A 55221-nucleotide genomic window follows, 5' to 3' on the forward strand; every position below is an offset into this window, starting at 1 on the left:
CGTTCGATCAGACGATCCGAACCACCTTCGGCAACGCGACGTTCGATCAGACGATCCGAACCACCTTCGGCAACGCGACGTTCGATCAGACGATCCGAACCACCTTCGGCAACGCGGCGTTCGATCAGACGATCCGAGCCACCTTCGGCGATCATGGTGTGGGCCGGTTTGGCGGCAAATGCGTTGAAGGCCAGAACCGAAAGGGCAATGCTGAGGATGACTTGGCGTTTCATGATTTTGTGCTCCGGGGGTGTTGTTTGTTTGGTATGGAGCCGATGTTACGCCCGGGATTTTTTAAGAGAACTTCATTGACGTGATGGTGAACATCGACGCCGATGATGGTTTGTCACAACACCTTCACTGCGCGGCCAATCGCCTGGATCGGCCCGGTGGGTTTGCCGATCGGTGAACCGTTGACGCCTTCCAGCGTCAGCTCGAATAATTGGTTCGGTTGCAGCGGCGGCAGCTTGTCCAGCGGGATCGACAGCGCCTGCCCCGGCTTGACCAGCCCCAGCGACACTGGCCCTTGCCAGCCGTCGGCTTTGGTCCAGAACTCCAGCGCCTTGTCGGCCGGCACTTCGACCACGCCCAGCGGTATCAACTGAATCTCCCGTGGACTGCTGGCCTGGATCACCCAGCCCGGCGCCTTGTCCTGCGGGGCGACCAGCACCACCATAAAGCTCGGTTTCGGTGTGGTTTGAGTTAGCAGGATCGAGCCCAGCAACAAGGTCGCGGCCAGCCCGGCAGCGCTCAAGCCGCGCCACAGCGACAGGCGGTTCCACCATGAAGTCTCGGGCGCCACCTTATGGGTGAGTTGCCCGACACTGCGTTCGATGCGTTGCCACAGCTGCGACGAGGGCTGATGCGCCGGGGCGAGGTCGGTCAGTTCCAGCAGACGCCGCTCCCAGGCATCCACGGCCGCTTGCAGCTCGGGCTCGTTGGGCAAACGTCGTTGCACTTCGGCGCGCTCTTGGGCCGAGAGGGTGCCGAGCACGTATTCGCTGGCCAGTTCATCGCGTTCCTGCGCCGATTCGGTGGTCATCCCATGCACTCCCGCAACGCATTGAGGCTGCGCTTGATCCAGGCTTTGACGGTGCCCAGCGGCGTGTCGAGGCGTTGGGCGATCTGCGCGTGGCTGTAACCGTCGACGTAGGCGTGAAGGATGCAGCGGCGGCGTTGCGGTTCCAGTTGATGCAGGCAGCGATGGATGCGGGTCGATTGCGCGAGCGCATCGAAGCCGTCATCAATCGCGGGAGATTCGTTGCTGTCATTGAGCGGCGTTTCCCGGCCGTGATCGCGCAACAGATTCAGCGCCAGATGCCGGGTCACGCTGAACATCCAGCCCCGGGCCGAACCGCGCGCCGGATCGAAACCCGCCGCGCCGGCCCAGATCTTTATGAACGCGTCGTGAACGATGTCTTCGGCCAGCGCAGTGTCACGCACCAGACGCCGGGCCACACCCAGCAGCCGCGGACTTTCCTGCACATACAATTCGCGCAGGGCCCCGCGCTCGCCGCGGGCACAGGCGGCGAGGCGGGCTTCGTAATCGAACGCGGTTTCGGGCAATGGCATGTCCTGCAATCTAGCAAGCATCGAGCAAACGTCCAGCCGGGTTCAGTTCGCCGCCCAGAAAATGTAGTCGGCCTGGTACTTCACCACTTCCTGTTTGCCCTTGTTCGCCGCCGTGCATTCGCTGCCCGGCGCCACGCCGCCCTTGAGCGCGACGCGCTGGATGTAGCTCACGCCGCTCATCGCGCCTTTGCCTTCGGCGGGGTTGGCCTTGACCAGTTGATAGGGCAGGTTTCCTGGGCTCGATGGCGCAACGGCCAGTTGCGTGCCGGTGACTTTCGAACCGTCCTGCGCCTGCCAGGTGGCGGGCGGGCCGAAGTAGGTGCCGACCTGTTTGCCGCTGCGATCGTTGAGCACCGCTTTCGGGCCGACGAACACCCACTCGGTCTGGCCGGCGACGTTGGCCTTGTCCCGGCATTCGTAGGTGATCTCGCCGACCCCGGTGGTTTCCATCGCGATCTTGTGGCCGTCCGGCACCTTGATCGCGTCGGGATAACTGCTTTGGGCAAAGCTTGTCGAGGCGACGGCGAGCAAACCGGTGAGGCCAATCAGTTGGGTGATGTTCATCAGTGTTTCTCCGAAAATGGTAAACCGCTGACAGCCGAAAGAGGGCTGTTACAGGGACTACCCGTGACGGAGGCGATTGGATGCAGTGGCCGGTAAATAAACTTCAAACCCCATCGATTACCCCCTGTGGGAGCGAGCTTGCTCGCGAATACGGTGTGTCAGCCACATAAATGCTGACTGATCCGACGCCTTCGTCGGATCGCCGCCCGGAGCAAGCTCGCTCCCACAGGGTTCTTTGTCAGGCTTCAGGCCGGAGGCTTTCAGCAACGCCTGGGTGTAGGCATGCTGCGGCGCCGCGAAAATCTGGCGCGAGGCTCCCTGTTCCACCACCTTGCCATCCTTGATCACCATCAAGTCGTGCGCCAGCGCATGCACCACCGCCAGGTCATGACTGATGAACAGGTACGTCAAACCATGGCGGATCTGCAACTGCCGCAATAATTCCACCACCTGTTTCTGCACCGTGCGATCCAGCGCCGAGGTCGGCTCGTCGAGCAAAATCAGCGCCGGTTCCAGCACCAGCGCCCGGGCGATGGAAATGCGCTGGCGCTGGCCGCCGGAGAATTCGTGGGGATAACGATGCCGGCTCTGCGGGTCGAGGCCGACTTCCTCCAGCACGCGGATCACCGCCGCCTCACGATCCTCGGCGGTGCCGATGCCGTGGGTCAGCAGGCCTTCGGCGATGATCTGCTGTACCGACATCCGTGGGCTGAGGCTGCCGAACGGGTCCTGGAACACCACCTGGATCTGCCGGCGCAACGGACGCATCAAGCGCTGATTGAGCAGGCTCAGTTGCTTGTTGCCGAAGCGAATGTCGCCCTCGGATTCCACCAGCCGCAGAATCGCCTGGCCCAGCGTCGACTTGCCCGAGCCGGACTCGCCGACAATGCCCAGGGTCTTGCCCCGTTGCAGCCGAAAACTCACGCCGTCCACGGCCTTGATGTATTCCTGGGTGCGGCTGAACAACGCCTTGGGTAGCGGGAACCAGACTTTCAGATCATCCACCTCCAGCAGGTTGTGATCGTAGCGGCTCGGCACCGGTGCGCCCGACGGTTCCGCCTCGATCAGCAGGCGGCTGTAGGGATGCTGCGGCGTGCGGAACAGCGTTTCGCAGTCGGCCTGTTCGACGATTTCCCCGTGGCGCATCACGCACACCCGTTGGGCGATGCGCCGCACCAGATTGAGGTCATGACTGATCAGCAACAACGACATGCCGAGGCGTTTTTGCAACTCGATCAGCAGCTCGAGAATCTTCTGTTGTACGGTCACGTCCAGCGCCGTGGTCGGCTCATCGGCAATCAGCAGTTCCGGTTCGTTGGCCAGCGCCATGGCGATCATCACCCGTTGCCGCTGACCGCCCGAGAGCTGGTGCGGATAGGCCTTCAAGCGCTGTAACGGTTGGCGAATGCCCACCAGTTCCAGCAGCTCCAGCGTGCGCTGGCGTGCGGCGCGACCCTTGAGCCCCTTGTGGATCTCCAGCACTTCGCTGATCTGTTTTTCCACCGTGTGCAGCGGGTTCAGCGAGGTCATCGGCTCCTGGAAAATCATCGCGATGCGATTGCCGCGCAAGCCGCGCATCTGTTGTTCGCTGGCATGCAGCAAGTCCACGCCTCTGTAGCGGATGCTGCCCGTGCTGCTGACGGTCCTGGCCGGCAGCAAACGCAGGATCGAATGGGCCGTCACCGACTTGCCCGAGCCGGATTCGCCGACCAGTGCCAGGCACTCGCCACGGCGGATGTCGAGGTTCACGCCGTGCACCACTTCGTGCCCGGCGAAGGCGACGCGCAGGTCGCGGATTTCAATCAGGTTGTCGGTCATTTCAGCTCCGGGGATCAGGATCGCGGATCGAACGCGTCACGGCAGGCTTCGCCGATAAACACCAGCAGGGAGAGAATCAGCGCCAGGGCAAAAAACGCCGTCAGCCCCAGCCAGGGCGCTTGCAGATTGCGCTTGGCCTGGCCGATCAGTTCCCCCAGCGACGCGGTGCCGGCGGGCATGCCGAAGCCGAGAAAATCCAGTGCGGTGAGGGTGGCGATGGCGCCGGTCAGAATGAACGGCAGGTAGGTCAGGGTGGAGGTCATGGCGTTGGGCAGAATGTGCCGGCGCATCAGCTCGCTGTCCGTCAGGCCCAGGGCCCGCGCGGCCTTGACGTATTCCAGGCTGCGCCCGCGCAGGAACTCGGCGCGCACCACGTCCACCAGTGCCAGCCAGGAAAACAGCGCCATGATCCCCAGCAGCCACCAGAAACTCGGCGAGACGAACCCGGACAAAATGATCAGCAGGTACAGCACCGGCAGCCCTGACCAGATCTCCAGCACCCGTTGCCCGAGCAAGTCGACCCAGCCGCCGTAATAACCCTGCAACGCTCCGGCGACGATGCCGACCAGCGCACTGACGGCGGTGAGGATCAGCGCGAACAGAATCGAAATCCGCGTGCCGAAAATCACCCGCGCCAACACGTCCCGGGCCTGATCGTCGGTGCCCAGCCAGTTGCTGGAGGACGGCGGACTGGGTGCCGGTTCCGTGAGGTCGTAATTGACCGTGTCGTAGCTGAACGGGATCGGCGGGAACAACATCCAGCCGCCCTGATCCTCGATCAGTTTGTGTACGTAACTGCTGGCGTAATCCGGCTGGAAAGGCAGTTCGCCGCCGAAATCGGTTTCCTGATACTCGCTGAGGATCGGGAAGTAAAAGGCGTTGTGGTAGCGGATCACCAGCGGCTTGTCGTTGGCGATCAGTTCGCCGCCGAGGCAGATCAGGCACAGCCCGATGAACAGCCACAGCGACCAGCGCCCGCGCCGGTTGGCCTTGAATTGCGCAATGCGCCGCCGGCCCAGAGGGGAGAGTGTGAACATCAGGCAGTCCTCGCCGAGAAGTCGATGCGCGGGTCGAGCAGGGTGTAGCAGAGGTCGCCGATCAGCTTGATCAACAGGCCGAACAGGGTGAACAGAAACAGCGTGCCGAACACCACCGGATAGTCCCGTGACACCGCCGCTTCGTAGCTCATGCGCCCGAGGCCGTCGAGGTTGAAGATGGTTTCGATCAGCAGCGAGCCGGCGAAAAACACCTCGATCAATGCCGACGGCACACCCGCTACCACCAGCAGCATCGCGTTGCGAAACACATGGCCGTAGAGCACGCGTCTTTCGGTCAGGCCCTTGGCGCGCGCGGTGATCACGTACTGGCGGCTGATCTCGTTGAGGAAGCTGTTTTTGGTCAGGATCGTCAGCGTCGCAAAACCGCCGATCACCAGCGCCGTCACCGGCAACACCAGGTGCCAGAGGTAGTCGCCGATCTTGCCCCACAGGCTCAGGCTGTCGAAGTTGTCCGAGACCAGGCCCTGCACCGGAAACCAGTTGACGTAGCTTCCCCCGGCGAACACCACGATCAACAGGATCGCGAACAGAAACGCCGGCATCGCGTAACCGACGATGATCGCCGTGCTGCTCCAGACATCGAATGCGCTGCCGTTTTTGATCGCCTTGCGGATCCCCAGCGGGATCGAAATCAGGTAGGTGATCAAGGTCGCCCACAGGCCGAGTGACAACGACACCGGCAGCTTCTGCACGATCAGATCCGTCACCTTCGCACCGCGAAAGAAACTGCTGCCCAAGTCCAGTTGCGCGTAGTTCTTGAGCATCAGCCACAGGCGTTCGTGCATCGGTCGGTCGAAACCGTAGTGGTGCTTGATCTCTTCGATCAGCGCCGGGTCCAGGCCACGGCTGCTGCGCCCGGCACCGCCGATCGCGGTGACCTCGCTGGCGCCGCCCATGCTGTGCCCGCCGAAGCCTTGCAGGCGGGCGATGGCCTGTTCCACCGGGCCGCCGGGCGCGGCCTGCACGATGACGAAGTTGACCACCAGAATGCACAGCAGCGTCGGAATGATCAGCAACAGACGTCGACTCAGATAACGCCACATGTCACTGACCCTCCGCGAGTTGGTGCAGGGCACTCATCTGCTGATTGGTCAGCGGCTTGGCCGAGACCTCCCACCAGGTATCGAGGCCTTCGCTGTAGATCGGCTGCACCGGCGGCCTGCCGAAGCGGTTCTGATACACCGTCGGCGTGCCTTTGGAGTAGTAGTTGGGAATCATGTAGTCACCCCATTGCAGCACCCGGTCGAGGGCGCGGGCGTAACGCACCATGGCGTCGCGGGTATTGGCCTGCACCAGGCCGTCGATCAGCCGGTCCACCGCAGGGTCGGCCAGCACCATCGAATTGGAGCTGCCGACCTGGGTCGCGCTTTGCGAGGCATACAGGCTGTACAACTCGCGGCCCGGCGAGACGATCGGATCGCCGCTGCGCGGGAAACTGGTGACGATCATGTCGTAGTCCCGGGCGTTGAGCCGGTTGATGTACTGCGCCGAATCGATGCGTCGAAGATTGAGGGTGATGCCGATCTGCGCCAGGGTGCGTTTGTACGGCAGCAGCATGCGGTCGAAGCCGCCCTGGCCGTCGAGGAAGGTGAATTCGAATGGCTCGCCGGCGGCGTTCACCAGCCGATTGTTTTTCGGCGTCCATCCGGCCTCGGCCAACAACTTCAGGGCCTGCAACTGCTTGTCGCGGATGTAGCCGCTGCCATCGGTTTTCGGCGCCTGATAGACCCGGCTGAAAACCTCGTCCGGAATCTGTCCGCGCAGCGGTTCGAGGATCGCCAGTTCCCCGGCGTCGGGCAGGGCGGTGGCGGCCATTTCACTCTTCGGCCAGTAGCTGTTCTGGCGCACGTAGAAGCCGCGCATCATCTGCTTGTTGGTCCACTCGAAATCCCACAGCAGGCTCAGCGCCTGACGCACGCGGCGATCCTTGAACAGCGGGTTCTGCAGATTGAACACAAACCCCTGGGCGCTGGTCGGTTTGTCCGGGGCGAGAATCGCCTGTTGCAGGCGACCGTCACGCAGGGCCGGGCTGTCGTAGCCGACCACGTAGCCGGACGAAGAAAACTCGCGGTTGTAGTCGAACGCCCCTGCCTGCAGCAGTTGTCGGGCGACGTCGGTGTCGCCGTAGAAATTCACGGTCAGGCTGTCGAAGTTGTACATCCCGCGACTGACCGGCAAGTCTTTGCCCCACCAATCCGGATCGCGCTGGAAACCGATGCTGCGGCCCGCGTCGACCTTGCTCACCCGGTACGGGCCGCTGCCCAGCGGCGGTTCGAAGCCGCCGCCGTTGGCGAAGTCGCGGGTTTTCCACCAGTGTTCGGGCACCGGCCGCAGCGACGCCAGATCCAGCGACAGGGTGCGATTGAGGTTGTTCTTGAAGGTGAAGCGAATCTGTCGCGGGTCTTCGATCAGCACGTCCTGCACATCGGCGTATTGCTGGCGATAACTCAGGCTGCCCTTGGTCATCAACAGCTCGAAGGTGTAGCGCACGTCCTCGGCGGTAATCGGTGTGCCGTCGGCGAAACGCGCCTTGGGATTCAGGTTGAAACGCACCCACAGACCGCCGGGATCGCGCTCCATGGATTGCGCCACCAGACCGTAGACGGTGTAGGGCTCGTCCAGCGAGCGGAACGCCAGCGGCGAATACACCCAGTCGTTGACCTGCACCACGGAAATGCCCTGATCGGCGTACGGAGTGATGTAGTTGTACTGACCGATCTCCATCGAAGCGCGGCTGAGCGAGCCACCCTTGGGGGCGTCGGGATTGACGAAGTCGAAGTGCTGGAAACCGGCGGGGTATTTCGGCGCCTCGCCGTACACCGTCATCGCGTAGCTGCCGCCGGCCAGCGCAGATGCCGCGTTGCACAGCAGCGCGCTGCCGAGCAGCAGGCCGGCCATGTTGCGCATGAATGTCATGAAGTCGTTCCTCTGAGCCGGAAAAACCCGAAGCGGCGGCTGGCCGCTGCGGGATGCGAATTCGCAAGGGGAAGGGGCCGGCCGGAGTCTTGCGCGGCCCCGACCGGGACTCAGAAGTGGTACGTCATGCGCGCAAACAGCGTGCGGCCCAGCGGATCGGTGTAGCGCGGGTCATAACCGCTCTGGAAGTTGTAGGCCTGGTTGGAGAACGGCGGATCGCGGTCGAACAGGTTCTTCACCCCGGCATCCACGTCCAGCACCTTGTCGAAGGTGTAGCCGGCCGACAGGTCCCACACCGAGTAAGACGCGACCCGCGCGTTGGTCTCGCGGTCGTAGTCGTTGTAGCCGGTGGTGAAGCGGTTGGTCAGCGCCGCGCGGGCGGCGCCGAAGGTCCAGGAACCGGTCAGGTTGTGTTTCCAGCGGGCAATCACACCGTCGCCCTTGAAGTCGCCGACCTTGTCGGTGAACGGGCCCTTGATGGTGCTCTGGAAGTCGTACTCGTCGACATAAGTGCCTTGCAGGCCCAGACCGAATTGACCGTACGGCGTGTTCGGGAAGCGATAGTCGAGCGACACATCGACGCCGTTGGTTTCGACGATGCCGAGGTTGGCGTTGCCGGTGACGATGTAGTTGAGCGTGCCGTCGGCGTTGCGTACGAAGCGGTCGGGGTAGCTTCCGGCCTGATCGAACACGGTGGATTCCGGGAACGGCTGGATCTGGTTGGAGATGTGAATCCACCAGAAATCCAGGCCCACGGACAGATTGCTGACCGGCTGATAGACGAAGCCCAGCGTCACGTTGCGCGCCTTCTCCGGGGCCAGGTCTTCGTTGCCGCCGATCTGGTTGAGGAACTGCTGACCGCAATCGCGTCCGCCGTTGCCGCCCGGTTGCACCACGCCGCCGGTACACAGCACCGGGTCGTTGTAGTAGCCCTGGGTGAAGGTGATGCTGCGCGGCGAATACAACTCATACAGCGACGGCGCGCGGAAGCCTTCGCTGTAGGCGCCGCGCACCACCAGTTCCTTGAGCGGCTGATAACGGAACGAATATTTCGGGTTGGTGGTGCTGCCGAAGTCGCTGTATTTGTCGTGACGCACGGCGGCGGACAATTCCAGGCTGTCGAGCACAGGCACGTTGATTTCCGCGTAGGCGGCTTTCACGCTGCGATCGCCCTCGACACTGCCGGCCGGGTCGATGCCCAGACTCTGGATGTCGCCGGCGAATGACTCGAAGTCCTGGTGGAATTTCTCTTTGCGGTACTCGCCGCCCAGCGCCAGACCCGACGGGCCGGCACCGAACCAGTCGCCGATCTCGCGGCTGATCCGCCCGTCGAAACCGGCAACCCGACCCACCGCCGTGGAATAGGCGCCGTGGTACATCGCCTGATCGATGTACTGCTGACCGGCGCTGGTCTGCGGGCCGAACGGGTTGAGCAGGCCGCTGGCCAGACCGTCGATCATCGCCTGATCGCTGACGTAGCCGCTGGTGACGCTGGAGACGATCTTGTTCTGGTTGTACGAGGCGCCGACGTTGTAGTCCCAGCCGCCGACCAGACCGTCGAAGCTCAGCAAAAAGCGCTGGCTGGTGTTCTGGTCTTTCGATTCGCGCGGGCCGGCGGCGGTTTCGCGCCAGTTCACGTCCACCGGTTGCGTCGGGTCGAGGGCGAAACCGGTGGGCGCCGGGGTGATGCCGTTGCCGGGGTAGTAGGGCGAGGACGAATCCAGGCTCAGGCCGGTCAATGGCGCCGGGCCGACGGCGGTGGCGTTGTTATTGCGCGACCAGAAGTATTCGAGGTTGACGTTGTGGTCGTCGGCCAGTTTGCCGGTGGTCTTGCCGAAGAACGAAGTCTTCTCGGTCTGCGGCACCAGGTCGATGTACTCGCGGGTGCTGAAGCGGCAGAGGCCGTCGCGGGCCACCAGGTTGGGGCCGTTGCAATTGCTGTTGGCCAGCGGGTTGGTGGCGTTGCCGTTCTGGCTGTAGTTGCCGGGGAACGCAGTGCCGGAGGTCTGGTCCAGGCCACGGCCGGGCACGTAGTCGCGGGCGAAGGAGCGGTCGTTGGCGTCGAGGTTCTGCTGCTTGTTGTAGTTGAACACGCCGAGCACGTTGAAGCGGTCCTGCTCCAGGTCGCCGTAACCCCAGCTGGCGCTCATGTCCTTGGTCGCACCGCCGCCGCTGTGGGTCGGGGTTTCGCCGCCGAGGGTGAGCTGGCCGTCGGTCATGGATTTTTTGGTGATGAAGTTGATCACGCCACCGATGGCGTCGGTGCCGTACAGGGCCGAGGCGCCGTCGCGCAGCACCTCCACGCGCTCGATCGCGGCAAACGGGATCATGTTCAGATCCACCGCGCCACCGGCCGAGTTGGTGCCCGACAGGGCGTTGTTCGCCAGTCGGCGACCGTTGAGCAGCACCAGCGTCTTGTTCGCGCCGATGCCGCGCATGTCGGCGAACGATGCTCCGCCGGTGGCCGCGCCAACCGAGCCTGCGCTGTTGTTGATCGACTGGCTGCCGGTGATGCGCTGCACCAGTTCGGCGGTGGTGGTCACGCCCTGTTTGCGCAGCTCTTCGGCCTTGAGCACGGTGATCGGCACCGCCGTTTCCGCGTCGACCCGACGGATCGCCGAACCGGTCACTTCGACCCGTTGCAGTTGCGTGGTCGGCGCGACCACCGCAGTAGCGGCCGGGACGCTGTTGTCGTCCTCGGCAGCCTGAACCCCGGCGCCCATCCCCATGGCCACCAGGTACAACGGAACGAAACGGTGGCGGGAAATCGTCGCCACCAAGGGTTTGAGCGTGAAGCGTGGAGTGTTCATCAGCATGGTTGTTTCCGACTTTGTTAGACGTTTATCGAAATGGCCTTGTGAGCCCTCTTTGCACGGAGCACGGTGGTGCCGCGCCGCGAAAACCACTTTCTTCAAGCAAGCCGATCCCCTCCGAAGACGCGCGGCGTTTTTTCGGTCGGCCGATTGCGACGGGATTCAACGAACGGTGGCGGGCGCGTCCCTCACTGCGCGCCCGGCACCGCCGTCAGCGGGTGGTCATCACCGATATTCTGGTGATGCCCGAGCGCTCGATGGACGCCATGGCTTTGGCGACCTGGCCGTAATTCACGGCGGAGTCGGCCTGCAGCTGCACGCGTACTTCGGCATCCTTGGCCTTGACCTCCTTGAGGCTGGCCTCCAGTGACTCCGGCGCCAGCTCGGTCTTGGCCAGGAAGAACTTGCCGTCCTGATCGACGCTGACCACCACCGGATCCTTCTTTTCGGCAGGGGCGACGGCGTCGGTTTTTGGCAGGTTGACCTTGATCGCGTTGGTCATCAGCGGCGCGGTGACGATGAACACCACCAGCAGCACGAGCATCACGTCCACCAGCGGCGTGACGTTCATTTCGCTGAGCACTTCATCGCTGTCTTGAGTGGAAAAGGACATCAGCTGGCCTCCCGCACGGCGGCCGTGGATTTGGCGATGGCCTGGCGGCTGATGGAAAACGCGCTGCGCGAGGCGAGGGCGTCGAAGTCGTGGGCGAAGTCATCCATGTCTGCCGAGGCCAACTTCAGGCGCCGCAGGAAGAAGTTGTAAATCAGCACCGCCGGCACCGCGACGGCAATCCCCACGCCGGTGGCGATCAGCGCGTGGCCGATGGGCCCGGCCACGGTTTCCAGGCTGGCCGAACCGCTGGCGCCGATGCTTTGCAGGGCTTCCATGATTCCCCACACGGTGCCGAACAGGCCAATGAACGGCGCGGTGCTGCCGATACTGGCGAGGATCGCCTGGCCGTTTTCCAGCGAGCGGCGTTCCTTCTGGATCTGCTGGCGCAGGTTGCGTTCCAGTCGGTCGGAACGGTTGATGGTGTGCGCCAGTTGCTGGGTGGTGCGCGGGGATTCTTCCACCAGCAAGGCTTCGAAACCGCTGCTGGCGATCCGCGCCAGCGAGCCCGGGTACTGGCTGGCGTGTTCGGCGGCGGTGAGCAGGTCCGGCGCGCCCCAGAAGGCTTTGCTGAACTGTCGGTTCTGGGTTTTCTGGCGCAGGTACTGCGCCGACTTGACCAGCAGGATCGCCCAGCTGACCACGGAAAACAGCACCAGCCCCCAGAGCACGCCGGGGACAATCATCGAAGACAAAGAATCGTTCATGGCTACACCTCGCTTGCGTTAATCGGTTGTGAGTTCGGTTGTCGCGCCGTCATTGCGGCAATTTGAAATCGATGGTCTGGGTGGCGAAGCCGTCGATCGGTGTGTCGCCGCGTTTGGCCGGGATGAACTTCCAGGCCTTCACCGCCGCGACCGCTGCGTCATCCAGTTGCGGCTTGCCGCTGGACTTGGTCACCGTCACTGAGCCGGCGCGACCGTTGGCCAGCACCTGAATCCGCAGCACCACGCTGCCTTCCCAGTTGCGCCGCAGGGCCAGCGACGGGTATTCCGGCGGCGGGTTGCCGAGGCTGGCGAGGCCGGAAATCGCCGCCGACTCTTTCACCGGGCCCGGCGCCGCCGCAGGTGCCGGCGGCGCACTCGGGGTGGCCGGAGCGGCAGGCGCTGCCGGTTGCGCAGGGGCGGGCGGCGCTTTCGGCGGCTCGGCCTTTTTCACCGGTTTGGGTTTCTCGACCGGTTTCGGTTTTTCGATCGGCTTGGGTTTCTCCACCGGTTTGGGCGGCGGCTTGACCGCGTCCTCGTCTTCCACCGGTTGTTCCGGTTCGGGCGGTGGCGGTGGTGGGGGCGGCGGCTCCGGTGTCGGCGGGGCCGGCGGTGTCGGGCTGGTGAGCTCGACGGTCATTTCCGGAATTTCCGGTGGCGTGGGCAGCGGTTCGGCCCGCGCCTGCTGGAAAAACCACCAGGCGCCGCCGTGTATCAACGCCGACAATGCCACCAGCAACAGCATCTGCTGTTTGTTCAGGCCGCCGGGCTGAGAAGTGTTGGCCTTGTAGACGGGCCGACCCGCCACCGACGCAAGCGCTGCGTTCGGTACTGGCCCCGGCGGCGTTCTGTGCTTTACCGCATCGTTCATTAAAGCTCCCTCGGGTGGATGAAGGGCAATAAGGTGCCGTTCGAACAACAAGGCGTTGTTCGAGTGAGTAGTCGCAACTTTCATACAGGTGTGCAGAAGCCGATAGTTAAACTATCTATTGAGCAAGGCTTGTGCAGCTTGTTGCTTCAGTAATGCCGACTTCGATGGTTCATTGATCCGGTCCGTGGCTGTTCTTTTATAAGTGAGTGTGCAATTGAGTGGCGAACATCGCTCTTGCCCTCATGCTGGATGCAATAGCAACCGCTGTGCCAAACAGTAAACAAATGTGTAGTGGTTATTTCACGGATGATACGTATGTCGCATTTATATAAGTTTTATCAAGCACGCCGGTTTTCATGGGCGCATAACCTCCCGACGGCCCTGTTTTCAGGGCTTTTTCAAGGGCGAGACAGCCCTGGCGCGGTATCGCGCTGTTCAGCGAGATAGAGCGGCTGTTCTCGTGTCGGCCAGGACGCGTGATGGTGCGTGGCGGACTGATTTGGTGCGGGTCAGTGTTTTAGCGGGTCACAGGCGATGTTCCTTGTTCTTGTCCAAGTAAAGTCGGTTGTTCCGGCTGATCGAGATAATGATTGAAAGTGCAGTTTTGGTGCGCTTCGGACATTAACGCCGAACAGCAAAAGTTGTAGCGGTGTGCTGTCTGGAAGTTATTGTCGAACAATGTGTTGTTGCATTCATTAATGCAGCGCGCACGCAACGACTTCTTGCGTGCTATTTAAAAAATAAATAGTGCAGGCGTTCAGGTAATAAAGGGAATGCACGGACTGTTCGCAGGACGAACACGGCGCAGGTACAGGGGCACGGAGAGAAGAGTGTGGCGCAGCAGATGAAGATTCACGCGGTGAACTCCTTGTTGCCAGCTCGGATACGCGAACTTTTGGTTCGGTATCGCACCTTACAAGAACGCGGATAGCGTTCGCTGATTGCTCTTGGTGCGGGATGGGCACCGCCAGCGCTGTTTTGCGAAATCAGGGATTCGCAAGCTGCCGATGAATGCGCAATCCGTGCCAAATTCGATACAACAGCTATAAATAGGGCCAGGCAGGATGCCTTTCGCAGTGGAGGAGGGGATATGTATCAGCTCTACGGACATCGCAATTCAGGGGCGGCGGCCATCGAGGCGGCGCTGGAGCTGTGCCAGGTGGCTTACCGCTTCATCGATATCGAGGCCAGCGCGGAAGCGGCGCAGGAGCTGGCGCGGCTCAATCCGCTCAAACAGATCCCGACCCTGCAACTGCCGGACGGCAGTGCAATCACCGAAAGTGCGGCGATCCTGATTCATCTGGGGCTGAGCTTCCCGCAATCCGGTCTGTTGCCTGCCAAGGGCGCTGACCGGGATCAGGCGATTCGCGGGCTGGTGTACATCGTCAGCAATTGCTACGCGGCCATCGGCGTCATTGATTACCCCGAGCGCTGGCTGGTGATGCCGGACGAGGCCTCGCGGCAGAATCTGATGGCGGGTGCGCGGGAACGACTGCACTGGACCTGGGAGGTGTTTGCCGACCAGTTCTCCGCCGAGCTGTACCTGGACGATGAAACGCCGGGGGCGCTGGACGTGCTGGCGGCGGTGGTCACGCGCTGGGCCGGTGCCCGCGAACACTTGCGCCAGGCCCGACCCGGTTTCCATGCGTGGCTGCAACGCATCGACCGGCACCCGGTGCTGGCGCCGGTCTTTGCGCGGCATTGGCCTGCTTGAACAAACAACTGTGGGAGCGAGCTTGCTCGCGATGGCGGTCTGTCAGGCAGATACTTTTTACCTGATACACCGCTATCGCGAGCAAGCTCGCTCCCACAGGGGGTCGTGTGAAGTCTGGGACTATTCCCCGCGAATGTACTGCTCCAGCTGTTTGATCAGCTCGGCCTGTTCGGCAATCGCTTCCTTGACCAGGTCGCCGATCGACAGCAGGCCGATCAGTTTGCCGTCCTCCACCACGGGCAAGTGGCGCAGGCGTTTGTCGGACATGATGCCAAGGCAAGTGTCGACGGTCTGGTGGGTGTCCACGGTGATCACGTTCGCCACCATGATGTCGCGCACCGGCGTGCCCACCGAGGAGCGCCCGTGCAGCACCAGTTTGCGCGCGTAATCGCGCTCGCTGATGATGCCCACCACTTTGTCGTCTTCCACCACGAGCAAGGCGCCGACGTTCTTCTCGGCCATTTTCATCAGCGCTTCGAGCACCATGTGATCGGGTTTGATCTGGTGCACTTCCTGATTTTTCTGATCTTTGAGCTTGAGCAGCTGGGCGACGGTTTTCATGGCGGTTACTCAGGTGTTGTCGTTGTTCTCCAAGCATCGTAGACGCAGGCGTACAGAGCAAGGCCGCAAAACGGCAGATAACACGCAAAAAACGTCATTTGACGGGGTTTTTCGTGGCGAGGCCTTTGTCACGGGTTTCGGTAATGCCGCGTAGAATGCCCGTCTGAATCAATTCTTGAGGTCGCAGTGGTGGATTTACAGCAGGGCTTCGTCCTGACCCGGCATTGGCGCGACACCCCGGCCGGCACCGAAGTCGAGTTCTGGCTGGCGACCGACGCCGGGCCGCGCCGTGTGCGCCTGCCGCATCAGCCGTCGGTGGCGTTCATCCCGGCGGCGCAGCGCGAGCAGGCCGAGCGGGTGCTGGCGGACGAAAAGAACGTCGAGCTGCGCCCCCTGGCCCTGCAGGATTTCGAGCATCGCCCGGTGCTCGGTCTGTATTGCCAGCAGCACGGCCAGTTGATGCGCCTGGAAACCGCGCTCAACCGCCACAGTGTCGATGTCTACGAAGCCGATGTGCGACCGCCCGAGCGTTACCTGATGGAGCGTTTCATCACCGCGCCCGTCTGGTTCAGCGGTACGCCCGATGCCGACGGTTTGCTGCTCGACGCGCACCTCAAGCCTGCGCCCGACTATCGACCGCAACTGCGGCTGGTCTCGCTGGATATCGAAACCACCGAGCAGGGCGAGCTGTATTCCATCGCGCTGGAAGGCTGCGGCGAACGGCAGGTGTATATGCTCGGTGCGCCGAACGGCGATCACAGCATTGTCGATTTCGACCTTGAGTACTGCGAATCGCGCACCCTGATCCTGAAGAAGCTCAATGACTGGTTCGCCCGCCACGACCCCGACGCGATCATCGGCTGGAACCTCGTGCAGTTCGACCTGCGCATCCTCCACGAACACGCCCGGCGCCTCGGCGTGCCGCTCAAGCTCGGGCGTGGCGGCGAGGAAATGCAGTGGCGCGAACACGGCAGCCGTAATCATTACTTCGCGGCAGCGGCGGGGCGGCTGATCATCGATGGCATCGAGTCCCTGCGTTCGGCGACCTGGAGCTTTCCTTCGTTCAGTCTGGAAAACGTCGCCCAGACCCTGCTCGGCGAGGGCAAGTCCATCGACAATCCGTACCAGCGCATGGACGAGATCAACCGCATGTTCGCCGAGGACAAACCGGCGCTGGCCAAGTACAACCTCAAGGACTGCGAACTGGTCACGCGGATCTTCGCCAAAACCGAGTTGCTGAAGTTTTTGCTGGAGCGCGCCAGCGTCACCGGTCTGCCGGCGGATCGCAGCGGCGGCTCGGTGGCGGCGTTCACTCATTTGTACATGCCGTTGATGCACCGTCAGGGTTTTGTGGCGCCGAACCTTGGCACCAATCCACCGCAGGCCAGCCCCGGCGGGTTTGTCATGGACTCGCAACCGGGGCTGTACGAATCGGTGCTGGTGCTCGACTACAAAAGCCTTTATCCGTCGATCATCCGCACCTTCCTGATCGACCCGGTGGGGTTGATCGAAGGCTTGCAACATCCGGATGACAGCGACTCGGTGCCGGGTTTTCGCGGCGCTCGTTTCTCCCGCACCCGGCATTGCCTGCCGTCCATCGTCGCCCGGGTCGCCGAGGGTCGCGAGACCGCCAAGCGCGAACACAACGCGCCGCTGTCCCAGGCGCTGAAGATCATCATGAACGCTTTCTACGGCGTGCTCGGTTCCAGTGGTTGCCGGTTTTTCGATACGCGCCTGGCGTCATCGATCACTCTGCGCGGCCACGAAATCATGCTGCGCACTCGACAGTTGATCGAAGCCCAGGGCCACGCGGTGATTTATGGCGATACCGACTCGACATTCGTCTGGCTGCGTCGCCCCCACGGTCAGGAAGAGGCGGCGACCATCGGCCGGGCGCTGGTTGCGCACGTCAACGACTGGTGGCGCGAGCATGTGCGTGAGCAGTACGGGCTGGAAAGCGCCCTCGAATTGCAGTTCGAAACCCACTACAAACGCTTCCTGATGCCGACCATCCGTGGCGCGGAAGAGGGCAGCAAAAAGCGCTACGCCGGTCTGGTGACCCGCTCCGACGGCAGCGAAGAAATGGTCTACAAAGGCCTGGAAACCGTGCGCACCGACTGGTCGCTGCTGGCCCGGCAATTCCAGCAGGAGCTGTACGAGCGGATCTTCCAGCGCAAGCCGTATCAGGATTACGTGCGCGAGTACGTGCGCAAAACGTTGGCCGGCGAGTTCGACGAGCGACTGGTCTACCGCAAGCGCCTGCGCCGCACCCTCGATGACTACGAACGCAACGTGCCGCCCCACGTGCGCGCCGCACGGCTGGCAGACGATTACAACGCGCAACACGGTCGCCCGCGCCAGTATCAGAACGGCGGCTGGATCAGCTACATCATCACCCTGGCCGGCCCCGAGCCACTGGAAGTGCGCCGCGCAGCCATCGACTACGACCACTACATCACCCGCCAGCTGCAACCGGTGGCGGATGCGATCCTGCCGTTTGTCGACGACGATTTCTCAACCCTGATCGGGGGGCAACTGGGCCTGTTTTGAGTCCAGCAGTTGAAGGGTCCATTCGTCCTGAATGCCGTGGAAATAACGCTCCAGCGCCTGATGCCAGAGGCTGTCGTCGTCAGCGAATTGGGCGAACAGAGTCATCGATGAGTGGAATTTCAGGTCGTCCGGATGGCCGAAGATCTCGGCAATCGAACGCTGCTGTACGTTAAGCACAAGCTGCGTGCAGGTCCGCAGTCGGGCGCCAAGCAGCTCATGGGCAAGATAGGCCTTGGCCTCACCGGCCGAGCTGATCGCGAACCGCCGCGACATCTCGCTGCCCCCGAGCCCGGCGAACTGCGGGAACACAAACCACATCCAGTGGCTGCGCTTGTGACCCTCGCCGAGCTCGCGCTGGACCCGTTCGAACACCGGGTCCTGGGCGAGCACGAAGCGTTGCAGGTTGAATGGATCGTCCTGATCAGTGCTTCTCATGGCGAAGCCCTCTGTCAGTCGGCGGTGGCTCAGACCATGGCCAGCCGCTGCTTGCGTTGTGGCGCGTGAAACGCCTGGTCCAGCGCCGCCAGATCCCCGGCCTCGAGTTGCAGCTGCGCCGCTTGTGCATTGAGCTGCACGTGTTCCGGGCGCACGGCCTTGGGAATCGCAATCACCCCATCCTGACGCAGAATCCACGCCAGCGAAACCTGTGCCGGGGTCACGCCGTGACGAGCGGCAATCTGTTTCAGCACCGGCTCGGCAAGCATGGCGCCGCCCTGGCCGATCGGGCAGTACGCCATCAACGGCATGCGCTGCTGTTGGCACCACGGCAGCAGGTCGAATTCGATGCCGCGTTCCTCCAGGTTGTACAGCACCTGATTGGTCGCGCAGGCCGAATTCGACAGTTCCTCAAGATCGTCGACGTCGAAGTTCGACACGCCCCAGCGACCGATCTTGCCGTCCTCGCGCAGACGTTCGAAGGCTTCGACGGTTTCTTCCAGCGGATACTGGCCGCGCCAATGCAGCAGATAGAGATCGATGTAATCGGTGTCGAGCCGGCGCAGACTGCGCTCGCAAGCCTGGGGAATGCCTTTGCGGCTGGCGTTGTGCGGGTAGACCTTGCTCACCAGAAACACTTGATCGCGCAGGCCGGCGATGGCTTCGCCGACCACGCTTTCGGCACCGCCCTCGGCGTACATTTCGGCGGTGTCGATCAGGGTCATGCCCAGCTCGATGCCGCTGCGCAGGGCGGCCACTTCACGCTTGTGCGCCGAGCGGTCTTCGCCCATGCGCCAGGTGCCCTGGCCGATCACCGGAACCTGCACGCCAGCCAATTCGAGGGTACGCATTCAAACCTCCTTTCTGAAACGGTCGATACCTTGGGTGGGCAGCAGGATAGCCCACGGGTTCCGTCCGGTTCCAGAAAGGAGGTCAGGTGCTTACTTGGCGGAGAACTTCAACACCACGCTCTGTGTGTAGGTCTGGCCGGGATCGAGGCGGGTGCTCGGGAAGTCCGGCTGGTTCGGCGAGTCCGGGTAGTGCTGGGTCTCCAGGGTGAACGCGCCCCAGTGCGGATAGACCTTGCCACCCTTGCCCTTGACCGTGCCGTCGAGGAAGTTGCTGGTGTAGAACTGCACGCCCGGTTCGTTGGTGAACAGCTGCAAATGCCGGCCCGATTGCGGGTCGCTGACCTCGGCGGCGAGTTTGCTGACGTCACCCTTGGTGTCCAGCGCCCAGTTGAAATCGAAGCCACCGTGTTTTTCTTCGGCGAATTTCAACTGCGGGTGATCGGCCTTGATGTGCTGGCCGATGGCGGTGGGCTTGGTGAAGTCCATCGGCGTGCCGGCCACGGGCGCCAGTTCGCCGGTCGGGATCAGCTTGGCGGTGACCGGGGTGTAATGGCTGGCGTGCAGGGTGGCGACTTGCTTGAGGATGTCGCCATTGCCGGCGCCGGCGAGGTTGAAGTAGCTGTGGTTGGTCAGGTTGAGCACCGTCGGTTTGTCGGTGCTGGCCTTGTAGTCGATTCGCAGCTCGTTGCTGTCGGTGAGGCGATAGGTCACTTCGGTGGTGAGGTTGCCGGGGAAACCCATTTCACCATCCGCCGACAGGTAGGTCAGAGTCACGCCGACCGAATCCTGATCCTTGGTTTCCTTCGCCTTCCAGACCTTCTTGTCGAAGCCCTGAGTGCCGCCGTGCAAGGCGTTGGTCTTGTCGTTCTGCGGTACTTGATAGCGCTTGCCGTCGAGTTCGAAGGCGCCGTCGGCCAGGCGATTGCCGAAGCGGCCGATGGTCGCGCCGAAGTACGCGGTGCCTTTCTGGTAACCCTGCACATCGTCGAAGCCGAGGACGATGTCGTCGAGCTTGCCGTGTTTGTCCGGCACCTGCAGCGCCTGCAAGGTCGCGCCGTAGGTGATGACCGTGGCCTGCATGCCGTGGCTGTTGCGCAGGATGTATTGCTCGACGGGCGTGCCGTCATTTGTCTTGCCGAAGGCTTTGTGTTCGCTGGTCAGGCCGGCGGCCTGAGCGGAGAGGGTGGCGATCATCAGGGACAGTCCGAGGCCGCAGAGTGAGTGTCGGGATTGAAGCATGGTTGACCTTCCTTTTTGTTGTTGTTTTTAAAATCTCTTAATAGTCATGCTAATTAATGATTGCGTGAAGATTTATAGCGGATGAAACGATTAATGCAAAAATAAAGTCGGACTTAATGGCTTGAGCGGTTAGCGCCGAAGGTCGGGAATCCACGCCGGCACTGCACTTTTGCGAAATCCCCGGCTCTATCCATGGCCAGGGTGCGGTGACTTCCGCCGCACAGGAACGTGTCCGTCAAAGAATTCATGCCGAGAGTTTTGCACCCCATCGCTGCATTCATTCATCGCCCGTGCCTGCTGCTGGCCTTTCTGTCGACGCTGTTGCTCGGCGGTTGCAGCCATCAGGACGGCAACAATTTCATCACCCAGATGCGCGAGGGCAGGCCTCAGGAATTTCTCCAGACCAGCGTCGACCGCATGGCCACGCTGGCGATGCGCGACAACCTCGACAGCCTCTATCGCTTGATGGGCAAGTTGTACTTGCGCAATCCGGACGAGCTGCGCAAATCCGGCTTCCTCGACATCCGCACGGCGGTCAAGCAGGTGCGACTGGCTATCGAGCAGCAACAACCATTGCCGACGCTGGGCGGCAAAAAAGACCTGGCCGCGCTGAGCTATGCCATGAGCCCTGAATTTCTCGGCGACCGGGTCGGCGCGTTCATCTATGCGATCGGCAGCATGCTGGTCACCGCCCACGGCAATCGCACCGAGTTCTACATGACCGATGCGATCAACCCGACCTTCGTCAACAACGCCGCGCGCAACATCGAGAAAGCCACGTGGATCCTCGCCCAGCGGCAGAACAAGGAAGGCCAGCCGTTGCTGTTTTCCAACGAGATTTCCGAGGAGGGCAGCAACCTGAGCTTCGCCACGGAGTTCGGCAAAGTCGTGGCGCGCCTGGATCTGCTGACCCAGATGCTCGACGAGCGCTACCGGCGCATCGGCCTGAATTACGCCCAGAGCCTGTTGTTTTTGAATTTTCTGCCCGTGCAGTGAGCCAGGTCGGGTAGAGTGGCGGACGATAATGTTTGTATACAATCTGTCGTCCGATTTGACTCAAAGGGAGCTGCACCTGTCATGACCGACCCCGCAAGCGCCGAATTCACCCGCCTGGAACGTGCCACCCGCACCGAAAAACTGCCCTACGCCGCACTCTTGGCGTTTGCCATGACCGGCTTCATCGCTATCCTCACCGAAACCCTGCCGGCCGGTTTGTTGCCACAGATCGGCGCCGGCCTCAACGTCAGCGAAGTGCTGGCCGGGCAATTGGTGACGCTGTATGCGCTGGGCTCGATTGTCGCGGCGATTCCGCTGACGGTCGCCACCCGTGGCTGGGGGCGCAAGCGTGTGCTGCTGATGACGGTCGGCGGGTTTCTGCTGTTCAACACCATCACCACGTTCTCCAGTCATTACGGTTTGACCCTGGTCTCGCGGTTTCTGGCAGGGATGGCAGCAGGGCTGTCGTGGGGGATCATGGCCGGTTACGCGCGCGGAATCGTGCCGGTGCATCAACAGGGCCGGGCGCTGGCGATTGCCATGCTTGGCACGCCGGTGGCGTTGTCGCTGGGCACGCCGGCGGGCACCTGGCTGGGCAATGTGATCGGCTGGCGCGCGTCGTTCGGGATCATGTCGGCACTGGCGCTGGTACTGGCGGCGTGGATCGTTCTCGCGGTGCCGGATCGTCCGGGTCAGGCCCGCGCCGAGCGTTTGCCATTGATGCAGTCGCTGCGTTTGCCTGGCGTGCGTCCGGTGCTGTTCGTGGTGCTGACCTGGATGCTTGGTCATAACATTCTCTACACCTACATCGCGCCGTTTCTGACGCAGGCAGGTCTCGGCGAGCGGGTCGACCTGGTGCTGCTGGTCTTCGGCCTGTGTTCGTTGCTGGGGATCTGGATCATCGGTCTGCTGGTGGATCGCTGGTTGCGCGGGTTGGCGCTGATCAGCCTCGCGATATTTGCCGTGACCGCGCTGGTGCTGGCATTGGTCGCGCCGTCGCCTTGGCTGATTTATGCATGCATGGCGGTGTGGGGCCTGTCGTTCGGTGGCTCGGCGACGTTGCTGCTGACGGCTGCAGCGGACTCCGCCGGAGAACATGTGGATGTGGTGCAGGCGATGCTCACCACTTCCTGGAACGTGGCGATTGCCGGCGGCGGATTGTTCGGTGGTTTGCTGCTGGACCGGGCAGGGGCGATGTCGTTTCCGTGGGCGTTGCTGATCCTGTCGCTGATCGCGCTGGCGACGGTCTGGCTGAACAGCACTCACAGTTTCAAACCGGGCCGACGACAGCACTGATGCTGATGAAATGGCATAACGATAGATCCTATCGATATAGGGCGTTATAAGAAAACTGGTTATCCTGCGGGCCGGATTTTTCCTGTGGTTTGTCTGGACGTCTTAATGGAATTGGCAAATTTCGGCCTGGTGATTGCCGGGCTGGTCGTGGGGTTCATCGTCGGCATGACCGGTGTCGGCGGCGGTTCGTTGATGACGCCGATCCTGCTATGGTTCGGCATCAATCCGGCCACGGCAGTGGGCACGGATCTGCTGTACGCGGCCATCACCAAATCCAGCGGCGTGCTGGTCCACAGGAAGAACAAGAACATCGACTGGGCCATCACTGGCTGGCTGACCCTGGGCAGTGTCCCGGCGGTGGCGATGACCTTGTGGTTCCTCAGCACGCTGCACACCGCGCCGGACGCGATGAACGCCATCATCAAGCAGGCCCTGGGCTTCGTGCTGTTCGCCACGGCGCTGGCGATTCTGTTCAAGAAGCGTCTGCTGGAATTCGCCCACAAACGTGCCGGCGGCAACTACAACCCCAGCGGCGCGCGCCTGAATGTCATGACCGTGATCACCGGTCTGATCCTCGGCACCATGGTTGCCCTGACGTCTATCGGCGCCGGCGCCCTCGGCACCGTCGCGCTGTTCATCCTTTATCCGCTGCTGCCGACCCGCCGCCTGGTCGGCACCGAAATCGCCCACGCCGTACCTCTGACCCTGGTCGCCGGCCTCGGCCACGCGAGCATGGGCAACATGGACTGGGGCGTGCTGGGCTTCCTGTTGATCGGCTCGCTGCCGGGCATCTGGCTCGGCAGCCACCTGACCGGCCGCGTCTCCGATGAACTGCTGCGCCCGTGCCTGGCGACGATGCTGGTGTTGATCGGTTACAAGCTGGCGTTCTGATCGAGCGAGCGCTTCATCACCGTCACCGGCAGTCCGTCATATTCCATCTCTTCCAGCACCTCCCAACCCAGCCGCGCATACAGTGCCTGCGCGGCATCGGTGTACAGGTACAACTGCGGCACGCCCAGTGCGGCAGCTTCCTCGACGATGCGGTTGACCAGTTGCGAGGCGATCCCGCGGCCACGTTGTTCTGCCTTTACGTAGACCCCGGCCAGCCACGGCGTCAGTTGCGGACGGGTGTCCATGTCGCTGTCGATCAGCAGCGCACCGCCGAGCAGTTTTCCGTCTTCGATCGCCACCACCACGCTGGGGATCGCGCCTTTGCCGCAGGCGGCGCGCATGCGTTCGGTGCGGCTGGCGAGGGTGTCTTCGGGGCTGTACTGGCCCCATTCCTTGAAGTTGAGTTCGGCCAGTTCTTCGATCAGTTGCGGGTGATGGCAGAGGTAGTCGATGTGCATGCGCGTTGAACTCCATTTCACAGGTTGAACAGCCACCCTAATGCGGTCATAAAAGGTAATCAAATGCGCGACATGATCGCGCCCAACCGGTTGCGCAAAATCGGTGCTGACCTAAGCTTTGGGCAAGGCGAAACACTTTTGCCGGGCAGCCCCCGGAACAATCGCCGCGATGCGCAATCATTAGAGCGTGGATATCAAAAGGAGATGCGCATGCTCATCAGGTCACTGACCCTGACACTCTTGCTGGCGATTGCCGGCCCCCTGTTCGCCGCCGACGGCGATTCCCCTCTGGACGTCGACAAGGGCATCAACCGCCCGGTGATCGTGATCGCCTCCAGTACGGTCGATTCTTATTGGGTCAGCCTGAAAAAAGCGCTGGACGACCCGGCCAACAAACAAGGCATCGCCGACCGCAAGATCAAGGTCTACACCATCCTGAGCATGAGCGGTCAGGTCGATGGCAAAAGCCTCGAGCAGCAGCAAACCATGGCGCTGCTGCGCTCGCTGAAGCTGGGCGCGGGGGCGTATCCGAAAGTCTTCCTGGTGGGCAAGGATGGAGAGACCAAACTGACGGCTTCTGGCGAGGAAGCGGCGGCGGTCGATCTGAAGAAAATTTTCGACACCATTGATGCGCTGCCTGCCGCCGAGAAAGAGACCACCTCCACCGTGGTCACGGCCCCGGCCGCTGCAGAACCGGCGCCGGCCAAGGGTGCGAAAGGGACAAAACCGACGAAGCCAACCAAACCGGCCAAGCCGCCGGAAATGCCGGATGATTGATTGAGGCAGGCTCTGAATAAAAATGGCGAACGTTTTAAACGTTCGCCATTTTTTTATCTGCCGGAATGACCGCGATACTTTGATTATCGGGGCAGGAGCTGACGGATGACATTGACCAGAACCGGAGAAAAAGCCGCAAGTTGGCCATTCTTGGGAGTCAGCATGTCATCAAGGAGAATGCCCAGAAGCTCTTCATCTTCAAGGTCATCGGGTTGCATGCCTCCTGTAAAGATCAGTTGATCAACCAACTGTTTCCGCGCCCCTATGAGTCCGCGATTGCTTTCTTCGGTATGGCCGAGATTCAAGACTTCCAGGGTTGAATTCGCACGTTCGGTTTTGCCAGTCACTCGTCCGGATAAGTAAAACTTCAGTTCGGTTTCGCACTCATCCATCAGTGGTGTCAGTCCAAGTAATCGCTTACCTCGGTAATGGCCGCATTGATTTTTGCGCTGGCAGCTGGCGACGATATTTGTGAAGTCCAGTGTGCGATTTGGTGCTCGTTTTTGAGTTTCAACATGCTCGTTATGGGCGTCATCAACAAAAATGGCCTGACAGCAATAAGCGCACAGTCCGTATTGTTCCGCTATGCATGACGCACGAATTGATTGCCGCTCTTCGTGCGGTAGATCCGGGTAGGAGGAGGTGGCATTGGCTCGCTTCCACCTGATGAGATGTTCCGGTTCAATTCCCTTGGTGATCTTACGCACGGCGCAGCTCCAGCTTGCGTAGCAACAGCGCGGCTTTCGCCAGTTCGATATGACCGTCTGGAAGTTCTTCTGCCAGTTCGGCGAATAGCTTCTGTGCTGTTTCCAGATCACCGTCCTGCAAGCGTTCGAGCAGCGCGTTCAAGCGTTTTTGAACGTCGCTGTTGCGGATATCGGTGTCCATGACTTCCAGCAGCACCTGATTGGCATCGAGGCCGTACAGGCCATTGTGTTCGTGAAGTTCACCGTCATTGAGTACGTAAACCAGAACATCTTTTGCGTCGCTGATGACCAGTGGCGAATGGGTGGTCAGCACGAACTGGCAGTTGGGGAAGGTCTCGCTCAGTTGGCGGATCAAGCTGCGTTGCCATTTTGGGTGAAGGTGCAGATCCACTTCGTCGATTAGCACGATGCCGTCGCCGTGGAGCGGGTTGTCCAGCGACTGGTTCATCATTGCCAAACGACGGGCGATATCGCCGACCAGCGCCATCATCGACTTTTCACCTTGGGAGAGCTGGGCGACGTTCAAAGTAACGCCGTCCTTGTCGATGGCCATGTGCAGGCGCGGTTTGCGTTGAACACGCAGGTTGGTGAAACCGGGCATGAAAGCGGCGATGGCTGAGCGGACGGCGGTTAGCTGGCGGTCGCGGGAAGAGGCTTTCAGGTTGGACAGGGTTTTCCAAACATCACTGTCATAGCCGAATTTTATGGAGATTTCGGCTAGTGCAGTGTCGGAAATGCCGGTTTCGTTTTCGCTGTCCTCGCGCTCGCGGAACCACTCGAAGAAGCGACGAAAGTCGACGCCTCGGTTGAGCGAGTTGTCGTAACCGTCGAGTTGCTCGAAGGTGTGTTTGGTGCGGATTTTTAGTGGGATTTCGAGAACAGAGCGTTCCACCGGGTAATAGGCGATCAATGGAAGCGAGGTTTTTTCATCCGCAGTCAGTTCGTTACGGTAGTGTTCTGCAAGGCGACTGACATTGTTTAAAGAGCTGTGCACGGAAGACTTTCGTCCTTGTCTCGTACGTGCGATGCCCCATGTGAATACAACGTCATCAGGATCAACACCGGGAAGGTTTGAGCGAACCTTCGAGTCATCGAACAAAGTAACTATCATCAAAGCTGATGACGCGCCGTTTCTTATGTCCTCCTCTGCGAGGTGGTTGCCACTACCTTTCTCGGTACGAATCCTCGCGACTAACCAGCTTAGTGAGGTAGCAAGTGATTTTAGAAGGGTAGTTTTGCCGGCACCATTATTCCCCACGAATACAGTTACGTTTGAGGGGCGAATTGGCGTAGGTGCCAGCGTAAATTCCAAATCGGTAAATCGCCCGACTTCCGAGAGCTTGAATTCGTAAATTTCCATTACTACGCCCTTCGAGGGTCAGTCGGTTTAAAAATTTTGGCGCGCATTATGTCATCCCCGGCCACGGATTGATTCGGATGAGTGTAGATACTCCACTTCGCCCGGTCACCCATGAAAATAGTTGCCGCATACTCCCACTAGAATAAGCTGCGCAACACCCTTCAGATCCATCGGATATTTCCTGCAACGCACGGCGATACTCGTGAACTGGTGCTCCGGGAGCCACGCCGCTAACCTTTCCAAACCGCTGCAAAATCAGCGGTCGGATGTGGAAGTCCGTTTTGCAGACTCATTCACCACGCCTCGTAAAGCGCATGGCGACATCTTTTATGTCAACATCGCGGCCTTATGGTGGCTGTACGCGGGAGCGCTTTCGAGTGCGCCGGGTTCGGGTGATTGGCTCGGTCTTCCACACCTGCGTACAGCTGCCACCCTCATGTGGAAGTGAGATGGGTAGCGTTCTCAACAATCCCCATTGGAGTTTCACCCATGAAGAAAACGGATGTCGAATCACCTGAAATTTCCACCGACTCAGCCAAACCCCGCTACATTCCCATCACCGGCATCGACTGCCAGATTCCCTGCCTCCTGATCGACCGAGAAGCTCCGGTAGACGTACTCCACGGCACCGCTGCCTACCGCTTGCGCAGCGTGACCCAGTTGCTGGAAACACTTTCATTGAGCGACGGCATTGGCCACGACGCATTACTGCTGCAGGATTTCGCCCGTGTACTGGCAATCCCTCTGCGCGATTCCTGCGACCTGATGGATGTACTGGGCTGGAAGCTACAGGCCTAGTTTCACACCCTCAAACAAAAACGGGCGACCTTCTCAGGTCGCCCGTTTTTTATGGCGTGATTACCGGGTCAACTCACCCAGAATCTTGTGCGCAATCTTCACCCGTTCTCCATTCGGGTAATTGCGGTTCGCCAGAATCACAATCCCGACTTTCTTCGACGGTACGAACGCGACATACGCGCCGTAGCCAGCGGTGGAACCCGTCTTGTTCAGCAGCACGTTCGCCGGCTCAGGCTGTGGCGGATTCAGCCATTTGACCTTGTGCGGTTCCATGGCCATCGGCGTCGAGTTGCCATCCAGCAAGCGTTCGAGGCTGATCGGGTAGGCGTAGCGTTCCCAGCCCAGGCCCTGGGTCATGTCGCCGACGGTGTAGTAGCCGGTGTGGGTGAGGCCGATGGCTTTTTGCAGGGGTGCTTCGAGTCTAGCGGTGTTGAGGTTGGCTTCGACGTATTGAAGGAGGTCGGCGGCGCTGGTTTTCACGCCGTAGGCTTCGGAGTCGAGGGCGCCGGGGCTGACTCGAACGGGTTTGTTGTTCTTGTCGTAGCCCTGGGCATAGAGCTTTTCTTCAGACGCGGGCACCGACAGGAAGGTGTGCTTGAGCCCGAGTTTTGGCAGCAGGGTTTCGGTCATGATCTGATTGAACGGCTGGCCGAGGCTTTTTGCTGCCAGGTAGCCGAACAGGCCGATGCTCGGGTTGGAATACAGGCGATGACTGCCGGCCGGAAAGGTCGGTTTCCACTGTTGGTAATAGCCGAGCATCTTGTCGGAAGAATCCGCGGCGTCCGGGAATTGCAGTGGCAGGCCCCCGGCGCTGTAAGTGCCCAGTTGCAGCAGGCTGATGTGGTCGAAGGCGCTGCCTTTCAGTTCAGGCCAGTGCTGGCTGGCCTTGTCGGAGAATTGCAGTTTGCCGCTGGCCTGGGCGTAGGCGGCGAGGGTTGCGGTGAACGTTTTGCTCACCGAGCCGATTTCGAACAGGGTGTTTTCACTCACCGCTTGCCCGGTGCTTTTGTCGGCGACACCGTAGTTAAAGTAATGCGCCTTGCCATCGACGGTCACGGCTACTGCCAGACCGGCGATATCCTGTTGCTGCATGACCGGGGTCACGGTGGCTTTGACCAGCGCCTGCAGCTGATCGTCGGTTTGCGGGGCGGCCAGGCAGGTGGCGGCGCTGAAGAAAAGTCCGAAAGCGCTGTAGGACTTGAGTTTGTTCAGGTTGATCGAAGACATGCGTGAACCACTCTCCATGAGTGTTGATGGTGTTATCCCGCTACACTGCGAGCGTTTTTTCATCGGGTTGCTGATCAGCGCCGCAAATCTAGGCAGTCCGAGGATAATCGACAAACGATGAAATCTCGGACGAGCCATTAGAAAAATTTGGGACTTGGCATGATTCGACCTCAATTACCCTTGAATGCATTACGCGCCTTTGAAGCTTCTGCGCGCCACCTGAGCTTCACCCGTGCGGCTGTGGAGCTGTGCGTGACCCAGGCGGCCGTCAGCCATCAGGTGAAAAGCCTGGAAGCGCAACTCGGCGTGATCCTGTTCAAACGCCTGCCCCGTGGGCTGATGCTGACCGGCGAGGGCGAAACCCTGCTGCCGGTGCTGACCACGTCGTTCGATCATATCGCGCAGATGCTCGAGCGTCTGGCGGGCGGGCAATATCGGGAAATGCTCACGGTCGGCGCGGTGGGCACCTTCGCCGTGGGTTGGTTGTTGCCGAGACTGGCGGATTTTCAGGCGAAACATCCGCTCATAGATTTGCGGCTGTCGACCAACAACAATCGGGTGGACGTTGCCGCCGAGGGGCTGGATTACGCGATCCGGTTTGGCGCCGGGGCGTGGCACGGTATTGAGGCGACCCGTTTGCTGGAGGCGCCGTTGTCGGTGCTCTGCGTGCCGGAAATCGCCCGGCAACTGCACACGCCGGGGGATCTTTTGCAGCAGCGCTTGCTGCGTTCTTATCGCACCGATGAGTGGCCGGAATGGTTTCACGCGGCCGGTCTGGCGACCCATGCCGCGCCGCCCCAGAGCATCGTGTTCGACTCGTCGCTGGCGATGATGGAGGCGGCGTTGCAGGGCGGTGGGGTAGCACTGGCGCCGCCGTTGATGTTTGCCCGGCAACTGGCGGCGGACCTGATCCGCCAACCCTTTGCCATCGAAATCACCACCGGCAGCTATTGGCTGACGCGGTTGCAGTCACGGCCGGAGACATCGGCGATGGCGGCGTTCAAGCATTGGTTGCTGGAAATTTCAGGCTAGTGAAAGTCCTTGTGGGAGCGAGCTTGCTCGCGAAGACGGCCTCAAATTCGAAAAGTTTATCGACTGATACTCCGCCATCGCGAGCAAGCTCGCTCCCACAGGGAGTTGCGATGAATCCGGATCAGCGCATCAGGCAGGGACGCTTGTTATCGAACGTCCAGCCCGGAATCAGAAACTGCATCGCCACGCTGTCATCCCGCGCACCCAGGCCCATACCTTTATAGAGTTCGTGGGCCTTGGCCACCTGATCCATGTCCAGTTCGACGCCCAGTCCCGGTTTCTTCGGCACCTGCACGCAGCCGTCAACGATTTGCAGCGGCGCCTTGGTCAGGCGCTGGCCGTCCTGCCAGATCCAGTGGGTGTCGATGGCGGTGATGTCGCCCGGCGCGGCGGCGGCCACATGGGTGAACATCGCCAGGGAAATGTCGAAGTGGTTGTTGGAGTGCGAACCCCAGGTCAGGCCCCATTCGTGGCACATCTGCGCCACGCGTACCGAACCCTGCATGGTCCAGAAATGCGGGTCAGCCAGCGGGATGTCCACCGATTGCAACTGAATCGCATGGCCCATCTCGCGCCAGTCGGTGGCGATCATGTTGGTAGCGGTTTTCAGCCCGGTGGCGCGACGGAATTCGGCCATCACTTCGCGGCCCGAATAGCCATTTTCCGCACCGCACGGGTCTTCGGCATAAGCCAGTACGTGATGCTGGTCGCGACACAGGCGGATCGCTTCTTTCAGTGACCACGCGCCGTTCGGATCGAGGGTGATACGGGCATCGGGGAAGCGTTCCGCCAGCGCGGTCACCGCTTCGATTTCAGCATCGCCGCTGAGTACGCCGCCCTTGAGCTTGAAGTCCTTGAAGCCATAGCGCGCGTGGGCAGCCTCGGCCAGACGCACCACGGCGTCGGCGGTCATGGCTTTCTCGTGACGCACGCGGAACCAGTCATTGTCGGCATCCGGTTCGCTGCGGTAGGCGAGGTCGGTTTCCCGGCGATCGCCCACGTAGAACAGATAACCGAGCATCTTCACTTCGTCGCGCTGCTGACCTTCGCCGAGCAAAGCGGCCACCGGCACGTCGAGGTGCTGGCCAAGCAGGTCGAGCAGGGCGGCTTCGAGCCCGGTGACTGCGTGAATGGTGATGCGCAGGTCGAAGGTTTGCAGGCCACGGCCGCCGGCATCGCGGTCGGCGAAGGTCTGGCGCACCTGGTTGAGGATCTTCTGATACGTGCCGATCGGGCTGCCGACCACCAGGCTGCGGGCGTCCTCCAACGTCTGGCGGATGCGTTCGCCGCCGGGCACCTCACCGACGCCGGTATGGCCGGCGTTGTCCTTGAGGATGACGATGTTGCGGGTGAAAAACGGCCCGTGGGCGCCGCTCAGGTTGAGCAGCATGCCGTCGTGGCCGGCCACCGGGATGACTTGCATCTCGGTGATGATCGGGGCTTTGGCGATGTCGTGTGCGGTCATTTGGCGTTGTCCTTTCAAACAGATTCAGGCGTGTTTCGGCGCGGCATCGGCCACGGCGACGTCGGGTGCGGATTTGGGTGTCATGCGGGCGGCGAACACGATGATCGCGGCGATGATCGAGGTCGCGGCCAGACCATAGAGGCCGCCCTGGATCGAACCGGTGTGTTGTTCCAGCAGGCCGAACGTGGTGGGGGCGACGAAGCCGCCGAGGTTGCCCACCGAGTTGATCAACGCGATCACGGCAGCGGCGATCCGTGCGTCGAGATAAGCCTGCGGAATCGGCCAGAACAGCGAAGACGCGGATTTGAAACCCAGCGCGGCAAAGCAGATTGCGACGAAGGCGAAGATCGGCCCGCCGGTGGTGGACATGAACATCCCCGCAGCGGCGATCAGCAATGCAGTGGCGACCCACGCCTGCTGGTGTTTCCACTTCGCCGAGAACGAGGCGAATGCGTACATGCCGATGATCGACAGCAGCCACGGAATCGAGTTGAACAGGCCGACCTGGAAGTCGCTCATCTCGCCCATTTTCTTGATGATGCTCGGCAGCCAGAACGTCGCGGCGTAGATGGTCAATTGAATGAAGAAGTAGATCAGGCAGAACAGGATGATCTGGCGATCCTTGAGCAGCTTGCCCAGCGACGGCCGGATCGGGGTCGCGGCTTCGCGGGCCTTCTGTTCATCGTCGATGGCTTTGACCAGCGCATCCTGCTCGGCGCGGGTCAGCCATTTCGCATCTTGAGGTTTGGCGTCGAGCCAGAACCAGACGAATACGCACAGGCCGACCGAGAACATCCCCTCAATGAAATACATCCACTGCCAGCCGTGCATGCCCAGACCTTCGATCTGTAGCAGCAGGCCGGACAGCGGACCGGAAATCAGCGAGGCCACGGCCGAACCGCTCAAGAAAATCGCAATCGCCTTGCCGCGTTCGGCCCCCGGCAACCAGCGGGTGAAGTAGTAGATCACCCCGGGAAAGAATCCGGCCTCAGCCACGCCGAGCAGGAAACGCAGGATGTAAAAGTGGGTTTCGTTCTGGATGAGCGCCATGCCGGCGGCCACCAGGCCCCAGGTGAACATGATGCGGGTCAGCCAGATTCGCGCGCCGACCTTTTGCAGCAGCATGTTGGAGGGAACTTCGAACAGCGCGTAACCGATGAAGAACAGCCCGGCACCGAAACCGTAGGCCGCGGCACCGATGCCAAGGTCGTGTTCCATGTGTGTGCGGACGAAACCGATGTTCACCCGGTCAATGTAATTGACGATGAACATGATGACGAACAGCGGCAGGACGTGGCGTTTGACTTTGGCAATGGCGGAGGACAGCACGGAATCGGCGCCCTCGTTCATCCCGGCAATGGATGATTTCACTTGGTTTTTCTCCCACTCGTTATTTTTATGCGGGGTGTGTCTGGTGTTGCGTTGTTGATAGACATCATACAACTAGATTTTTTTGTCCTACAAGCGGGAGTGCTCAATCAAATTTGTCTACGGGAAAGGGTTTTTATGCTTTTTTAGATTTGATGCGCCGTGTTTGTTGGCTTTTGTAGGGGTTTTGTCACGCGTGGCAGAGCATTCCGTTCCAGTGCAAGTGGGGCGACTGCTCGGCGCAGTGGAAGATTTTCTAGCTAAAATCGAGGGTTGTCATACAAGTTAAACCTCTGAATTCATAGGAGCTCATACAAGTCATCGCCTCCAGTGCTACGATCGGTTTGCCCCGATCACCGGAACCGACCATGCAAGAAGACCTCGACGCTCCCGCTCGTAAACGCGCGCACAACCTGGCCCATGATCTGGTGGAAAAACTCACCCAGAGCATCCTGCTCGGCCAGATGCTGCCCGGTGACAAGTTGCCCTCGGAGAACTCGATCGTTCAGGAACACGGCGTCAGCCGCACCGTGGTGCGCGAGGCGATTTCCAAATTGCAGGCGTCGGGGCTGGTGGAGACGCGGCACGGCATCGGCACGTTCGTGATCGAACGCGCGCCAGAGCAGGGGCTGCGACTGAATGTCGACACCGCGCTGGGGGTGCGCAGCATTCTTGAATTGCGCATGGGGCTGGAGACGCAAGCGGCGGCATTGGCTGCGCAGCGCCGCACTGAACAACAACTGATACAGATGCGCGAGGCGCTGGACGACTATCAGCGTCTATTGGCCAACAACGACAGTTGCGTCGAAGCCGACCGGCGCTTCCACCTGCTGATTGCCGAAGCCACCGGCAATGTCTGCTTCACCGAAATCATGCAGCACCTGGGCAGTGCGATGATCCCGCGCACTCGGGTCAACGCGGCCGAGCGCGGCGCCGTGGATTTGAGCAAGCTCGGGCAACTGGCGAATCTTGAGCATGAGGCGATCCTCAACGCGATCAAACGCCAGGACCCGGACGCGGCCCGCGCGGCGATGTGGCTGCACCTGACCAACAGTCGCGACCGGTTTTCGGCCCGGGGCTGAATGCCGCTGGTCTGTTCGATGGCACGCCCGGTGCGGCGGCACATCCAACGAGTACGACCCGGATCTTCCGGGCCTCATTCTTTGAGGTGCAATCATGGCTGACGATACGCTGTTTCAGGGTGGCACGGCCCCAACCGACCCTACCCGCAACGTCCCCGGTACGGATGAACCGACGCTGGCCGGTCACGAGATGCCACCGGGCGTCATGCCCGGGCGCGACCCGCTGAGCGATGCCGACCGGCCGGAAGACTGGAAGGATCCGTCGTCCGATGAAGACATACCGCCGGCTGATGAGCCGACACCGCTGTCCGATGACAGGCGCTGAACAAAACCCGGCTGATTGGCCGGGTTTTTTTGGTGCTTTTAAACAGCGCCGAGATCGCGCATCAACAAGCCGAAGCGCAAATCCACCGCATCCGGAATTGGCAGATAAACCGTGTGCCCGTCCCCCGGCGCCACGTCGATGGCTTCGCCTTTTAGGTTCTGCAGTTCATGCAGATCAAAATGGAAATTGCCCTTGGGCGTCATCAGTTCCAGATGATCGCCCAGCGCAAAGCGGTTCTTCACCTTGACCTCAGCCAACCGATCCCGGCGTTCGCCGGTCAGCTCTCCCACGAACTGCTGACGCTCCGACACCGAGCTGCCGTTCTGGTAGTTCTGGTATTCGTCATGCACATGGCGACGCAGGAAGCCTTCGGTGTAGCCGCGCTGGGCGAGGGATTCCAGATCGGTCATCAGGCTGCGGTCGAATTCGCGACCGGCCACCGCATCGTCGATGGCGCGGCGATAGACCTGGGTGGTGCGTGCGCAATAGAAGTGCGATTTGGTCCGGCCCTCGATCTTCAGCGAGTGCACGCCCATGCGGGTCAGGCGTTCGACGTGCTGCACCGCGCGCAGGTCCTTGGCATTCATGATGTAGGTGCCGTGTTCGTCTTCGAATGCCGGCATCAGCTCGCCGGGACGGTTGGCTTCCTGCAACAGAAACACCTGATCGGTGGGGGCGCCGAGGCCGAGGGTCGGTTGCGGTTCGAAGGTCTGCACGATTTCGCCGAGCTGGTTTTCGGTCGCTTCCTGCGCCGAGTATTTCCAGCGGCAGGCGTTGGTGCAGGTGCCCTGATTGGCGTCGCGCTTGTTCATGTAACCCGAGAGCAGGCAGCGGCCGGAGTAGGCCATGCACAGCGCGCCGTGGACGAACACTTCCAGTTCCATGCCCGGCACTTGCTCGCGGATTTCGCCGATTTCTTCCAGCGACAATTCACGGGACAGGATGATCCGGCTCAAGCCCTGCTGTTGCCAGAATTCGACGCTCGCCCAGTTCACCGTGTTGGCCTGCACCGACAGGTGGATCGGCATCTGCGGGAAGTGTCGGCGTACCAGCATGATCAGGCCCGGGTCGGACATGATCAGTGCGTCTGGCGCCATCTCGATCACCGGCGCCAGATCCTTGAGGAAGGTCTTCAGCTTGGCGTTGTGCGGCGCGATGTTGACCACCACGTAGAAGCGCTTGCCCTGGGCCTGGGCTTCACGAATGCCGAGCGCCAGGTTGGCGTGGTCGAACTCGTTGTTGCGCACCCGCAGGCTGTAGCGCGGCTGGCCGGCATACACCGCATCGGCCCCGTAGGCGAAGGCATAACGCATGTTTTTCAGGGTGCCGGCGGGGGCGAGCAGTTCGGGGGTGAAAGGGGTCGTCATGGCGGCGTCGGTCGCAAAAGCGCGGCAGGGTAGAGCAGTTGCGCCGAGGGTTTATTGATCTGGATCTATGCTCCATGAAGAAACAGGGCACTCGCGCTGACGCTGGCTGACTAAACGGGACGGGCGCGGGTGGCGCCTGACTGACCTGGACCGGACATGAACCAAAAGAGTCTGCAATTCAAATCCCTCACCGTGCTGCTGTTGCTGGTGACGGTCGCCTTTATCTGGATCCTGCTGCCGTTCTACGGCGCGGTGTTCTGGGCGGTGATTCTCGGCATTCTGTTCGCGCCGATGCAACGTCAGTTGCAATTGAAATTCGGCTGGCAACGCAACCTGACGTCACTGTGTACGTTGAGTGTCTGCCTGGTGATCGCGATCTTGCCGGTGATCGTCATCAGCGTGCTGCTGGTGCAGGAAGGGGCGACGCTTTACGACAATATCGAAAGCGGCAAGCTTGATATCGGCGCCTACTTGGCGCAGTTCAAGCACAGCCTGCCGCCGTACTTTCAGCATTTGCTCGACCGCTTCGGCATGGGTGAACTCAATGCCTTGCGCGAGAAGATCGTCAAGGCCTCGATGCAGGGCAGTCAGGTGCTGGCGAGCCAGGCGTTCAGTTTCGGCCAGGGAACATTCGATTTCGTGGTGAGTTTTTTCATCATGTTGTACTTGCTGTTTTTCTTCCTGCGCGATGGCGCCGAACTGGCGCGCAAGGTGCGCACGGCGATACCGCTGGAGGAACATCACAAGCGTCGTTTACAGCTGAAATTCAACCGCGTGGTGCGCGCCACGGTGAAGGGCAATCTGCTGGTGGCGATCACGCAGGGTGCATTGGGCGGGGCGATTTTCTGGTTTCTCGACATTCCCAGCGCATTGCTCTGGGCGGTGCTGATGGCGTTTCTGTCGCTGTTGCCGGCGGTGGGGGCGGGGATTGTCTGGGTGCCGGTCGCGGCGTACTTCCTGCTCAGCGGGATGATCTGGCAGGGCGTGGTGCTGGGGTTGTTCGGGGTATTCGTGATCGGTCTGGTGGATAACCTGCTGCGCCCGATCCTGGTGGGCAAGGACACCCGGATGCCGGACTACATGATCCTGATCTCGACCCTGGGCGGGTTGGCCGTCTTCGGGCTCAACGGCTTCGTGATCGGGCCGCTGATTGCAGCCCTGTTCATGTCGAGCTGGGCGCTGTTCATCGAAAGCAAACCGAAAGTGCAGCTGCCTTAAGCCTTGAACGGACCGTCGCTCAGTCGTTGCGACAGCGCCTGAGCGGCCGGCAGGGAAGTGAGCGGGCCGCTGACCGCCTCACCGTCGCGCACCAGGTACCAGCAGGCGAGCAAGCCCAGCTCTCTGAGCGATGCGGGAACGGCGCTGCCGATAACGGACATGATTTGAACCTGAGCCATGAGAAGTACCTCCATCAATCTATGGAGCTACCTTAGGGAATTGGCCGTTTCAGGGACAATCAACGCTTTCGATAGTGGACATTGACGCCGGTGAGGGCTGGCTCAATCCACCACTTGATCGAGCATGTGCACGATCTCGTGTTCATTGAGAAAACCCTTGCGCACCAGGTTTTCCGCCAGCAGCGAGAGAAACTTCGCCGTGCGGTGGCCTTCCAGGTGCTTGAGCTCGGTCAGGGCGTTGTAGACCTTGCTCGAGGTGCATAAACCGACGATGCGGTGCGGATTCTGTGTAGGCATTCAAGTCGTCCTTGTTGTTATCAACCTGTTGTATGCGGACGGATTCAGAGTGCGGTTCCGTCATGACAAATAGATGACCGTTTGTGTTTTGCCCCCGACGGTCGAGTCCATCATGCCGACTTTAACGGTTCAAACTGTCCCCACAGCGACCTTGGCGAGATTTTTTCAGACCTTGGCCGACGGACGGTTGGCTTTTCTGCGGGCAATAATCTGCGGCCAATAAAAAGCCCCGCTATCAAGCGGGGCTTCGTGTGCCGGTTACCAGCGCGGGCCACCGTAGTAATGTGGCCGGCCGTAATAACCGCGCGGCGGGCCGTAATAGACCGGGGCCGGTTGGACGTAGACCGGTTGCTGCACATAGACCGGGGCCGGCTGGTAGTAGACCGGTGGCGGCGGTTGCTGCACGTAGACCGGTGCCGGTTGAGCGTAAACAGGCTGTTGGACGTACACCGGCCGATCCTGGTTGATGAGCGCCGAGCCGATGATGGCCGAGCCGACGATCGCACCAAATACCGCCGGGCCCTGCCAGCCACCGCCGTGGGCTTCTGCCTGACCCGTGATCGCGAATGCACCAATCAACAAGGCCACGATGGGGAGTTTACGAATCATGATAATTCCTCGGTTCTTCGACCCGGCGTCCGAACCTGCAACAGGCCCGGAATGGCGCGGGGATACTTCTAAGACAGCAACATTTTGAAAAACAGCACGGCCGCTAGGTAAATTTTGTGTAAGGTCTGTACCGGTTTGTTTACCGGATTTCCGGCATCGGCTGTGATGCCCGGAGCAGACCGCCTTATGATCGTTCAGAACCCGATGGCCTGGCTAATCCCGTCCATCCGAAAGTGCATTCGAAGGAGCCTCCCATGCAGATGAACCCCAACAAAGACACCCAATTGTGCATGTCCCTGTCTGGGCGTCCCGGGAATTTCGGTCTGCGTTTTCATAACCATTTGTATGAACAACTGGGCCTGAATTTCTACTACAAGGCGTTCAGCAGTCAGGATTTACCTGGTGCGGTCGGCGGGATCCGCGCGCTGGGGATTCGCGGTTGCGGGGTGTCGATGCCGTTCAAGGAAGCCAGCATTGCACTGGTCGATGAGCTGGATGCCTCGGCAGCGACGATCCAGTCGATCAACACCATCGTCAACACCAATGGCCATCTCAAGGCTTACAACACCGATTACATCGCCATTGCTCAGTTGCTGGAAACCCACGCGGTGCCGAAGGACACGACTTTCGCCCTGCGCGGCAGCGGCGGCATGGCCAAGGCTGTGGCCAGTGCCTTGCGCGATGGCGGTTACAAAAACGGTTTGATCGTGGCCCGCAACGAGCGCGCCGGGCGTGCGCTGGCGGACTCACTGGGCTATCGCTGGCAGGCAGAACTGGGCGATGATCGACCGCAGATGCTGATCAACGTGACTCCGGTCGGGATGGACGGCGGCCCGGAAGCAGGGGAGCTTTCTTTTGACGTGGATGTGATCAAGTCTGCCGACACTGTGTTCGATGTGGTGGCGATCCCCTCGGAAACCCCGCTGATCGTGCGCGGTCGTGCCGAAGGCAAAAAAGTGATCACCGGGCTGGAAGTGATCGCGATCCAGGCACTTGAGCAGTTCGTGCTGTACACCGGCGTGCGGCCGACGGTCGAGCAGTTCGATGCAGCGGTGGCGTTTGCCCGTAGCTGATGGAGCCTGAGCAACGGCATGTCCGCCCGGGTTTGCCGTTGCCTATACTGCCGGATCAGCAAGCACAGACTTGCCCATCACAAAAGCCGAGGTTTGCATGCATCCGCCCATTCTCAACCTGAATGACGTCGAACTCGAACCGCTTCCCGAAGCCCTGTCCCCTGAGGGCGAAACTGCCGGGCGTTATCAGCAACGCTTCGCCAGGGTCGGCCAGCAATTGGGCGCGCAAAAGCTCGGATATCGTCTGTATGCGCTGCCGCCGGGCATGCGTGGCAGTCCGTTTCACAGCCATCGGGTCAATGAGGAAATGTTCTACGTCGTGGCCGGGGAAGGGGAAGTGCGCCTCGGTGCCGAACGTTTCCCGATCCGCGCCGGCGACGTGATTGCCTGCCCACCGGGCGGCCCGGAAGCCGCGCATCAGATCATCAACACCAGCTCTCAAGAGCTGCGCTATCTGGCGGTCAGCACCCAGCAGCAACCGGAAATCTGCGAATACCCGGATTCGAACAAATACGCGGTGATGGACAACTTCAGCGTCGATGCCGACGGCAATGCCTCGGGTTTCGTGGCGGTGGCGCGGCAGGCGGACGGCGTGGATTACTGGGACGGCGAATAACGCCGCCCCGGTGCGCTTATTCTTCGAGGCGGGCCAGACGCTCTTCCAGCGCCGCAATCCGCGCTTCCAGCTCTTCGATGCGCTCCACTGACACGCCGCTAGCAGCCCCGCGATCACTCGGGTTCTGCCGCGCCGCGATAATCGCCTCGATGTCCGCAGGATCGCCCAGCGCGTGGGTGTAGCGATCTTCGCGCTGGCCGGCCTGACGCGGAATCAGCACCGCCAGCTCGCGGGCGATCAGGCGTTCCAGCTGATGCACCACTTGCTCGGCGTCTTCGAATTCATGCATGCGACCGCTGCGGGTCAGCAGTTCGTTGACGGTCTGCGGGCCGCGCAGGAACATCAACCCGGTCAGGATCAATTGCGCCGGCACCAGCTCCAGCGCCTTGTCGACCTTGTGCTCCCAGCGGTCGGCGCGACTGCCCATCACCAGTTTGGCGAAACCGCTGCTTTCGAGGGCGCGCAGGCTCTGGCCGACCTGGCCCTGGGTCAGGTTCATCACCGGTTCCCGGCTGGTTTTCTGGTTGCAGGCCAACACCAGCGCGTTGAGGGTCAACGGGTAGGTTTCCGGGCTGGTGGCCTGTTTCTCGATCAACGAGCCCAGAATGCGGATTTCCGTGGCGTTGAGCCGTGGTTCGTCGGAGCGGGTTTCAAATTCTGTGGTCATCGCGCGTTCCCTCTGCAGTCGAAGGCGCCTAGCCTAATCCTTGCTGGATAAAAGACAAGCCGCGCCGCCATGCGAGCATGGCTATAATCGCCCCCACGATTCACCCAGCCACCACGTGAGACTGCCATGACCATTTCCCTGTACGCCGCATCCGTCCCGGTTTTCCAACAAATGCTCAACGCCGTGAGCGATGTGCTGAAAAAGGCTGAAGCCCACGCCACCGAGAAAAACATCGACCCGAACGCCTTCCTGCAAGCGCGTCTGTACCCGGACATGTTCCCGCTGGTGCGTCAGGTGCAGATCGCCGTGGACTTCGCCAAAGGCGTTTCCTCGCGTCTGGCCGAAATCGAAATCCCGAAATATGACGACACCGAAACCACCTTCGCCGAGCTGCAAGCGCTGATCGCCAAGGTTCTGGCCTTCATCGGCGAGATCAAGCCAGAGCAGATCAATGGCAAGGAAGGCATCGAGATCGTGACTCGTCCGGGCACCCCGAAAGAGAAGCGCTTCAGTGGCCAGGCTTACCTGCTGAGCTACGGTCTGCCGCAGTTCTTCTTCCACGTCACCACCACCTACGCACTGCTGCGTCACAACGGTGTGGAAGTGGGCAAGCGCGATTACATGGGCGCGTTCTAAAACGCCCCGCTTGACCTCGACGTAACAAAAAGCCCGCCAAGGTTTGCGCCTTGGCGGGCTTTTTGTTACGCCGGGTTTTTACGCCGGACGCTGGGCTTTCTGCTCTTCGCCCAGGCACGCGGCGGCGGTGAACAGCACGTCGGTGGAGGAGTTCAGCGCCGTCTCGGCAGAGTCCTGCAACACACCGATGATGAAGCCGACCGCCACCACCTGCATGGCGATTTCGCTCGGGATGCCGAACAGGCTGCACGCCAGCGGGATCAGCAGCAGCGAGCCACCGGCCACACCCGACGCACCGCAGGCGCAGATCGCGGCGACGACGCTGAGCAGGATCGCGGTCGGGATGTCCACGGCGATGCCCAGGGTGTGGACGGCCGCGAGAGTCAGCACGGTGATGGTGATCGACGCGCCGGCCATGTTGATGGTGGCGCCGAGCGGAATCGATACCGAGTAGGTGTCTTCATGCAGGCCCAGACGCTTGCTCAATTCCAGGTTGACCGGAATGTTCGCCGCCGAGCTGCGGGTGAAGAACGCGGTGATACCGCTTTCACGCAGGCATTTCAGTGTCAGCGGGTAAGGGTTGCGACGCAGCTTCCAGAACACGATCAACGGGTTCATCACCAGCGCCACGAACAGCATGCAGCCCAGCAAAACCGCCAGCAGGTGCGCGTAACCGACCAGTGCGCCGAAACCGGAGGTGGCCAGGGTCGAGGCCACCAGACCGAAGATCCCCAGCGGCGCGAAGCGGATCACCACACGCACGATCAGGGTCACGCCGTTGGACAGGTCGCTGACCACTTCGCGGGTGGTGTCGCCGGCGTGACGGATGGCCACGCCCATGCCGATGGCCCAGGCCAGAATGCCGATGAAGTTGGCGTTCATCAGTGCGCTCACCGGATTGTCGACCACGCTCAGCAACAGGCTTTGCAGCACTTCACTGATGCCGCCCGGCGCGCTCACCGCGATGTTGTCGGTGGACAGCACCAGATGCGAAGGGAACATCATGCTGGCAATCACCGCGACCACGGCGGCGGCGAACGTGCCCAGCAGGTAAAGGAACAGAATCGGCCGGATGTGGGTTTCCTGGCCGTGCTTGTGGTTGGCGATCGAGGCCATGACCAGCACGAACACCAGGATCGGCGCCACGGCTTTCAGCGCCGAGACGAACACCTTGCCGATGAAGGCCGTGCCTTTGGCCGCTTCCGGCGCGAACAGCGCGAGGGCGATGCCGGCAATCAGGCCGATCAGGATCTGGGTGACCAGGCTGAGGCTTTTAAGACGTTGCAATAGAGAAGGGGATGAAGCGGTCATAACGGCATCTCTGGTTTTTTTATAGGGTGCAAGGTTGCGTGATCCGGGCGTTGAATCGGGGGCAGGCCACAGACACGAACCGAAAGGACTGACGCGACAGTCACGCCGTTAAACGGGTGGCTGAACAGGGTGTACGTTTTGCAGGGCGCGGACTTTATCACAGCGTCGTCCGGATCCTTCAGACCTGTGACGATCTGCCACCGGATCCCTCTGCAACTTAGACAGGTTTGTGCAAGTCACTCGGGAAACACTCTGTTAAGATTGCGCATCCTTATTTTCAAGTTCTGCCGGCGGGCCCTCGGGTCAGCGCTGGTGTCGTCGTTTTGCTGGAGTTCCTCATGCTGTTGCCCATCCTTCTGTTGTCTGCCGCCGGGTTCACGGTGCTGACCACAGAGTTCGTCATCGTCGGTCTGCTGCCGGCGATTGCCCGCGACCTGGCCGTCACCATCCCGCAGGCCGGGCTGCTGGTGACTCTGTTCGCGTTCACCGTGGCGATGTTCGGCCCTTTCCTGACCGCATATTTCGCCCGCTTCGAGCGCCGCAAACTGTTCATCACCATCCTGATCATGTTCGGTCTGGCCAATACCGTGGCGGCATTGGCGCCGAACATCTGGGTCATGGCGATTGCCCGGTTGATCCCGGCACTGGGGCTACCGGTGTTCTGGGCGCTGGCCAGTGAAACCGCCGTGGATATCGTCGGCCCGGACTTCGCCGGTCGCGCGATTGCCAAGATCGGCTTCGGCATCGTCTGCGCCACCGTGTTCGGCATTCCGGTCGGCACGCTGATTTCCGATGCGTTCGGCTGGCGCAGTGCGTTCGCCATTCTGGCGGTGATCGCGTTCGCCAAGGCGCTGCTGCTGTTTGTCTACCTGCCGAAAACCAGCCTGCACCAGCATCAGGTCAGTTTTGCTTCGCAGTTCAAGATCCTGCGCAGCCCGCTGATGCTCGGCCATGTGCTGCTGTCGATCCTTGTGTTCAGCGGCATGTTCACCGCCTACACCTATCTGGCGGACATCCTTGAACGTCTGGCCGGTTTCAATGGCACCGTGGTCGGCTGGTGCCTGATGGGCTTTGGCGCGGTCGGTCTGATCGGCAACTCGCTGGGTGGTCGTGCGGTGGATCGCCATCCGCTGATGGCCTCGGTGATGTTTTGCGCGTTCATGATCCCGGGGATGGTGGCGCTGGTGCCGAACATCAATTCGTCGCTGGGTTTGGCGGCGGCGATGGGCATCTGGGGCGTGACCCAGGCGGCGCTGTTTCTGGTCAGCCACGTGCGCTTGATGAAAGCCGCACCTGAGGCGCCGGCCTTTGCCGCGTCGCTGAACATTGCTGGGGCCAACCTCGGGATTGGTCTGGGCGCGATCATTGGCGGTCGAGTGATCGACAGCGCCGGCCTGGGCTTTGTGGGCTTCGCTGCCGCCGGGTTCATTCTGCTGTCGATTTTCCTCGCCATGGTGCTGATGGTGCTCAAGCCGCGCGACGTCTGCGCGCCGGCTTAAAAGGCTGTAAACAGCTCGCGTCGGGCACCTTCGGTAATCGCTTTGATGCCGGGGTGCTTGACCTTGCGCTCCACCGAAATCGCGTAGAACGACTCGCTCACCGCATCGGTCTGGCCGATCAACTCGACGCCGTACTGGCGCTTCACCTCATCGGCAATCACGCTCGGGCCGATGAAAATCCCGCTGCCGGACTGGCCGAACGCCTGCATCAGGGCGCTGTCATCGAACTCCCCGACAATCCTCGGCTGAATCTGCTGCTCGGCGAACCAGCGCTGCAAGCGGCTGCGCACCACGGTTTCCGCGCCGGGGATCAACAGCGGCGCACCGTGCAGGCTGCGCGGGAAATCCTGACCGTATTGCGCTGCCAGTTCGGCGGTGGCGAAGAAACTGATCCCGCATTCCCCGAGCTTCTGGCTGTAGCCCTTGATGTCCAGGTGCGAGGGCATCGGGCTGTCGGAGATCACCAGGTCCAGGCGCTGAATTGCCAGGTCCGCCAGCAGGCGTTCGAGTTTGTCTTCGCGACAAGTAATGCGCAGAGGTTCGCTCAATTCCATGGTCGGCGCGATCAGGCGATAGACGATGGATTTGGGCACCACGTCCGCCACGCCGACCCGGAACAGGATCTGCTGTTCGTTGGGCTGGGCGCGCAGCATCAGCTCCAGTTCGCCGCCGAGCTGGAACATCTGCTCGGCGTAGGGCAGGGCCTGACGTCCGGCTTCGGTGAGCTCTAATTGCCGGCCGACTCGTTGAAACAGCTCGATGCCGTAGGTCTGTTCGAGCAGGGAAATCTGCCCGCTGATGGTCTGCGGCGTCAGGTTCAGTTGCTCGCAGGCACGCACAATGCTGCCGGTCTTGGCTACCACCCAGAAGTAGTGCAGTTGTCGGTAATTGAGCATGGTGTTCGGTCCGTCAAATACAGTTCGTATAAACCGAAGTATAGCCGCTAAAAATACGAATTTTCCTGAAGTGTCTGTCTCCCTAGAATGCCCAGCCATCGACGGCCGGTCTGTACGGCGCTGTCTGTTCTATCGAGGGAAGCATCATGAAACTAAAAACTACAGCGTTGTTGTTCGCGTCTTTACTGGTACTGGCCGGTTGCGACCAGGCCGAAAAGAGCGCTCAGCAACTGATGGGGCAGGCAGCCGAAGCGGCCAAACAAGCCATCGACGACACGCATAAAGCCGCCGAAGAGGCGCTCAGCGATGCCACCGGCAATCTGATCAGCAAGAAAGAACCGAAAGACGACGAAGAAAAATCCGAATCGTCCTCCCAGGAAATCTAAACCGTCTTACACAGAGTCAGGACTGACCCATGGAATATCTGTTAGAACTCGCCGCCAGCCCGACCGCCTGGGTTGCCTTGGCCACACTGGTGGTGATGGAGATCGTGCTCGGCATCGATAACCTGATCTTTATCTCGATCCTGACCAACAAGTTGCCCGAGCAGTACCGGCAGAAAGCCCGTCGTCTAGGCATCGGCATGGCGCTGATCATGCGCCTGGCCCTGTTGAGCACCATCGCGTTCATCGTTCAGCTGACCGCGCCGGTCATCGAGATCCTCGGTCAGGCGTTCTCCTGGAAGGACATGATCCTGATCGCCGGTGGTCTGTTCCTGGTGTGGAAAGCGACGACCGAGATCCATCACAGCATGGACCCGGCGCCGGAAGATCCGAAGACCGCCACGTCGACCGTGACCCTGGGCTTCGCTGCTGCTATCGGGCAGATCCTGATGCTGGACATGGTGTTCTCGATCGACAGCATCATTACCGCTGTCGGCATGACCGAACACTTGCCGATCATGGTGATTGCGGTTGTGGTCTCGGTGCTGGTGATGCTGTTTGCGGCTGATCCGCTGGCCAAGTTCATCAACGACAACCCGACGGTGGTGATGCTGGCTCTGGGCTTCCTGATCATGATCGGCATGACGCTGATCGCCGAAGGCTTCGGCGCCCATGTACCGAAAGGTTATGTGTATGCCGCCATGGCGTTCTCGGCTTCGATTGAAGTGCTGAACATGATGTCGCGCCGCGCCAAGCAGAAGAAACTGACTGCCGAAGCGTAATCGCCGGAAAACCAAAGGCCGCCTGAACTCGCGAGAGTCCAGGCGGCCTTTTTATTTGCGTCGGTTACAGAAAGTCAGTGCGCGGTGGCGTGACGGGCGTCGTGTTTCTCGATCTTCCTGGTCGGTGCAGGTTGTACCGGGTGGTGATGGCGGCGGGAAATCCGCAACACGCCCCACAGCATGGCGGCGGCAACGGCCAGCCAGCCGGCAATCAGCATTACGATGGTCATGGTCAGGCTCATCTGTGCCTCCTCTTTGCCCTGCGTCGGGCGCTCGCTCTTTGGCTCTTGTCTGAGTGACAGTCTAGTCGCTGGCGTGTTTCAGGCTATTGACCAAAGGTCGGTGGTGACCAATCAGTTCGCTCTATGCAACCGATGCATCTGCCGCTTTGGGCTATACCGCAGCGTGGCGCCGTCCTATGATTCTCGACCAAGCCGGAACACGATGACCGGTAACTGATCAAGAGAGTGACGATGGTGCAGCTATTTTCCCGGATTCGCGCGGCGCTGCTGGTGGCCGGTTGCGTAACAGCATTGGTGGGGTGTGCGGGCAGTGTGGCGCCGGAGGTCAAGCGCCTGCCGGAGCGGGTCGAGCTCAGCGGCACGTTCTATCGCGGTGAGGCCTATCAAAGCGGGCCGCAGGTGCTGGCCAGCCTGCTTTCGCAGCAGGGCATCGTGATCACGCCGGGTCTGCTGGAAAAACCGCTGCACTTGCCGGGCGCCGAAGACAAGTTACAACAGAATCTGCAGAGCCTGGCTCGTGAATACGGCATGGTCGTGTATCCGCTGGACAGCAACCTGCCAGCGCTGCTGACTCAAGTGGCGGCCGGGTATCCGGTGATGGTGCGTTTCAGCGAAGGTTCGGCGTTTTGGGCGGAGCCACGTTATGCGATCCTGTCCGGCTACGATCGTTTGAAGCAGAAGGTGTTGCTGCGCGCCGGGATGAATCGCCGCGAGTTGATGAGCTTCAGCTCGTTTGAGTCAGCCCTAGAAAAATCCGGCGGCTGGGCCGTGTTGATCCAGAAACCGACGCAGATTCCGGCAGCGGTCGATCAACAGCGCTGGCTCAAGGCTGCCGACGCACTGGCTCAGGCCGGACAGGAGCGGGAAGCGGCGCAGGCAAGGAAGGCGCTGGCGGCGCACTGAGGTTCCGTTCGTCGCTTGTCGGGCACCCTTGTGGATCACGCGTTTCTGAACTGTAGCGTCCGGCGTATTCCGGCCGGTTCAGGAGGCGAACATGGCAATTCCACCTTCACCCAGCGGGCCGCATTCGTCCGAGCACGGCAGTGGTGACGACTTGGGTTTCGATCCGGACTCGCCGGATCTTGAGGACCCGCAAGTCGATCCCGTCGGCCCGGCGAAGGCGCCGAAGGATGTGCGGCCGGGCGATGATCCCAAGCGTCCGGCCAAGCCTTACGATCCCTTGGCTGATCTCAAGCCTTGAAGCGAGGTGCGTATGAGTACCGATTCGAGTTTCGACGACCACAAGCCTGACAGTGTGCCGACCACCCCTGAGCCGGAAGTTGATCCGGTGCTGGATCCGGACAGCCCCATGCGCGATCCGCTGGCGCGTCCGGCGGTGGTGACGCCGGAGCATTCGCGCGACCCGAGCACCGGTGACGGCATTCCCGATGACGACAAGATGCCGTTGCCCAACGACTGAGTGCATAAATGAAAAAGCCCCGACGATTCGGGGCTTTTTCATGGGTGACGGATTACTTGGAGGCTTCGATCACGCCGCTCTGGCGACTCTTGAGATTCTTGTCGGCCTTGTATTGCTGAGCCACGGCGGGGACGTTGGCGCTTTTGCCGGTTTCCACCCAGCTGCGGATGCGGCTGGCATCGGCAAAGTGAGTGTATTTGCCGAACGCGTCGAGAATCACCAGGGCGACCGGGCGGTTGGCCATGCGGGTCACCAGCACCAGGCAGTGGCCGGCCGGGTTGGTGAAACCGGTTTTAGTGATGCGGATATCCCAGTCGGCCTTGTTGACCAGGTGGTCGGTGTTACGGAAGCCCAAGGTGTAATTGGGTTTACGGAACGAGACAGTCTTTTCCTTGGTGGTGGTCAGCTCGATGAGCAGCGGCTGTTTGTGCGCAGCCACCAGCAACTTGCTCAGATCGCGAGCGGTGGAAACGTTGCGTTCCGACAGGCCGGTAGGTTCCACAAAATGCGTACTGGTCATGCCCAGCGCCTTGGCCTTGGCGTTCATCGCGGCGATGAATGCCGCGTAACCGCCCGGGTAGTGGTGAGCCAGGCTGGCGGCGGCGCGGTTTTCCGAGGACATCAGGGCAATCAGCAGCATCTCTCGGCGGGGCAGTTCACTTCGCAGTTTGACGCGGGAAAACACGCCTTTCATTTCGGGTGTGCGGCTGATGTCGACGTCAATCCATTCGTCCATATTCTGGTGCGCTTCGACCACTACCAAACCGGTCATCAATTTGCTCACGGAAGCGATAGGCACCACCACGTCCGGGTTGCTGGAATAAATGACTTTGTTGGTCTGCAGATCCATCAGCAGGGCGCTGCCGGAGGCGATCTTCAATTGCGAAGCGTCTCGAGGGGCAGCGGTGGTTTCGGCGGCGTTGACCGTTGGCGTGAGGAGCGTGCCTGAAAATGCAAAAACCAGGCTCAGGATGGACAGACGAATATTCACGCGGGCGAACTCATGAAGGTTGGAAATGCCGTAATTTGTAACGGCCTGTGTCGTAAAAACGACGCATTTTAGGAGTATGGCTGAAGAACTGTCGATGGTTGTTTGAAGGGCATGAAAAAGTCGTGAAAAGCCCTGTAAAAATAGGGGTTTCCGGCGAACGGTAAAGGTTTTTTCGAGGGCATGAAAAACCCCGCGCAAGGCGGGGTTCTCGGAGTGTGGAAAACGGAACTCAGGCGTGCAGGGTTTCTGCTGCGTAGAGGGTGTTTTCCAGCAGGCAAGCGCGGGTCATCGGACCCACGCCGCCCGGTACCGGGGTAATCCAGCCGGCGCGGGGCAGGGCGGTTTCGTACACCACGTCACCGACCAGTTTGCCGTCTTCCTGGCGGTTGATGCCGACGTCGATCACGATCGCGCCTTGCTTGATCCACTCGCCCTTGACCAGACCCGGCTTGCCGGCGGCCACGACCACCAGATCGGCGCGGCCGACGTGGCCGGCCAGATCCTTGGTGAAGCGGTGGGTGACGGTCACGGTGCAACCGGCCAGCAACAGTTCCATCGCCATCGGGCGACCGACGATGTTGGAAGCGCCGACAACGACTGCGTCCATCCCGTACAAATCGGCACCGGTGCTTTCGAGCAGCGTCATGATGCCCTTCGGGGTGCACGGACGCAGCAGCGGAATACGCTGTGCCAGACGGCCGACGTTATAAGGATGGAAACCGTCGACGTCCTTGTCCGGGCGGATGCGTTCCAGCAGCTTGGAAGCGTCCAGGTGCTCCGGCAGAGGAAGTTGAAGCAGAATGCCGTCGATTGCCGGGTCGTCGTTCAGTCGATCGATCAGATCGGTCAGTGCTTCCTGAGTGGTTTCGCAAGGCAGGTCGTAGGCTTGAGAGAGGAAGCCGACCTCTTCACAGTCTTTACGCTTGTGCGAGACATAAACCTGAGAGGCAGGATCGCTGCCGACCAGGATCACCGCGAGGCCGGGAGTGCGCAAGCCGTGCTCGCGACGTTCGGCTACCCGTTGGGCGATCTGCTGGCGCAGGCTGGCGGCGATTGATTTGCCGTCGATTAGTTGTGCAGTCATTGCGCGTGATTAACCATCGAGAGGGGAAAAAAAGAGAACGCATTCTCGCATGTCAAACGGTGAGGGCAAAGGCGCTTGGTCAGCAAATTCCCCTAAGCCCTTTAATTAAATGAATTTTTTTCAAAAAGGATTTGACGACCTTCGGGTCGCTCTATACTATTCGTCGCACTTGTCGGGCACAGCCTAGCACTGGTTAAGAAGGTCGAACGAAATTACGGTTTCGAACGGCTGAAAAGCACTTAGTTTGTAGTCCTCCAAGGGTACAGCTAACAAGGCGCCCGTAGCTCAGCTGGATAGAGCATCCGCCTTCTAAGCGGATGGTCGCAGGTTCGAGTCCTGCCGGGTGCGCCATTAGGCAGCATTGGCACAAGTAGCGCGATATGGTGGGCGTAGCTCAGTTGGTAGAGCACGGGATTGTGACTCCCGTTGTCGTGGGTTCGATCCCCATCGTCCACCCCATATTTCGAAAGGCGCCAGATGTAACAGTCTGGCGCCTTTGCTTTAAAAAGCTTCATCCGCGGATGTGGTGGAATTGGTAGACACACTGGATTTAGGTTCCAGCGCCGCGAGGCGTAAGAGTTCGAGTCTCTTCATCCGCACCAATCAAAGCTTCATTCATGCCGTTGGCCGGATGAAGTTCTACAAAGAAGTTGTTTGGCTTCTTTGACACGCAATATGGTGGGCGTAGCTCAGTTGGTAGAGCACGGGATTGTGACTCCCGTTGTCGTGGGTTCGATCCCCATCGTCCACCCCATATTCCGAAAGGCGCCAGATTTAACAGTCTGGCGCCTTTTTTGTTTTACGGTTCGGATTTTGGCGGCTGCAGGTTTCGGGCCGCAGGGCAGGGCGCTTCGTCGTATTAATGTTGCTCGATGATGCTGCGCTGCCCGCCGGTCTTGCTTGCGAGGTCGGCTGTCAGGGAGATGATTCAACCGCCTCTATATATAGAAGAGGTTGGCGCAGAGCCCTGGCTTGAATTGGCTGTATTTGCTAACAGGGCGAGGCGCAACCGTTTGTCCCCGCCTTCAAATGGCCTGCTGTTTTTTTACCCGTTTTCAGTAGGGTGACTTCTTGAGTTTGACCTACTAGAATGCTTGCCCTTGATTCTTGGGTCGGAAACGGCCGGCTAACGTCTGTGCAACGAGGAATATCCATGCAAGTTTCTGTTGAAAATACTACTGCTCTTGAGCGCCGCATGAGCATCACCGTGCCGGCTGAGCAGATTGAGAGCCAGGTCAACAAGCGTCTGCAGCAGACTGCCCAGAAAGCCAAAATCGCTGGCTTCCGTCCAGGCAAAGTGCCAATGAGCGAAATCAAACGTCGTTTCGGTGCTGACGCACGTCAGGAAGCGATCGGCGACGTGATTCAAAAATCTTTCTACGAAGCTGTGGTTGAGCAGAAGCTGAACCCGGCCGGTTCGCCATCCATCGAGCCAAAATCGCTCGAAGCTGGCAAGGACCTGGAATACGTAGCCGTATTCGAAGTGTTCCCTGAGTTCACCGTTGCCGGCTTCGAAGGCATCACCGTCGAGCGTCTGAGCGCTGACGTGGCTGACGCCGATCTGGACAAGATGCTGGACATCCTGCGCAAGCAGAACACCCGTTTCGAAGTGGCCGATCGCGCTGCCCAGAACGAAGACCAGCTGAACATCGATTTCGTTGGCAAGGTTGACGGCGAAGTATTCGCTGGCGGTTCCGCCAAGGGCACTCAGCTGGTACTGGGTTCCGGCCGCATGATCCCTGGCTTCGAAGAAGGCTTGGTCGGCGCTAAAGCCGGCGAAGAGCGCGTTCTGAACCTGACCTTCCCAGAGGACTATCAGAACCTGGACCTGGCTGGCAAAACCGCCGAGTTCACCGTGACTGTAAACACCGTTTCCGAGCCAAAACTGCCTGAGCTGAACGAAGAGTTCTTCGCTCAATTCGGCATCAAGGAAAGCGGCATCGACGGTTTCCGCACCGAAGTTCGCAAGAACATGGAGCGTGAACTTCGTCAGGCGATCAAATCCAAGGTCAAGAATCAGGTAATGGACGGTCTGCTGGCCAGCAACCCGATCGAAGTGCCTAAGGCTCTGCTGTCCAACGAAGTTGACCGTCTGCGCGTGCAGGCTGTTCAGCAGTTCGGTGGCAACATCAAGCCAGACCAACTGCCGGCCGAGCTGTTCGAAGAGCAAGCCAAGCGTCGCGTTGTACTGGGTCTGATCGTGGCTGAAGTGGTCAAGCAGTTCGACCTGAAGCCAGACGAAGCCCGCGTTCGCGAAATGATCCAGGAAATGGCTTCGGCTTACCAAGAGCCTGAGCAGGTCGTGTCCTGGTACTACAAGAACGAGCAGCAACTGAACGAAGTTCGTTCGGTTGTGCTGGAAGAACAAGTTGTGGATACTGTTCTGCAGAAAGCTAGCGTGACCGACAAATCGGTCTCTTACGAAGAAGCGGTCAAGCCGGTAGAAGCTCCAAAAGCCGACTGATTGTTTTTGCGTTAGAAACACACACCATAAGCCAGCCTTCGAGCTGGCTTATGCGTATTCAAGACATGACTATTTGGGAGTGACTGCAGAGCATGTTCCGTAATTCCTATATTCAGCAGAACTCTGATATCCAGGCCGCCGGCGGCCTGGTCCCGATGGTTGTCGAGCAATCTGCTCGTGGCGAGCGCGCCTATGACATCTACTCGCGTCTTCTCAAGGAACGAGTAATCTTTCTGGTGGGTCCTGTAGAGGACTACATGGCCAACCTGATTTGCGCGCAATTGCTGTTCCTTGAAGCGGAAAACCCGGACAAGGACATCCATCTTTACATCAACTCCCCGGGCGGTTCGGTGACAGCGGGCATGTCGATCTACGACACCATGCAGTTCATCAAGCCAAACGTATCGACTACCTGTATCGGTCAGGCGTGCAGCATGGGCGCATTCCTGCTGACGGCCGGTGCACCCGGCAAGCGTTTCTGCCTGCCGAACTCGCGCGTGATGATTCACCAGCCACTGGGCGGTTTCCAGGGCCAGGCATCGGACATCGAAATCCATGCCAAGGAAATCCTCTTCATCCGCGAGCGTCTGAACACGCTGATGGCCAAGCACAGCGGCCGTACGCTTGAAGAAATCGAGCGCGACACCAACCGCGACAACTTCATGAGTGCAGAAGCTGCGAAGGAATACGGTCTGATCGACGAAGTGATCAACCAGCGCCCAGCTTAAATATAAGCAGCTCAAAATAGGCTTGGTCGGCGCGTCTGATCAGCGGCGGGCTTGAAAAAGCCCGCAATAGCCTTCATCTTGTGTTGCAAGCCTATCGGATTTGGATCGAACGAATGACTGACACCCGCAACGGCGAGGACAACGGCAAGCTGCTCTATTGCTCCTTCTGTGGCAAAAGCCAGCATGAAGTGCGCAAATTGATTGCCGGCCCCTCGGTCTTTATCTGCGACGAGTGCGTCGACCTGTGCAATGACATCATCCGCGAGGAGGTGCAGGAAGCACAGGCCGAAAGCAGCGCGCATAAATTGCCTTCGCCTAAAGAAATCAGCGGCATCCTTGATCAGTATGTAATTGGTCAGGAACGTGCCAAGAAGGTTCTGGCAGTAGCGGTGTACAACCACTACAAGCGTCTGAACCAGCGTGACAAAAAGGCTGACGACGTCGAACTCGGCAAGAGCAACATCCTGCTGATCGGCCCGACAGGCTCCGGTAAAACCCTGCTGGCCGAAACCCTGGCCCGCTTGCTGAACGTTCCGTTCACCATCGCCGACGCAACCACCCTCACCGAGGCGGGTTACGTGGGTGAAGACGTCGAGAACATCATTCAGAAGCTGCTGCAGAAGTGCGATTACGACGTAGAGAAAGCCCAGATGGGTATTGTCTACATCGACGAAATCGACAAGATTTCGCGCAAGTCCGACAACCCGTCGATCACCCGGGACGTTTCCGGTGAAGGCGTACAGCAGGCCTTGCTCAAACTGATCGAAGGCACGGTCGCTTCCGTTCCGCCGCAAGGTGGCCGCAAGCATCCGCAGCAGGAATTCCTTCAGGTTGATACCCGTAACATCCTGTTCATCTGCGGTGGCGCATTCTCCGGTCTGGAGAAGGTCATTCAGAACCGTTCCACCAAGGGTGGCATCGGTTTCAACGCAGAAGTGCGCAGCAAGGAAGAAGGCAAGAAAGTCGGTGAATCCCTGCGTGAAGTCGAGCCTGACGATCTGGTCAAGTTCGGTCTGATCCCGGAATTCGTCGGTCGTCTGCCGGTTCTTGCGACGCTGGACGAGCTGGATGAGGCTGCGCTGATGCAGATCCTCACCGAGCCGAAAAATGCCCTGACCAAACAGTATGCCAAGCTGTTCGAGATGGAAGGCGTGGATCTGGAATTCCGTTCCGACGCGCTGAAATCGGTCGCCAAGCGTGCCCTGGAGCGTAAAACCGGTGCCCGTGGCCTGCGTTCGATTCTCGAAGGTGTGCTGCTCGACACGATGTATGAAATCCCCTCGCAGTCCGAGGTGAGCAAAGTCGTGATCGATGAAAGCGTGATCGAAGGCAAGTCCAAGCCACTGTATATCTACGAGAACAGTGAGCCGGCTGCCAAGGCTGCACCGGACGCGTAAGCGCCCGGTCTGCCGGAACAAAGAAGGGGCCTTCGGGCCTCTTTTTTTTTATGTCGTTTTTTACATCCCCTTTGCGCTTGTTTTTTTTCAAGTCAGCCCCCATCTTGGTTTCAAGCTTAATTCCATCTGATTACGGCCATATGGCCGCCGTAGAGGCGAAATCATGAAGACCACCATCGAATTGCCTCTCCTGCCATTGCGTGATGTCGTTGTGTATCCGCACATGGTTATCCCGCTGTTCGTGGGGCGCGAGAAATCCATCGAAGCCCTCGAGGCCGCGATGACGGGCGACAAGCAGATCCTGCTGCTGGCCCAGAGAAACCCGGCTGACGACGATCCCGGTGAAGAAGCTCTCTATCGCGTAGGTACCATCGCCACTGTTCTGCAGCTGTTGAAGTTGCCGGATGGCACCGTCAAGGTTCTGGTCGAAGGCGAGCAGCGTGGCGCTGTCGAGCGCTTCAGCGAAGTCGATGGCCACTGCCGTGCCGAAGTCTCGTTGATCGACGAAGTCGACGCCGCCGAGCGCGAATCCGAAGTGTTCGTGCGCAGCCTGCTGTCGCAGTTCGAACAATATGTGCAGCTGGGCAAGAAAGTCCCGGCTGAAGTCCTGTCGTCGCTCAACAGCATCGACGAGCCTGGCCGCCTGGTAGACACCATGGCCGCGCACATGGCGCTGAAGATCGAGCAGAAGCAGGAAATCCTCGAAATCATCGATTTGTCGGCCCGGGTCGAGCACGTTCTGGCCTTGCTGGATGCCGAAATCGACCTGCTGCAAGTCGAAAAACGCATTCGTGGCCGCGTCAAAAAGCAAATGGAGCGCAGTCAGCGCGAGTACTACCTGAACGAGCAGATGAAGGCCATTCAGAAAGAACTCGGCGACAGCGACGAAGGCCACAACGAAATCGAAGACCTGAAGAAGCGTATCGACGCTGCCGGTCTGCCGAAAGATGCCCTGGCCAAGGCCACTGCCGAGCTGAACAAGCTCAAGCAAATGTCGCCGATGTCCGCCGAAGCCACCGTGGTGCGCTCGTACATCGACTGGCTGGTTCAGGTGCCGTGGAAGGCTCAGAGCAAAGTGCGTCTGGACCTGGCCCGTGCCGAAGACATTCTCGACGCCGATCACTATGGCCTCGAAGAGGTCAAGGAACGCATCCTTGAATACCTCGCCGTGCAGAAACGCGTGAAGAAAATCCGTGGCCCGGTGTTGTGCCTGGTCGGTCCTCCGGGCGTGGGTAAAACCTCGCTGGCCGAGTCGATCGCCCATGCCACCAACCGCAAATTCGTGCGCATGGCCCTCGGTGGCG

55 protein-coding genes, 4 tRNA genes and 1 pseudogene (1 of these 60 only partly in view) are annotated in these 55221 nt (G+C 60.4%); 28 read left to right on the forward strand and 32 right to left on the reverse strand.

Features of this window, described 5'->3' with window-relative positions:
* The 12 genes and pseudogenes from AC1Q9F_RS18745 to AC1Q9F_RS18800 form a co-directional block, all read right to left on the reverse strand.
* Positions 1-233, reverse strand: a pseudogene (locus AC1Q9F_RS18745) (phage infection protein); the annotation flags it as partial.
* A gap of 113 nt (positions 234-346) precedes the next feature.
* On the reverse strand, positions 347-1042 hold the full coding sequence (locus AC1Q9F_RS18750; protein WP_492620608.1) for an anti-sigma factor: 696 nt from the start codon (positions 1040-1042) through the stop codon (positions 347-349).
* On the reverse strand, positions 1039-1572 hold the full coding sequence (locus AC1Q9F_RS18755) for a sigma-70 family RNA polymerase sigma factor (protein ID WP_492620697.1): 534 nt from the start codon (positions 1570-1572) through the stop codon (positions 1039-1041). The genes AC1Q9F_RS18750 and AC1Q9F_RS18755 overlap by 4 nt, the downstream gene beginning before the upstream one ends.
* A 42-nt stretch (positions 1573-1614) precedes the next feature.
* The gene (locus AC1Q9F_RS18760; protein ID WP_085686629.1) at positions 1615-2136 is read right to left on the reverse strand and encodes a DUF3455 domain-containing protein; all 522 of its coding nucleotides are present in this window, start codon (positions 2134-2136) and stop codon (positions 1615-1617) included.
* 117 nt (positions 2137-2253) lie between these two features.
* Entirely contained in the window at positions 2254-3954 is a 1701-nt protein-coding gene (locus AC1Q9F_RS18765) for an ABC transporter ATP-binding protein (protein ID WP_492620609.1), read from the reverse strand.
* 14 nt (positions 3955-3968) lie between these two features.
* Complete coding sequence (locus AC1Q9F_RS18770) at positions 3969-4991, reverse strand: ABC transporter permease (protein ID WP_492620610.1); 1023 nt, start codon at positions 4989-4991, stop codon at positions 3969-3971.
* A complete protein-coding gene (locus AC1Q9F_RS18775) occupies positions 4991-6055 on the reverse strand; it encodes a microcin C ABC transporter permease YejB (RefSeq protein ID WP_492620611.1) in 1065 nt (354 codons plus the stop codon). Before AC1Q9F_RS18775 ends, AC1Q9F_RS18770 begins: the two co-directional genes overlap by 1 nt.
* Before the next feature lies 1 nt (position 6056).
* Entirely contained in the window at positions 6057-7928 is a 1872-nt protein-coding gene (locus AC1Q9F_RS18780; protein WP_492620612.1) for an extracellular solute-binding protein, read from the reverse strand.
* A 110-nt stretch (positions 7929-8038) separates the two neighbouring features.
* The gene (locus tag AC1Q9F_RS18785) at positions 8039-10744 is read right to left on the reverse strand and encodes a TonB-dependent receptor (RefSeq protein WP_492620613.1); all 2706 of its coding nucleotides are present in this window, start codon (positions 10742-10744) and stop codon (positions 8039-8041) included.
* A gap of 208 nt (positions 10745-10952) precedes the next feature.
* Positions 10953-11354 (reverse strand): ExbD/TolR family protein, encoded by a 402-nt coding sequence (locus AC1Q9F_RS18790; RefSeq protein WP_492620614.1) that lies wholly within the window; start codon positions 11352-11354, stop codon positions 10953-10955.
* Positions 11354-12058 (reverse strand): MotA/TolQ/ExbB proton channel family protein, encoded by a 705-nt coding sequence (locus AC1Q9F_RS18795; RefSeq protein ID WP_007959058.1) that lies wholly within the window; start codon positions 12056-12058, stop codon positions 11354-11356. Before AC1Q9F_RS18795 ends, AC1Q9F_RS18790 begins: the two co-directional genes overlap by 1 nt.
* A 49-nt stretch (positions 12059-12107) precedes the next feature.
* Complete coding sequence (locus AC1Q9F_RS18800) at positions 12108-12926, reverse strand: energy transducer TonB (protein WP_492620615.1); 819 nt, start codon at positions 12924-12926, stop codon at positions 12108-12110.
* A gap of 1090 nt (positions 12927-14016) precedes the next feature.
* Here AC1Q9F_RS18800 and AC1Q9F_RS18805 point away from each other — a divergent pair.
* Positions 14017-14640 carry a glutathione S-transferase N-terminal domain-containing protein gene (locus AC1Q9F_RS18805; RefSeq protein WP_262195096.1) on the forward strand — a complete coding sequence of 208 codons (624 nt, stop codon included), beginning with the start codon at positions 14017-14019 and terminating at the stop codon, positions 14638-14640.
* Positions 14641-14760: 120 nt separating this feature from the next.
* Here the strand turns inward: AC1Q9F_RS18805 and AC1Q9F_RS18810 are convergent, their stop codons facing one another.
* A complete protein-coding gene (locus tag AC1Q9F_RS18810) occupies positions 14761-15201 on the reverse strand; it encodes a CBS domain-containing protein (protein ID WP_007959054.1) in 441 nt (146 codons plus the stop codon).
* Between the two features lie 189 nt (positions 15202-15390).
* Here AC1Q9F_RS18810 and AC1Q9F_RS18815 point away from each other — a divergent pair, with 189 nt between their 5' ends.
* Complete coding sequence (locus AC1Q9F_RS18815) at positions 15391-17751, forward strand: DNA polymerase II (RefSeq protein WP_492620616.1); 2361 nt, start codon at positions 15391-15393, stop codon at positions 17749-17751.
* Here the strand turns inward: AC1Q9F_RS18815 and AC1Q9F_RS18820 are convergent.
* From AC1Q9F_RS18820 to AC1Q9F_RS18830, 3 genes are all read right to left on the reverse strand, one after another.
* The gene (locus AC1Q9F_RS18820; protein ID WP_207983358.1) at positions 17716-18186 is read right to left on the reverse strand and encodes a DUF1810 domain-containing protein; all 471 of its coding nucleotides are present in this window, start codon (positions 18184-18186) and stop codon (positions 17716-17718) included. The two genes, AC1Q9F_RS18815 and AC1Q9F_RS18820, sit on opposite strands and share 36 nt — an antisense overlap.
* Before the next feature lie 29 nt (positions 18187-18215).
* Entirely contained in the window at positions 18216-19037 is an 822-nt protein-coding gene (locus AC1Q9F_RS18825) for an aldo/keto reductase (RefSeq protein WP_492620617.1), read from the reverse strand.
* Positions 19038-19127: 90 nt separating this feature from the next.
* Positions 19128-20276, reverse strand: coding sequence for an aldose epimerase family protein (locus tag AC1Q9F_RS18830; protein ID WP_492620618.1), 1149 nt, complete (start codon positions 20274-20276; stop codon positions 19128-19130).
* A 246-nt stretch (positions 20277-20522) separates the two neighbouring features.
* Here AC1Q9F_RS18830 and AC1Q9F_RS18835 point away from each other — a divergent pair, with 246 nt between their 5' ends.
* The 3 genes from AC1Q9F_RS18835 to AC1Q9F_RS18845 all read left to right on the forward strand — a co-directional run bounded on the left by AC1Q9F_RS18835 (position 20523) and on the right by AC1Q9F_RS18845 (position 23459).
* Positions 20523-21272 (forward strand): hypothetical protein, encoded by a 750-nt coding sequence (locus tag AC1Q9F_RS18835; RefSeq protein ID WP_492620619.1) that lies wholly within the window; start codon positions 20523-20525, stop codon positions 21270-21272.
* Between the two features lie 81 nt (positions 21273-21353).
* Positions 21354-22568, forward strand: a complete 1215-nt coding sequence (locus AC1Q9F_RS18840; protein WP_492620620.1) for an MFS transporter — start codon at positions 21354-21356, stop codon at positions 22566-22568.
* A gap of 105 nt (positions 22569-22673) precedes the next feature.
* Positions 22674-23459, forward strand: coding sequence for a sulfite exporter TauE/SafE family protein (locus AC1Q9F_RS18845; RefSeq protein ID WP_007951595.1), 786 nt, complete (start codon positions 22674-22676; stop codon positions 23457-23459).
* On the opposite strand, the gene AC1Q9F_RS18850 is transcribed toward AC1Q9F_RS18845, so the two are convergent.
* Complete coding sequence (locus AC1Q9F_RS18850; RefSeq protein WP_492620621.1) at positions 23441-23917, reverse strand: GNAT family N-acetyltransferase; 477 nt, start codon at positions 23915-23917, stop codon at positions 23441-23443. The genes AC1Q9F_RS18845 and AC1Q9F_RS18850 overlap by 19 nt on opposite strands.
* A 210-nt stretch (positions 23918-24127) precedes the next feature.
* On the opposite strand from AC1Q9F_RS18850, the gene AC1Q9F_RS18855 reads away from it, so the two are divergent.
* Positions 24128-24694, forward strand: a complete 567-nt coding sequence (locus AC1Q9F_RS18855) for a DUF4174 domain-containing protein (protein WP_492620698.1) — start codon at positions 24128-24130, stop codon at positions 24692-24694.
* A gap of 83 nt (positions 24695-24777) precedes the next feature.
* Here the strand turns inward: AC1Q9F_RS18855 and AC1Q9F_RS18860 are convergent, their stop codons facing one another.
* Together AC1Q9F_RS18860 and AC1Q9F_RS18865 are read right to left on the reverse strand one after the other, a co-directional pair.
* A complete protein-coding gene (locus AC1Q9F_RS18860; RefSeq protein WP_492620622.1) occupies positions 24778-25401 on the reverse strand; it encodes a retron system putative HNH endonuclease in 624 nt (207 codons plus the stop codon).
* Positions 25394-26761, reverse strand: a complete 1368-nt coding sequence (locus AC1Q9F_RS18865) for an AAA family ATPase (RefSeq protein WP_492620623.1) — start codon at positions 26759-26761, stop codon at positions 25394-25396. The genes AC1Q9F_RS18860 and AC1Q9F_RS18865 overlap by 8 nt, the downstream gene beginning before the upstream one ends.
* Positions 26762-27250: 489 nt before the next feature.
* Here AC1Q9F_RS18865 and AC1Q9F_RS18870 point away from each other — a divergent pair, with 489 nt between their 5' ends.
* Positions 27251-27559 carry a hypothetical protein gene (locus tag AC1Q9F_RS18870; RefSeq protein ID WP_492620624.1) on the forward strand — a complete coding sequence of 103 codons (309 nt, stop codon included), beginning with the start codon at positions 27251-27253 and terminating at the stop codon, positions 27557-27559.
* Between the two features lie 60 nt (positions 27560-27619).
* On the opposite strand, the gene ampC is transcribed toward AC1Q9F_RS18870, so the two are convergent.
* Entirely contained in the window at positions 27620-28786 is a 1167-nt protein-coding gene (ampC, locus tag AC1Q9F_RS18875; protein ID WP_207983351.1) for a class C beta-lactamase, read from the reverse strand.
* Positions 28787-28945: 159 nt separating this feature from the next.
* Here ampC and AC1Q9F_RS18880 point away from each other — a divergent pair, with 159 nt between their 5' ends.
* Positions 28946-29818, forward strand: a complete 873-nt coding sequence (locus tag AC1Q9F_RS18880; RefSeq protein ID WP_207983350.1) for a LysR family transcriptional regulator — start codon at positions 28946-28948, stop codon at positions 29816-29818.
* 121 nt (positions 29819-29939) lie between these two features.
* Here AC1Q9F_RS18880 and gudD read toward each other — a convergent pair whose 3' ends face one another.
* On the reverse strand, positions 29940-31283 hold the full coding sequence (gudD, locus tag AC1Q9F_RS18885) for a glucarate dehydratase (RefSeq protein ID WP_207983349.1): 1344 nt from the start codon (positions 31281-31283) through the stop codon (positions 29940-29942).
* Positions 31284-31307: 24 nt separating this feature from the next.
* Entirely contained in the window at positions 31308-32654 is a 1347-nt protein-coding gene (locus AC1Q9F_RS18890) for an MFS transporter (protein WP_492620625.1), read from the reverse strand.
* 365 nt (positions 32655-33019) lie between these two features.
* On the opposite strand from AC1Q9F_RS18890, the gene AC1Q9F_RS18895 reads away from it, so the two are divergent.
* Positions 33020-33733 carry a FadR/GntR family transcriptional regulator gene (locus AC1Q9F_RS18895; RefSeq protein WP_492620626.1) on the forward strand — a complete coding sequence of 238 codons (714 nt, stop codon included), beginning with the start codon at positions 33020-33022 and terminating at the stop codon, positions 33731-33733.
* Between the two features lie 94 nt (positions 33734-33827).
* Entirely contained in the window at positions 33828-34058 is a 231-nt protein-coding gene (locus AC1Q9F_RS18900) for a hypothetical protein (RefSeq protein WP_207983346.1), read from the forward strand.
* A gap of 38 nt (positions 34059-34096) precedes the next feature.
* Here the strand turns inward: AC1Q9F_RS18900 and trhP are convergent, their stop codons facing one another.
* Positions 34097-35425, reverse strand: a complete 1329-nt coding sequence (gene trhP, locus AC1Q9F_RS18905) for a prephenate-dependent tRNA uridine(34) hydroxylase TrhP (RefSeq protein WP_207983345.1) — start codon at positions 35423-35425, stop codon at positions 34097-34099.
* A gap of 156 nt (positions 35426-35581) precedes the next feature.
* Between trhP and AC1Q9F_RS18910 the strand changes: the two genes are divergently transcribed.
* Entirely contained in the window at positions 35582-36643 is a 1062-nt protein-coding gene (locus AC1Q9F_RS18910) for an AI-2E family transporter (protein WP_492620627.1), read from the forward strand.
* On the opposite strand, the gene AC1Q9F_RS18915 is transcribed toward AC1Q9F_RS18910, so the two are convergent.
* From AC1Q9F_RS18915 to AC1Q9F_RS18925, 3 genes are all read right to left on the reverse strand, one after another.
* Positions 36640-36822 carry a hypothetical protein gene (locus AC1Q9F_RS18915; RefSeq protein ID WP_492620628.1) on the reverse strand — a complete coding sequence of 61 codons (183 nt, stop codon included), beginning with the start codon at positions 36820-36822 and terminating at the stop codon, positions 36640-36642. The two genes, AC1Q9F_RS18910 and AC1Q9F_RS18915, sit on opposite strands and share 4 nt — an antisense overlap.
* A 102-nt stretch (positions 36823-36924) precedes the next feature.
* Positions 36925-37119, reverse strand: coding sequence for a hypothetical protein (locus tag AC1Q9F_RS18920; protein ID WP_007951579.1), 195 nt, complete (start codon positions 37117-37119; stop codon positions 36925-36927).
* A 258-nt stretch (positions 37120-37377) separates the two neighbouring features.
* Positions 37378-37728, reverse strand: coding sequence for a hypothetical protein (locus AC1Q9F_RS18925; RefSeq protein WP_007951578.1), 351 nt, complete (start codon positions 37726-37728; stop codon positions 37378-37380).
* Positions 37729-37982: 254 nt separating this feature from the next.
* Between AC1Q9F_RS18925 and AC1Q9F_RS18930 the strand changes: the two genes are divergently transcribed.
* Both AC1Q9F_RS18930 and AC1Q9F_RS18935 read left to right on the forward strand, forming a co-directional pair.
* Entirely contained in the window at positions 37983-38801 is an 819-nt protein-coding gene (locus AC1Q9F_RS18930; protein ID WP_492620629.1) for a shikimate 5-dehydrogenase, read from the forward strand.
* Between the two features lie 97 nt (positions 38802-38898).
* Positions 38899-39417 (forward strand): cupin domain-containing protein, encoded by a 519-nt coding sequence (locus tag AC1Q9F_RS18935; RefSeq protein ID WP_207983341.1) that lies wholly within the window; start codon positions 38899-38901, stop codon positions 39415-39417.
* A 16-nt stretch (positions 39418-39433) separates the two neighbouring features.
* On the opposite strand, the gene AC1Q9F_RS18940 is transcribed toward AC1Q9F_RS18935, so the two are convergent.
* The gene (locus AC1Q9F_RS18940) at positions 39434-40084 is read right to left on the reverse strand and encodes a YceH family protein (protein ID WP_492620630.1); all 651 of its coding nucleotides are present in this window, start codon (positions 40082-40084) and stop codon (positions 39434-39436) included.
* A gap of 126 nt (positions 40085-40210) precedes the next feature.
* Here AC1Q9F_RS18940 and AC1Q9F_RS18945 point away from each other — a divergent pair, with 126 nt between their 5' ends.
* A complete protein-coding gene (locus tag AC1Q9F_RS18945; protein ID WP_007951572.1) occupies positions 40211-40720 on the forward strand; it encodes a DUF1993 domain-containing protein in 510 nt (169 codons plus the stop codon).
* Between the two features lie 78 nt (positions 40721-40798).
* Here AC1Q9F_RS18945 and sstT read toward each other — a convergent pair whose 3' ends face one another.
* Positions 40799-42031: a serine/threonine transporter SstT gene (gene sstT / locus AC1Q9F_RS18950; protein ID WP_207983340.1), complete on the reverse strand. Its 1233-nt coding sequence runs from the start codon at positions 42029-42031 to the stop codon at positions 40799-40801.
* Positions 42032-42369: 338 nt separating this feature from the next.
* On the opposite strand from sstT, the gene AC1Q9F_RS18955 reads away from it, so the two are divergent.
* Positions 42370-43530: an MFS transporter gene (locus AC1Q9F_RS18955; RefSeq protein ID WP_007951570.1), complete on the forward strand. Its 1161-nt coding sequence runs from the start codon at positions 42370-42372 to the stop codon at positions 43528-43530.
* Here the strand turns inward: AC1Q9F_RS18955 and nhaR are convergent.
* Positions 43527-44426 (reverse strand): transcriptional activator NhaR, encoded by a 900-nt coding sequence (gene nhaR, locus AC1Q9F_RS18960; protein WP_007951569.1) that lies wholly within the window; start codon positions 44424-44426, stop codon positions 43527-43529. The genes AC1Q9F_RS18955 and nhaR overlap by 4 nt on opposite strands.
* A gap of 146 nt (positions 44427-44572) precedes the next feature.
* Between nhaR and AC1Q9F_RS18965 the strand changes: the two genes are divergently transcribed.
* Together AC1Q9F_RS18965 and AC1Q9F_RS18970 are read left to right on the forward strand one after the other, a co-directional pair.
* Positions 44573-44812 (forward strand): hypothetical protein, encoded by a 240-nt coding sequence (locus AC1Q9F_RS18965; protein WP_085698988.1) that lies wholly within the window; start codon positions 44573-44575, stop codon positions 44810-44812.
* 29 nt (positions 44813-44841) lie between these two features.
* Positions 44842-45591, forward strand: a complete 750-nt coding sequence (locus AC1Q9F_RS18970; RefSeq protein WP_207983337.1) for a TerC family protein — start codon at positions 44842-44844, stop codon at positions 45589-45591.
* 74 nt (positions 45592-45665) lie between these two features.
* Here the strand turns inward: AC1Q9F_RS18970 and AC1Q9F_RS18975 are convergent, their stop codons facing one another.
* On the reverse strand, positions 45666-45833 hold the full coding sequence (locus AC1Q9F_RS18975) for a hypothetical protein (protein WP_007951566.1): 168 nt from the start codon (positions 45831-45833) through the stop codon (positions 45666-45668).
* A 231-nt stretch (positions 45834-46064) separates the two neighbouring features.
* Between AC1Q9F_RS18975 and AC1Q9F_RS18980 the strand changes: the two genes are divergently transcribed.
* The 3 genes from AC1Q9F_RS18980 (at position 46065) to AC1Q9F_RS18990 (ending at position 47253) form a co-directional block, all read left to right on the forward strand.
* The gene (locus tag AC1Q9F_RS18980; protein ID WP_039767624.1) at positions 46065-46736 is read left to right on the forward strand and encodes a peptidase C39 family protein; all 672 of its coding nucleotides are present in this window, start codon (positions 46065-46067) and stop codon (positions 46734-46736) included.
* A gap of 91 nt (positions 46737-46827) precedes the next feature.
* Positions 46828-47034 (forward strand): DUF6021 family protein, encoded by a 207-nt coding sequence (locus AC1Q9F_RS18985; protein WP_207983335.1) that lies wholly within the window; start codon positions 46828-46830, stop codon positions 47032-47034.
* A gap of 12 nt (positions 47035-47046) precedes the next feature.
* The gene (locus AC1Q9F_RS18990) at positions 47047-47253 is read left to right on the forward strand and encodes a hypothetical protein (protein WP_492620631.1); all 207 of its coding nucleotides are present in this window, start codon (positions 47047-47049) and stop codon (positions 47251-47253) included.
* A gap of 52 nt (positions 47254-47305) precedes the next feature.
* On the opposite strand, the gene pbpG is transcribed toward AC1Q9F_RS18990, so the two are convergent.
* Together pbpG and folD are read right to left on the reverse strand one after the other, a co-directional pair.
* The gene (gene pbpG / locus AC1Q9F_RS18995; RefSeq protein ID WP_007951562.1) at positions 47306-48244 is read right to left on the reverse strand and encodes a D-alanyl-D-alanine endopeptidase; all 939 of its coding nucleotides are present in this window, start codon (positions 48242-48244) and stop codon (positions 47306-47308) included.
* Between the two features lie 229 nt (positions 48245-48473).
* Positions 48474-49328 (reverse strand): bifunctional methylenetetrahydrofolate dehydrogenase/methenyltetrahydrofolate cyclohydrolase FolD, encoded by an 855-nt coding sequence (folD, locus tag AC1Q9F_RS19000; RefSeq protein WP_492620632.1) that lies wholly within the window; start codon positions 49326-49328, stop codon positions 48474-48476.
* A 274-nt stretch (positions 49329-49602) separates the two neighbouring features.
* Between folD and AC1Q9F_RS19005 the strand changes: the two genes are divergently transcribed.
* From AC1Q9F_RS19005 to lon, 8 genes are all read left to right on the forward strand, one after another.
* A tRNA-Arg gene (locus AC1Q9F_RS19005) sits at positions 49603-49679 on the forward strand.
* Positions 49680-49711: 32 nt separating this feature from the next.
* Positions 49712-49787, forward strand: a tRNA-His gene (locus AC1Q9F_RS19010).
* 58 nt (positions 49788-49845) lie between these two features.
* Positions 49846-49930 (forward strand) — tRNA-Leu (locus AC1Q9F_RS19015).
* Between the two features lie 76 nt (positions 49931-50006).
* Positions 50007-50082 (forward strand) — tRNA-His (locus AC1Q9F_RS19020).
* 399 nt (positions 50083-50481) lie between these two features.
* On the forward strand, positions 50482-51792 hold the full coding sequence (gene tig / locus AC1Q9F_RS19025; RefSeq protein ID WP_492620633.1) for a trigger factor: 1311 nt from the start codon (positions 50482-50484) through the stop codon (positions 51790-51792).
* Positions 51793-51884: 92 nt separating this feature from the next.
* Positions 51885-52520 (forward strand): ATP-dependent Clp endopeptidase proteolytic subunit ClpP, encoded by a 636-nt coding sequence (gene clpP / locus AC1Q9F_RS19030; RefSeq protein WP_007951559.1) that lies wholly within the window; start codon positions 51885-51887, stop codon positions 52518-52520.
* A gap of 113 nt (positions 52521-52633) precedes the next feature.
* Positions 52634-53917: an ATP-dependent Clp protease ATP-binding subunit ClpX gene (gene clpX / locus AC1Q9F_RS19035; RefSeq protein WP_007951558.1), complete on the forward strand. Its 1284-nt coding sequence runs from the start codon at positions 52634-52636 to the stop codon at positions 53915-53917.
* A gap of 163 nt (positions 53918-54080) precedes the next feature.
* Positions 54081-55221, forward strand: the 5' end (the start) of a protein-coding gene (gene lon, locus AC1Q9F_RS19040; RefSeq protein ID WP_007951557.1) for an endopeptidase La. The gene runs 1256 nt beyond the window's last position; 1141 of the gene's 2397 nt are visible here — the first part of the coding sequence; it begins with the start codon at positions 54081-54083; the stop codon falls past the right edge of the window.

Source organism: Pseudomonas sp. GW823-FHT04A03 (assembly GCF_058796615.1).

Coding starts and splice junctions, on each gene's coding strand:
- AC1Q9F_RS18930 (WP_492620629.1), top strand. CDS start 37,983: ATGCAGATGAACCCCAACAAAGACACCCAATTGTGCATGTCCCTGTCT.
- clpP (WP_007951559.1), top strand. CDS start 51,885: ATGTTCCGTAATTCCTATATTCAGCAGAACTCTGATATCCAGGCCGCC.
- AC1Q9F_RS18955 (WP_007951570.1), top strand. CDS start 42,370: ATGCTGTTGCCCATCCTTCTGTTGTCTGCCGCCGGGTTCACGGTGCTG.
- trhP (WP_207983345.1), bottom strand. CDS start 35,425: ATGACGACCCCTTTCACCCCCGAACTGCTCGCCCCCGCCGGCACCCTG.
- AC1Q9F_RS18945 (WP_007951572.1), top strand. CDS start 40,211: ATGACCATTTCCCTGTACGCCGCATCCGTCCCGGTTTTCCAACAAATG.
- AC1Q9F_RS18850 (WP_492620621.1), bottom strand. CDS start 23,917: ATGCACATCGACTACCTCTGCCATCACCCGCAACTGATCGAAGAACTG.
- AC1Q9F_RS18785 (WP_492620613.1), bottom strand. CDS start 10,744: ATGCTGATGAACACTCCACGCTTCACGCTCAAACCCTTGGTGGCGACG.
- AC1Q9F_RS18895 (WP_492620626.1), top strand. CDS start 33,020: ATGCAAGAAGACCTCGACGCTCCCGCTCGTAAACGCGCGCACAACCTG.
- AC1Q9F_RS18900 (WP_207983346.1), top strand. CDS start 33,828: ATGGCTGACGATACGCTGTTTCAGGGTGGCACGGCCCCAACCGACCCT.
- AC1Q9F_RS18810 (WP_007959054.1), bottom strand. CDS start 15,201: ATGAAAACCGTCGCCCAGCTGCTCAAGCTCAAAGATCAGAAAAATCAG.
- AC1Q9F_RS18985 (WP_207983335.1), top strand. CDS start 46,828: ATGGCAATTCCACCTTCACCCAGCGGGCCGCATTCGTCCGAGCACGGC.
- AC1Q9F_RS18970 (WP_207983337.1), top strand. CDS start 44,842: ATGGAATATCTGTTAGAACTCGCCGCCAGCCCGACCGCCTGGGTTGCC.
- AC1Q9F_RS18855 (WP_492620698.1), top strand. CDS start 24,128: ATGCTCATCAGGTCACTGACCCTGACACTCTTGCTGGCGATTGCCGGC.
- nhaR (WP_007951569.1), bottom strand. CDS start 44,426: ATGCTCAATTACCGACAACTGCACTACTTCTGGGTGGTAGCCAAGACC.
- AC1Q9F_RS18780 (WP_492620612.1), bottom strand. CDS start 7,928: ATGACATTCATGCGCAACATGGCCGGCCTGCTGCTCGGCAGCGCGCTG.
- AC1Q9F_RS18770 (WP_492620610.1), bottom strand. CDS start 4,991: ATGTTCACACTCTCCCCTCTGGGCCGGCGGCGCATTGCGCAATTCAAG.
- AC1Q9F_RS18795 (WP_007959058.1), bottom strand. CDS start 12,058: ATGAACGATTCTTTGTCTTCGATGATTGTCCCCGGCGTGCTCTGGGGG.
- AC1Q9F_RS18965 (WP_085698988.1), top strand. CDS start 44,573: ATGAAACTAAAAACTACAGCGTTGTTGTTCGCGTCTTTACTGGTACTG.
- AC1Q9F_RS18920 (WP_007951579.1), bottom strand. CDS start 37,119: ATGCCTACACAGAATCCGCACCGCATCGTCGGTTTATGCACCTCGAGC.
- AC1Q9F_RS18825 (WP_492620617.1), bottom strand. CDS start 19,037: ATGCGTACCCTCGAATTGGCTGGCGTGCAGGTTCCGGTGATCGGCCAG.
- clpX (WP_007951558.1), top strand. CDS start 52,634: ATGACTGACACCCGCAACGGCGAGGACAACGGCAAGCTGCTCTATTGC.
- AC1Q9F_RS18760 (WP_085686629.1), bottom strand. CDS start 2,136: ATGAACATCACCCAACTGATTGGCCTCACCGGTTTGCTCGCCGTCGCC.
- AC1Q9F_RS18940 (WP_492620630.1), bottom strand. CDS start 40,084: ATGACCACAGAATTTGAAACCCGCTCCGACGAACCACGGCTCAACGCC.
- AC1Q9F_RS18870 (WP_492620624.1), top strand. CDS start 27,251: ATGAAGAAAACGGATGTCGAATCACCTGAAATTTCCACCGACTCAGCC.
- AC1Q9F_RS18835 (WP_492620619.1), top strand. CDS start 20,523: ATGCCGAGAGTTTTGCACCCCATCGCTGCATTCATTCATCGCCCGTGC.
- sstT (WP_207983340.1), bottom strand. CDS start 42,031: ATGACCGCTTCATCCCCTTCTCTATTGCAACGTCTTAAAAGCCTCAGC.
- AC1Q9F_RS18880 (WP_207983350.1), top strand. CDS start 28,946: ATGATTCGACCTCAATTACCCTTGAATGCATTACGCGCCTTTGAAGCT.
- AC1Q9F_RS18775 (WP_492620611.1), bottom strand. CDS start 6,055: ATGTGGCGTTATCTGAGTCGACGTCTGTTGCTGATCATTCCGACGCTG.
- AC1Q9F_RS18800 (WP_492620615.1), bottom strand. CDS start 12,926: ATGAACGATGCGGTAAAGCACAGAACGCCGCCGGGGCCAGTACCGAAC.
- AC1Q9F_RS18915 (WP_492620628.1), bottom strand. CDS start 36,822: ATGGCTCAGGTTCAAATCATGTCCGTTATCGGCAGCGCCGTTCCCGCA.
- AC1Q9F_RS18830 (WP_492620618.1), bottom strand. CDS start 20,276: ATGCTTCAATCCCGACACTCACTCTGCGGCCTCGGACTGTCCCTGATG.
- AC1Q9F_RS18805 (WP_262195096.1), top strand. CDS start 14,017: ATGTATCAGCTCTACGGACATCGCAATTCAGGGGCGGCGGCCATCGAG.
- AC1Q9F_RS18925 (WP_007951578.1), bottom strand. CDS start 37,728: ATGATTCGTAAACTCCCCATCGTGGCCTTGTTGATTGGTGCATTCGCG.
- AC1Q9F_RS18980 (WP_039767624.1), top strand. CDS start 46,065: ATGGTGCAGCTATTTTCCCGGATTCGCGCGGCGCTGCTGGTGGCCGGT.
- AC1Q9F_RS18820 (WP_207983358.1), bottom strand. CDS start 18,186: ATGAGAAGCACTGATCAGGACGATCCATTCAACCTGCAACGCTTCGTG.
- AC1Q9F_RS18910 (WP_492620627.1), top strand. CDS start 35,582: ATGAACCAAAAGAGTCTGCAATTCAAATCCCTCACCGTGCTGCTGTTG.
- AC1Q9F_RS18975 (WP_007951566.1), bottom strand. CDS start 45,833: ATGAGCCTGACCATGACCATCGTAATGCTGATTGCCGGCTGGCTGGCC.
- gudD (WP_207983349.1), bottom strand. CDS start 31,283: ATGACCGCACACGACATCGCCAAAGCCCCGATCATCACCGAGATGCAA.
- AC1Q9F_RS18935 (WP_207983341.1), top strand. CDS start 38,899: ATGCATCCGCCCATTCTCAACCTGAATGACGTCGAACTCGAACCGCTT.
- AC1Q9F_RS18840 (WP_492620620.1), top strand. CDS start 21,354: ATGACCGACCCCGCAAGCGCCGAATTCACCCGCCTGGAACGTGCCACC.
- ampC (WP_207983351.1), bottom strand. CDS start 28,786: ATGTCTTCGATCAACCTGAACAAACTCAAGTCCTACAGCGCTTTCGGA.
- AC1Q9F_RS18755 (WP_492620697.1), bottom strand. CDS start 1,572: ATGCCATTGCCCGAAACCGCGTTCGATTACGAAGCCCGCCTCGCCGCC.
- AC1Q9F_RS18865 (WP_492620623.1), bottom strand. CDS start 26,761: ATGGAAATTTACGAATTCAAGCTCTCGGAAGTCGGGCGATTTACCGAT.
- AC1Q9F_RS18750 (WP_492620608.1), bottom strand. CDS start 1,042: ATGACCACCGAATCGGCGCAGGAACGCGATGAACTGGCCAGCGAATAC.
- AC1Q9F_RS18765 (WP_492620609.1), bottom strand. CDS start 3,954: ATGACCGACAACCTGATTGAAATCCGCGACCTGCGCGTCGCCTTCGCC.
- folD (WP_492620632.1), bottom strand. CDS start 49,328: ATGACTGCACAACTAATCGACGGCAAATCAATCGCCGCCAGCCTGCGC.
- tig (WP_492620633.1), top strand. CDS start 50,482: ATGCAAGTTTCTGTTGAAAATACTACTGCTCTTGAGCGCCGCATGAGC.
- AC1Q9F_RS18790 (WP_492620614.1), bottom strand. CDS start 11,354: ATGTCCTTTTCCACTCAAGACAGCGATGAAGTGCTCAGCGAAATGAAC.
- AC1Q9F_RS18990 (WP_492620631.1), top strand. CDS start 47,047: ATGAGTACCGATTCGAGTTTCGACGACCACAAGCCTGACAGTGTGCCG.
- AC1Q9F_RS18845 (WP_007951595.1), top strand. CDS start 22,674: ATGGAATTGGCAAATTTCGGCCTGGTGATTGCCGGGCTGGTCGTGGGG.